Origin of the sequence: Gilvimarinus gilvus, from assembly GCF_030518155.1 — a bacterium.
In the GTDB taxonomy this organism is placed as follows: domain Bacteria; phylum Pseudomonadota; class Gammaproteobacteria; order Pseudomonadales; family Cellvibrionaceae; genus Gilvimarinus; species Gilvimarinus gilvus.
The window spans coordinates 57672-115342 of record NZ_JAULRU010000783.1 but is presented as its reverse complement, the minus strand read 5'-3'; the positions used below and the strand labels follow the sequence as shown (position 1 = coordinate 115342).

The following is a 57671-nucleotide window of genomic DNA, read 5'->3' as shown; positions in this document are numbered from 1 at the left end:
ACAGCAAAGTGTCAGTATTACGGAAACTAAAAGCATTATAAAAACGATAGAACATGACGCAGGGAATGATGTACCCAGTTCAGCTGTATTGCTGTGGCAACTTCGAGATAGGGTTACGATTGTCAAAAGAGTTCATAAAGTATACGAAACTATGGCATCCGTCGAAAATACTGAAACACCTATTTTGCCTAAATTCATGCTGTATGATATTTCTGATGGCATGCAGGGAATCGCCAAGGAGTATAGTTTTGACACTTATGTGATTAAATCAGGCCGAGGGAACGAACAGTGAATATCGACACTGCCAACTTTTTAGAAATCGAACCGTTTACGCTAAGTCAAACGGATCAGTTGTATCTTCAGGGCATGCTTTGCTCTCCGGAAAAGCCCGCATCAACTCATTCAGTAGAAGTAAGAAATAATCTACCGATTGCGGTCAACGTGGCTTTAGTTTCCAATACAGGACAACTTATGACTGGTGATGATTGGAATTACGACTTAAGGTCTACGGGGGATTCAAAAGCAAAGCATACACTTAAGTTACCGTCCAAATGCGTATTGGTATTTACTGACATTTCGACTGGAGCTTTCATTACGACGAGAGTTTACCCAGACCCCAGTCACGATGCCTACCCCGATAAAGACAAAATAATTGATTTGTGGGTTACCGATCTAATTCCGCCGGGTGCGATCGGTGCCCCACCTAAAAGTGGAGGTTCTACCATCATACCGCCACAATCTCAATCTGTTTTAGTCGGATACGGCCACATTCGAGATAGCGATGGGCATCGATACTTTGCCTTGCGCTCTCAAAATTGGCAATTATCGCCAGATTCGTACTCCATTATTCCTGGACAGAGCGAGGAATCGACCGTCGGAGTGACAGTCGGTCACTCTGAATTCTCAAGTACTTCAGAGCTGTTTTCAAAACAAATGTCAATTAGTTCGGGAGCGAGCTGGTTTGGCGTTAATGCAAGTATTTCAGCCGCTCTAACACGCGACACATCTGTACAGCACTCTCTAACTTATACAGAGGAAACCTACTATGAGAAAACAATCAACATTTCAGCTGCGGGTGTAGAGTCTCCCACCGTAATTTATCTCTGGCAAATACATGACTGCATCACTTTGATCAAATTCAAGGATAAGGATACGACTCACCCTACCATTCTAGCTTCATCTGAGAACGTACTTGCACCGGCACTACCCCGAGTACATCAAGACAACGTTACCGCAGTAGAATTGTTGGCTCTTCAATCCAGGTTTCCAGCTTATGTTTAGAGGGTTACTTTTTGTTGGTTTCATACCGATAATTGTGGGGCTAAGTGCGTGCACCTCAAGCCCGACGGAAACAGTTTTCAATGGAGTGATCGACGACAAGAGAGACGATCAAATACGAATTCACTTCCTAAACTCTGGCGCAGGTAGTTGTCAGCTTATCGAATGCGCTGATAGTAAGAGCGTTTTGATGTTTGATTGCGGTAGCAGTTCTTCCGTTGGAGCCATGTCTAAAGTTCAAGTAGCTGACTATATTCGAGATATTGTAAAGAATAAGGAAGTTCGATTTGCGGTCTCTCACCCTGATATCGATCACTACAACTACTTGCCCTATGTGTTTGATAAAAAGAAAGTAACGAATACGTCATTTCAGTCACTCGTTTTAGGGTTGTCACGCTTTGACTACAACACCAACTTTCAAAATTGGATGAATAATAATTTTGGCATTCATGATATTTATGACGACTATGTAATAGACCCAAACTATTCAACCCCCAAAGGGAAGGAACGAGAGGAGCCGCTAAGTTGTCCAGGCATTAATACTCGTGTCTTGATTGCAAATGCGGCAACGATTAATGATCCCAACGCTGCCTCAATGGTTTTGCTTCTGGAGGGGGACAGAATGGTTCAGAGTATATATTTGCCAGGGGATGCCACAAACAGAACCTATAGGGCGATGTTGGGACGCGGAACATTTCCTGAAGATGTAACGGTGGCCGCGATGGCCCATCATGGAGCTGTCACCAAAGATTCAAACTCTTCCGGCCTGGTTAACAGAATAAAGCCCTATATCGTCGTGTCGCAGACAGGTACAAAATATGGACACCCAATATGCAGTGTCGTCGACACATACAAAAGCTATACGAAAACTACCGGCGGCAATATTAAGGAGGCGCAAAAGCATATTCTTCAGTGTGACAAGGTGAGTGGAGGCACACGAACGGATTCAAAAAGTATGAGTTTTGCCATCTACGATACTTGGTCAAACGGTACCGTTGTCATTGCGTTGGAGGGGGATGAAGAGGCAGTCACTTGTTTGACGAACGATCTAGCAGGACTCTCCACGACATGCGCTCTTAAGTAAATTTCCACAGACCACTTAGAAGCAATCAATCTCTTTTTAAGAACAGTTTTTTGGCCGGCAGTAGTTAGGATAGATTCCATTCACCACCTACCATTGTCGATCGAATCGGCACACAGAAAAAGTAAAAATAATTTTGTTTTCCAACTGGTTGACAGCGTCTATCCGGCCGCCAGCATCTAGCTATAGATATAAAATATAGTAGAGTCAATTACCACATTAATAGTTCACAAAAATAGAGACAAACACTATGATTAAAATTGCAAAAGTATTTCTGTTATTCCTTGTAATACCGCTGATTTCTTCCGCCGATGATGACTTTAAAGCATCTGGGAAATTACTTGTTGTCCCAGACTCTAGGGGTAACCTTCATATCACCAGCGTCACATCTTCTCTACACGTAAACAGTGGCTGTGGGAGTGAAGACCAAAAATGTACATGCACGAACAGTGACAATCTTCTGAAAATACATGGAAAGGGAACATCCGGTACGTCGACAGGGCTGGACTTCACTTGTAGCTGGCAGTTAAATACAGAGGAAGGCTCCTGCCTGGTTCAATGGAGAGTCGACATCCCTCATTCTGGAAAAAATGGCTCCAATGTACAGGTCACCGATGGGTGCCAGCTCGTTCCGGAGCAGACCCCTACTATTACGTGCTCTGATCATGTTTTCCCTTCCCTGTACGGTCAAATAGAAATGACAGGTAAGGAATCATCTGGGAACCCGGGTCAGATTCCAAAGGGATCTTGCAACTAGCTCAGAACACTCTCGCCATCAAAGGCAAGGCACGTGCTTTTAGTGATGTGAGGTTTTAAATGATTGAACGCGCACAATAGCGTCACTTTCGATTCGTTGTCAGATGATTCGCCACAAGGTCTCGATCTTGGCGTTAGGCACTGGTCGACTCTACAAAAGCCGACCAGTGCTCGATATACGTTCTGAAAAAGCACTTAATTTAGACTTCAACGGCTACGGAAATCATAAAAAATACCTTACTCCCGCTTAGGTGTGTGCTGTTCCGAGTGTTAGTAACTCTGTACTTTGAGTTTTAGGTTCTGATCAAAAACTATTAATGCAAAAATTAAAGTCGGTATGTATCGCAAGTGAAGTTTTCCTAAAGTTTACTGTAAGTACAGGAGCACCTTTGAAAAAAATAGTAAATATCTTCAGTATTATTGGGGTTTTCGCTACAGTTTTCTCGTCTTATGTTAGCTATCTAGCTTATGCAGAAGATGCCAGTAGTGTAGAGGGAGGATTTATTCATGTCATCCACTGGAAATATGCTCAGGCTTTATCTCCAACAGGTTACGAAGTTAAAAGTACGTCTCTTTCGGTAATTCCAAATGGTTATGAATTTACTCTTGCTAAAGGAGCATCAACTTTGTTGACTTTGGAAAGTCGAGTTCCTTTTTCATTATCTCATACAAAAGAGAGTAGCTCTCTGGTTATGCTTGATGGAAAAAGAAATTATATGAATGTTGGCGAAAAGGACGATGTTCCAAACACAAACTGTTATGTCTGGCTTTATGAGGTCGAAAATAACCAATCCTCTTTCCAGTTGCGGTGTGACAATACCTAATAAACACAATGGCAATCGCCCTACTGAATCTCTCTGGGGTTCTTTGCTATGGTATCGGCCGGATTTTAATTGGACATTAGGTTGATTGCTCACGGTGTAGTGGAAAGTTCAAATAATCATGTGGCTTGATTTTTTTGGTTTTTGCCGTCGACATTTGGTTCTGGCTTTATGACGCTTAGTGTAGTATCAATATTGGTGTTAATTTAATTTAGGGAGATTTGAATATGGCTTTAGATGGCCAAAATGGTGACGGCCCAGGGTCAAAATATCAATGGAGTGATGTGATTTCTTGGGTTGCCAAGCGAACCACATGGATTATCTTGGTGGGGGTTGGTTTTATTTATTTAGCTCAAACATCAGAGCTAGAAAGTTCTTTTTTGGGTTGGTTGCCGCAACTTTTAGGTACGGTTGGAGGGACATTAGTCACGGCTGCTGTCTTGGGTTTTGCGATTTCAGATGGCGAGTATGTCAAATTGCTTAGAGAGCATGTGGCTCAAGCCATATTCACTCCTCAGCATTACAGCTCAAAAGGTGAGTTGGTAACAAGGTGGAGAGATATTACAGAATATTTATTAAGTGGTGTTCTCCCTTTTTCAAGCAAAGATGCCGCCTTAGAGATTCAAAGGAGTTATATATCGGCTAAGAATGACTATCACTTTGAGGAAGTGGAGATCTCGATAGACATTTTGATAGATCCTTCCGGGACAAAGGCAAAGATCATTCAGGAGAGTAGAAGCAGGCTTGTTATCTCCCCTTCTTGCGAGAAGCCAATTATAAATCAAAAAATAACCATGGTGGAAGGAAGCTCTGCGAACTTGAACTGCTTAGAAATCAACGGCAAGGCTATTGATATTGAGAAATGTTTTGAGCCATGTGAGGATGAGCCGGGCGCTTATAAACTGATTTATGAAATACCAAAAGAGCAAATTTTAATGAACTCTGGAGATGATCGCTATTGTACATATAAACGTGTTTATTGTATGGAGCAAGATCTGCAGCAGGAGCCCTTCTTGGCGACCAACATTAAAAGATATGTCAAAGGTCTGACTGTAGAGTCGAAGATCAGAGTGGAGGGGGGGGGTGAAGAGGCTGGAGACTCTCCCTACAAGCTTCACTTTAAAAGGTTTGGAATGAATGGCAATAAGTCGCTGAAACCCTATCGTAGCAACGGGAAAACCAAGTGGGAGGTGGCTGGAATAGGGGATTTGCTACTCCCTGGAGAGTCTTATATAATTATCATAATTAAGTCATGATTTTAGAATGAGCTGGATGGAGTGACCTATGTCAATTTCGACCGAAGACTTCTAGGTTGTTGATTACAAAGGAATTAAAGGATGACTCCTGTCGCCTTTATAGCATGTAAAAATCACATGTGAGACGGCTGAAGGGGCGCCAAGAAATCTTATTGGTAGCCCCTTTGCTATTTTACCCTTTACGCCTATTTCTAACTTGAGCCTTGTCTCAGGTCCCAGAGAGCTATTGGTGTTTCATTTCAAAGTTTGCGTGTACTCAGTTGCAAGGGTGAAAACCTTTAGCATCTTTTGTCCTTGGATAATAAATATTGGTTCAAAGGTTGAGTTCTTAGCAAAGGCCTTCCAGGTTCGGCGATCTATGCTCGAGGGGGTTGGTATTGGTTCTGGATGGGTGTGCCACTCTCCAATGCAGTTGATTTCTCCTTTAGATGTTTTGTATAGATGTTTTGCGGCTATCAAATGCTTCGGGTCTTCTCGTTGGAAGAATGTGCGAGTTGCCTTGTCTAGAGGTTGTGGGGTTGTTAACGATAGTATGTGAATCGTATCTGCACTGACTTTTGCAAAAAGAAGGCCGCCTGATTCAGGATCAGTGATTTTAATCTGTCTGTATAAAGAGATTGCATTAGTCACACTTGGCTCAATAATTACCTCTTTTCCTTCAGAAGAATTCGCCCATTTTTCTTTAGTTCTTAATGTGAGCATAATGGACAGTCCGCGTGTTTTTCTGGTGTGGCATCAGGGCGATTCTGACAATGCTCTAAGTCTATTACGTCGAATCGTAGAGTGTGTTTAGAGTGCCCCGCAAGGGTGTCCAGCAGGTGCGCTGCTGCTAGATGTGCCGATCTCATAGATACGCCTGCACCATAAGGATGAAAGCTTCCATGGCAGCCTTGAACTACAAGTGGCGCACTGTGGTTGCTTGTTTCTAGCGGGTATCTTGATTTGAATTTATCTCCTTGTAGCTGCCATAAGCATCGATAACATGGCGTGGATTTGCTTCGGTCTAGAATCAATGAGCAACCCGCAGCACCGTGTCCGTAAATCCATGCGTGTTGTATGATCTGAGTTGGCTTAACATTCTCGGTATAGTATTTTGCTAGATTAATGCTTGTAGTTTGATCGCCAGTGGAGTCAATGACAATCCTACTCTTACTGACTGCAGTAAAGCAGTCCTCCAGGATGTCTGGCTTAAAGTCGATTGCTAGAAAGGGGTACTGCTGTTTGAGATGTTGCGCTAACGCATGTGCTTTGTTCATTCCTACGAATTTAAGGCCTAGGATGTGTCTAGCAATATTCTCTGCCTTAAGCGTATCGGAGTCAATAATTAGCAGAGAGCCTCTTTTACCATTACCTGCACCTAGGCTGCATAGTATTTGCGCCAAATAGCCACCAAGTGTCCCTGCGCCAATAAGTACAACAGGCCTGTCTGCAAGAGGTGCCGGAGTTTCAGGTGTGTTTCTTGTTAGTATGCGTCGAGGCTCGACATTTTCTACGCTAAATCTTCTTATTGAGCTGGGGGTTTTTTTTGAAATTAAAGCGATCGCTTTAAAGCGTTTTGTCTTAATGGCATCTTTGAGAGGCTTGGGCCAAATAAAACTCACGCCACATCCAGCCCAACCGCTATCATTTCTCCAAAAGAGCAATATTTGACCTGAGCGAGGCGGGCTTTTAGTTTTGATTTGAGGCCATACTGCTTCGCATAGCCTTCGAACGCCACCTGGGTCGTTGTAACTCAACCATTCGAAAAGCTCGGCCAAAGAATCAGGTGGGGTAGCGTTGATGAATTTTACTGGAGGGGCAGCCAGTTGTACTGCGATCCATGAATGCTTTGCGGTAAGTGGAGCCAACCAGTCTGAACATTGTTCTTCTTCAGCTAACCAAAGAATATTATCCCCTTCAGAGGTTGGATTTTGTCTTTCTGTAAATATAGCCCTATTCTGAGGGGGGGAGGCCAAGCAGAGGGTGTTAGATTTGGTAGTCCAGTAACCGCTAAAATCTCTAGCGATCAATTCTGTAGGTGGACTTTTTCCTGAATTCTCCTCAAGTAAAGTGATTATATCGTTGATTGAGGCGGCGACCATGTTGAGTGCACTTGCACAATCCCACCAAGCCTGACTGATGTCAATATAGCAAATGCCCCCTTTAGGGCTTATGCCACGGGTTGACAATTTGGCGCGAATCTCTGTGTTGCGGTCCCAAGATGGAATGCGGGCAACGGGGTAGCCACTGAGGTCTTTTTTAAGACAAAGCTCTATGTCAATATTCAAACCAGCAATGAGCGTGTAACCGATAAAGTACATACTATCGGGCACTTCTTCACGCTCAAATTGAGTGAAACCTCTGTCAGCTAGGTATGCTGAGATTTCATTTAATGAGTTTTTTATGTTACTACCCAGATGTACTTTTTGGAGTGGCGTAAAGTGGCTTTACAATGGATTTTCCTTGGCGATCAATGGTGCCTTCGGTAACAATGAGATCTGGGGCGTTCGGGATGCGTGAGCCAAATAATTCTATTAACTTGTCGTTGGCTTCTGTTTTTGCCACAACTTTTGCCAGCATGAATTTACGTTTTAGTATCTCAAAACTGTTACGGTAGGCTAATAAGTTTTCGTCGCTAATGCGAGCCCTTAGATCTTCAGTGGCCTCAGGATTATCAGGTGTAGGGCAGGGGACATTAACTGCTTCGTCGAGCGATTGTGGAAGGCGGTCGACGACATACTTTAGAATTTCGCAATGGGTCATGCCTTCGGTATCTTCAGGGTATATTTGAATGGCTTGAGCTAAAAGGAAGATAGATGATGGGCCGCCACCTGAAGGCCAAACCTCTTCTCTCCAAGCTTTAATGTATCGGCAAATTGGGCGAATGACGGGGCCTAGTCGATCAAATTCAGCTAACACCCAGTTCCTAAGTGCAATGGAGTCCGAGGCAAGCCAACCTTCATCTTTGTGCGCCAGATGAATGACTGTAGGTTCCACATTATCAGTCAAAAATTTGGCTTCAGCCATGAAGTCAGGCGATGCCCCGAAAGAGATAAACTCTCTAGAGTCTTCGTTGAAAATCAGGCTGGCAGCAGCTACGGAAGAGCGGATATGCTCCTTGCCATCATCAGGATAGGCATAAAGCGGTATGTCGATATGAGTTTTACTATCTAAAATCACCCTTGCGCAGGTGGGCTTTCTTTTGTCTGGGGTTGGCATTCTCCATTTGCCATGTCGGTGTGTGCGAATGTGTTGCTCGAGAATACGATCAACTATTTCATGGTAGATCTTTGTGGCTGTTCTCCCTGCTTCTCCATCACCTAAGTTGGAAAATGGTAGGTACATGCCCATATCAATATCTAGTGACTGACCTGGCTTATCAACATTGTTTAGCGTGCCGTAGGCTTGAGATCCCTGAATAACGAAAAGGGGAGTGGCAAGCTTAAAGGGAAGATTTCCAGATTTATTAACCTCATGAATACCTTCTCTCAGGGCCGTTTTGAGCTCCCGAGCAGCTGATTGAAGCGAGCGGTCTTCGTCTTCTGGCAAATTTAATTGGCGAAGTAGTCCGTATGGCTCGCTTCTCTTACGGGTGAATAATTGCTCCAAATTATTGGGCATAGCGCTAACCTCCTGGTTGCCGAATGGAAGGACCCTCAAGTTGGCCGCAATTCACCAACAGGCCAAAGCGATATACCCTATTCGGCCGAAAAGTATAGAAGAGGTGCCTAAAAAGTAGACATGGGGCAAAATTCTTACATTTCAAGCGCAAAGATCAAATTTTTGATATTGACTGTTGGAGGCATGACGCTCGCTATAAGCCATGCAGGGCGCCCCTTAATTCAGCTATGGTTTGTTAGCTGGGAGGATGAAAATAGGCTGATGGAGCCCTATAAGCAAGGATGTCTTTTACGAATGGTACTCCTGAGGCATCTTGAGCAGAGCTTCTAGCTAGGCCCTTGATAGTTCTCGTGGCAGCAATTGTAGTCATATCCAAATCTACCGACTTGTTTTGCTCAGGGCTTAACTCCACGTCAATTTTATAGTATCCCTCCTCACCTAGCTTTTGCTTTAGCATGAAGTCGGTGACCCCCTCTTGACTAGCCATCATCAAAGAAAACAGGTCTCCCTTCCATGAGAGTAGCCCGCGATCCGTAGATTCCTTTTGGTTTGCAGTGATTTTTGCAGACAGTGCCCCAATCGCTAAAAGTCGAATGTTCTTCTCGTCGCCAAGAATTGGCCCATCTTCAAGCTCTGTATTATGTAGAAGTTCATGATGTGCAAATAAGCCAGGTGCGTTACCAACTAACGCACCGTCTACATAAATTTGATCGTCAAACTCGTGGTTTGGTAGATAAATGGGGGCCGCACTAGTTGCAAGGGCTACGTTGACCAGTGATTTTGATCGGTCTCGGGTAAATCGCGAATGGTGTGGCGTCTTAAAAAACTGGGGGCCTCCCTTAGTCCAGTTGACCGAGGGGATTAATATGCGATGCTTGAGGTCGCCAATCGTGCGGTCCCCAAAAATGCTTTCGAGTGTTTCGCGCAATGGATCTGCACTGTGTTTGGCTTTGCATATCCCTCTGTTTATATCAAATCCCGATTTTCGCATCCTAGCTCTAAAGGGATGTAGCAAATTGTTGAGGGGCTCTAGAGGGGTGAAGATTTTGGCGCCATTGGTTTCAAGCTGCGACACAATTTCCTGGGCGGAAATCTCGGCCGCTAAGGCTAACGCTATAATCCCCCCAATACTTGTTCCAGACAACAGATCAAAATGCTTGGCGAAAGGTATCTGTGTATGGTCTTCAAAGTCAGCAATGACAGTGGCGGTGTAAAGCCCTTTGTAGCCACCACCGGATAAGGCTAGGGCTTGTACGATTGACTGAGGATTCATGGTTCATCTCATTCCGAAAGGCTATATAAAAATCAGTATGCGTTTTGTTGAATATGGAGCTAGCGCCTTTGAGTGCTGTAAATTCACGGGCATTCAAGTAAACTCTGGGCAACAAAGTCTACATCAATAGTTTGATTAGCTCAGAGGGGTTTAAGTTAAGGGCTTTGCAATACTGAGTAAACTGATAAACGTCGAGCCTTTTCTCTGCAGCCTCAAGCTTTTGAACAAAGCTATGAGGTTCGTTAATCAGTATGGCGACATCTCTCATGCTTAGGCCTTGCTCAAGCCTGGAGGACTTAAGCTTCTGAATCAGTCTGTTGTATTTCTCTGAAGAGATTGCTTTGTTCATATTGTACCAATTTATGGTACGGCATAAAATGTACCCAAATTTGGTACGGTCAGCCCTTGAGCTGGCTACAACGTATTTGTCTATTATGAATCACTGTATTCCTCTAGCTGACATCGCATATATAGACTTGGTTGTGTTGGCGGCACTGATTTCATGTGTCGACACGCAGCGCTTGTCGTTTTCGGTAGGCGAGTTGAATAGTAACCGATTTACACCCACCGAGTATCTAAGCAGGAAGCTTGTGTATGGCTTTCTGCTCCGGAGGCTCATTGTACCTGTTGGCTGCACGTCCTTTTATAGCGAGGAGAGCCGTCTCCTAAGCCGCTAAAAGTCGCAAAACCTGACAGCGAAACGCAGACCTTGCTCGGTAGAAGTATTCTGGAAGCAGAGTGTCTTGAGTTTATTGCTTCAAGATTGGCATTAAAGGATATAGCAATACGCACGAAGCATAAATCTATTGGTCTGAGAAAGCTACTTGAGGAAAGTGATATTTTAGGGGTTCTCATGTTGCTTTGGCAGGCGGCAGAAAGTTTTACAGAAAGTGATCTGGCAATTTTTGCTGCCTTGTTGAATACAAAATCTCCGGCACAAGTGATAGTGAATAAGTCAATTGAGATTCATGAAAAATATAGAAGTCAGCTTAGGTCTGTAAAGCTGTTTAGTAGGGACTGGTATTATAAGGGTCTTTCCTAATTCAGGTGGGCGGGAATTAAACACAGCCCTCCAAAATGAAACAGAATGGCCGTCTTAAACCGTTCCTTATTTCTGAATCCTCGTGCACGGACCTTCAACAATTTTATTCTGCTATTGATACTTTCTGCTCCAGCATTGTTTTTTCTATGAACGATCGCGTTGATGATTCCCCAGAGATTCTTCTTAATGCTAGCCGCCACCGTTTTAATCGGAGTTAGCCTGGAGCGGGCCGCCCATCCGTACCAACGAGCCCAAGCTCTCTGAGCCCAACCTCGAGTAGAATAGTTCCATAACTGCATGGCGTATTGCCTAATTGCCCATGCTCGAGCGGTTTTCTTTGCCACTTTAGACAGTGAGTTGATAGTGTCCCGGTGGCGGCTTTTTAACTTACCTTCGGAGCGCAACCAGTTAAAGCGGGATAGGTGCAAAGGCCTTCTCTGATCAGCAGGGACAAATTGCATCTCTTCCTTTCTAACAGAATCGACGGCTTTGTCTAAATCCATCGCTACGTGGAATTTGTCAAAGCAGATTTTTTGTTCCCAGCCATTCACATGCTCTTTGGTGGCCGAAAGGTAGGCCGGCGACATATCCATACTAACGGTTTGAATTGAGTCGATTTCTCGCTCCGATAAGCTCGTATAGAAGGCCGCAAGGCTGTTCTTTGAGCGATCATCCCGGACATCGACGACCTGGCCTGATTCATTGGAGACAATGGTTATGTATTTGTGGCCCTTCTTGCTACTAACTTCATCCACGGCTATATGCTGGTAGTCCACCGACTCACGGGCCGAAAGCCCCCGCGCCACGGCACGACGCATAATTCCATCAATGGCGTTCCAGCTCAGCCCAAGACGGCGGCTCACTGCGTTAATGCTGGCCTCTTTAAGCCACTGAATCGCCATTGCTTCGAACAGTAACGTAAAGCGTGAATTTCTTTCGGCCCACGGGACATTGACTTGCAAAACACCGTGCTCGGGGCATTTTGCTCTGGGTACAGCGCCATGAACAATGGTCTTAAACTGGCAAGTGTCTAGGTGCCGCCAACTCTTATCGCGGGTATCGTACCGGGGACATGCGCAACCGCACTCAGGGCATAGGGTCTCAGCATTCCGGTCGTGCTCGGTGTAAACATGGACCACCCCGTCCTTAGACAGCTCGACATGCTCAACTGCCCAAGGCTCTTGAAGCCCAAGAATGCTCTCGTAAAGTGATAGTTCGTCCATTAGTTGCCCAAGGATCAAATATGACAAATTCGAGCTTGGTATTTTAGATGGAGAGCGAGGAGATGGCTATGATTCCAACCGAATAGGGGAAGACCCATTTATATACAGTTATAATGGAAATTTGAGCAAATTGAAGTTTAAGGTCCTATGAGTAAAAAGCTCAGCAGTCTTTGTTTTCCCAGATTCCAAATTCTAACTCTTTGAAATATATGTATATTTTGTAATTCGTTGAGTGCATAGAAGACCTCGTTGCGGTCTCGTTAAACACGATCGCTTCGTTTCTACAGTGACAGCAAGTAGCAAAATATGTGCTAACCCCTTGAATTTGATATGATTTCTGACAATAGATGGACGAAAAACTGGCGGGACTTTATGTTGTATAATCAAAATTCCGTCTAATACACTGTTAAGTGGCTAATCGTAGCTGCAATTAAACATCGAAGGAGGAAGCAAAATGTCAAAGGAAAGTCAGGTAACTCAATGGCTTAAAGAACACACGAATTTGTCGTGGACGCGCACTAGCGGGGACTCTCCGGCAGTTAAACGAGATCGCTTTTTCATCAATCGAAGCGAAGGTTATGAAATCAGGGACTTTATCCTCCAGTACTACGATGAGTGCAATCTTGAGCATAAGTCCGAGAACTACGAGATTACCTTGAAAAAGATCATGGAGTACCGAAAGGGCGAGAAGGTCAAAACTGAAGACCTACTAAGTCATCTAAAAAGCAAACTGAAATAGTGGCGCATCACCACTTAACAAGGCCAGGCACGGCGACGTCTACTACATTGCGGCTTCGCCTCCATTCCGTAGCCGCGCATGCTGGCTGGCGTTATGTTCTTTGGAGGTTTCGCGTATTAAACCCATTCGGCTTAGGTTATTAAGCGTAAAACCAGCCCTATTTTTGGCTTTTTCGGTAATAATCTTCGGTTACCTAGAGCCAGGTTATTCCCACGTTAATATGGCAGTAAGTAAGCTCGGTGCCTTTTCAGCTGGAAATACAGTACTGATGAATTTGTTCGGGTTGTTCCTAGCCTGCTTCAGTGTCTACAAATTTTGTATTAATTATCGGTAATAAACTATCGGTCAACTCACCAAATAGCTTTCCATATTGACACGTCGCAGAATTAATAGTGACTCCAACTAATATTTTATTTCCAGTAACTAGGTGGTTACACAAATCAAAATAAAAAAATTTATTCGAAAGATCATAGAATATACTTTCAAAATCCAAGCTATTACCCTTATATGCCCTAACACCATTTCAGAAAACTAAAACACTAGATTTCTATTTCATTCAATATACCGCCCAGCTTCACATCTAATTCTTCCAGGGAATTTACATAGTAATTAAGATCACTTTCTATTCTTGAAAACTTGCTTTTCCAGGCAGAAATATCTTCTTTCTTTATTTTGCCGCCCGACCTTTGAACAGCTTTGGCATATTCAGCAACATATTCATCTGCATTTTTTATTGTTGCAGTTAGACTTGGAACAACTGGAAACGCGGTACGGCCAGCTTTGGCGTCTGTCACTATCTGCCCAATACTGGCATCCGAAGAATTATCCAATAACTTACAGCGTTTCAGAATATCTTCATCCGTTTCTCCAGCATCACAATGAGGATATTTATTATCAGGAATTACAGGGGGGAGCTTATGAAGAGCCTCATGCGCCTCTCTAATTTTCTTCGTTAATTCATCAATATTGACCAAAAACTCTTGAATTTTTAAGTATTCAGAGAACGTACTTATATCTACCTTCAGTTCTTTTTTAGGAAAATCCACCCCAATACTTTTCATACAGCTGGTCTTAGCCACCCCCCCCTCTAAGCGATTACAAATAGTTAAAGCATTATGCTTTATGGTCGCCTCTTTCAACCTGTAGTGACTTTTAACATTATTCTGTCTATTAGACTCAGCATGACCGATCATGGCAGGTAAATTCTCTTTGCAAAATTGTGTTAGCGCTGAATACCTGGCCAATGAGCTTTCAATATTTCTTGCATGGCTTTTAGCATTATCGATATCCTCACTAGACAAACTCCCGGCAGTTCTTTTAGCTCTCAAATCTTCAGTAATAGGCGCCAAAAACTCAATCAAAGGTTCATTGAACCTATTTGCGGCACTCTCGGATAAGGAGAACCCCATTTCTACAACACAGGCGGAAATAACTTCATCTGCAAGACTGTCCCTCATGTAAATTTCTTGCATCTGAGCCAGGGCATCAATGGCATTGGTGCTAACTGAAGAAGTAATACTCCCAAAGCCTTCGCTATCGACAATTTCAGCGGCAGTATTGGCTGTTTGATTATGTGATGACTGAACAAGAACCAACGCATTGGCCTTCTTGTTTTCTAAATCCTTGAGCGTTTCTTCTGCTGTTTTTAGATTATTGCTAAGCTCTTCTTTTTGTTCTGGGGGAGTTGAATTGGCCTCATCGTACGCGCTCTTGGCGGTATCTCTTGCCGTTCTAGCTGTATCAACCTCACTGTCGATTTCCACCAGTTTTGCAAGTGACTCCTCAAAAGTATCTGAGCTTCCGTCAGTATTTAAAGTACCGTTGGCACTGACCTTCCCCCCCAGCGAAACACCAGAACGCCCGAAGGCACCCGCCGCAGTTTCTCCAAGCATTAAGGTAATCATGGCCTTGTTGTTGCGTGACATAATTAAACTGTAGCTTGTTGCAGAAATAGCTCCGTTTGAATATGCCTCACAAGCTCGATACATCTGGTCTCTAAGCAACTGGATCGTCGCCGTTCGCTCAACGAGCGACGCTAAAGCCTCGGCAGTAGAAGCGGATATTTGTGCCTTGGTGCCATCGGCCGCTTCGGCAACAATCTGTAAAGCATTTTGGCTGGTGGTGGCTACGTCTGGTGAGGGTTCCAAACATACAACCTCAAATACCTTTACAGCTCCCGTGTTATCCGGTTCGACTGGCTTTGAATAAACCAATCGATGATCAGCTGTGGTAGCACTTACGCTGGTTGTCTTTAAGTTTGTGGTATGCCAACCAAGGCATCCTGATAAAGAAGTGAATATCAAGAAAATGATTATTAGACGAAAAATCATAGCAAGCCCTCACGATCCTTCAAAAGCAGCATCTTAAGAAAAGTAGTACTGACAGTATTAATCGAGCAAGAGATTTTGCTGTTCATCATAATTACTCTTGCAGCGCACAGAAATCTAGCCTTTGCTGGTGAGTAGAGTTTTCTAACCAACCTGAAGCCGAGTAGTTATACTCGCAGTCATTCCGTAACTTCCAATTGCCTTTTTTCTTACTAAAGAAATAATTGGAACCCCAACGGGCCTTCATCTCGTCCGGGATACCGCTAAAGCGAATACCACTGGCCTTTTCAATAACATCGATTCTTGAAGTAAAACTCCAAAAGCTGCTGATCTTTTCACTGGTATGAGGGAGAAGATACCCTATCGCAGCGGGGGGTTCACCATTACTCGCCGGTTTGTAAATTACTTTATAGTAGCCAGTTGGAACGGCAATATCAGGATTGGTCGGAATGTCTATACTGCTGAAGCTGGGTAGCTTGGTGTTCTTCTTATAAATTTTTGAAGCATCCAACTCGCTTTGTTCATAGACTCTAAATCGAGAGTCAGGAAATTTATTGAAAATCGGGCCAGTGACTACATAAACAGGGCCATGCTCAGCCCCCCAATACAAGACCTGCCCCTCAAGACGTGCCCAGACATGGCGATTCAGATTATGATACTGCGGTGACATATTGGCCATCGAGAACGTATGGTAGGTTCCACACAAATGCCAACTAAAAGCATTATTCGGAGCCAAATGGCCTCGGTCATGTCCTGTATTTGAGAAGGGATTTACTTTAAGACGATTTTGACTTTGAGCTAGAAGGAAGGGGTCTTCATGAAAAGGATCTCGCGCTTTTTTCTTACCCTCCTCCCTGAAAGCATTTACACACGCTTCGACCTCGCTCCATGGCTGCTTTTTGAAGTAGCACTTCATTTCATCCCGCGGTCTAGACGCACAACCCTTCGGCCCATAATTATCACCTAGCTTATAAGCAACCCACCTTGCTGAGTGGTTTTTGGGCCAATACTCCAAAGCAAAAAAGCTTGTATCGTTGGCCTTATAGCAATGATGACTGTTGTTCTTATAAGGGGTAGTCGGTGGGCTTGAATATAGAGTTGGAGTATGGTCGAGATCACCATCAATGAAGTGATCTGAGCAGCCATCCAATGATGATTGCGTATAGGCATGCCCGCTATAGACCATGAATAGCAAGCCAGCGGTGAGGTAGGCGATAACTGAAGTAGATGCAACGACAGATCTTTCCACGAACCAAATCCTCGACTATCCGTGCTCGGACCCACTATTGCATGAATAATATTCCTATTTCAGTCAATAAATCAAGAGTAGTACGCCGAACGTGGTTTTAATAAGTAGATTGTCCGTTGATCCTTCAGCTCTCATAGATTGAGGTTTTAGGGTTGTTGAAATAATAATCCCTCAATAGGCCCCGAGTATTCGGGCTCACCGTGTCCTGTTGAGAGTATTGTTTGATATAGGCACCGTCCCGCCAGCCAACGGTATGTAGTTCAAACTCCGTCTGCTGTTGCCCCAACCATTCAATGGCCGCAGGGTGAAAGGTGCCATTGGTCCAGAGCTCGAATTCAAACTTCCGATCAGCGTAGTTAATGCCATAAGGCCTGATCTTTTCGTTTATCAGCGGTACTCGGTTGTCATACCACCGCTGCACCTCTTCTAGGCTGACCATTGCACCAGGCACCTTGGCCTTGCACTCCACAATGATGGATCGGCCCTCTTCCTCCAGGTCCACCAATACGTCCAGCTCCGCTAGACTGGATATTTTATAGCCAACCGTTAGATAGCCGCCGGTTACCGCAACCAATAGGTTACCCACCACCAGCTCAAACAAACTTCCCCTGAGGTTGGCACTGGCCCCTTCAATCCTGGTCAACCGATTCATCACGTTTTCAAGGTGTTCCGGATTGATGGCAGCGGTCTTGCCCGTGTCGCTCAACACCTTAATCAGGTCGTTCAAGGCTTTTGCCACATCCTGGCCAAATAGCTGGGACGTGGTGGCGGCAATAATGCCCGCACTTCTCGCTCGATCATAGGCGGCTTGGGTAAACCCATCAGCCACCAGAAACCCCATAATAGGCGCGACCTTGGGTGGAGAAGCCGCCATATCGTACTTACGCACAAAGACTTCCACCTCCTCATCACTGATCTGATGGCCCATGGTGACATCACAGACAAAGAACCCTGGTTTGATTTCACCTTCGGGGGCGGACACAAGGGGTCTGACATAGGATGGCGCACTTACATCCCAGGTTATCCCCGACACCACGGGAGGCTGCACATCATTGCGTAGCGCGAACTTAGCGTAACTGCCGAACCCCAACTTTCTTGCCCAGTCTGCAATTGCCGCAATGGCGAGATTCTCTGTAATGGCGATGGCCCGCTGCTCTAGTGAGGGGGCCAGAACGTTATAGCAATGGGGATTGAAACTGATCCAAGTCTCGCCGCTCTTATCATCCTGAACTTCCTTGAGCAGATGGATCTTGATCAGGCGCTCTAGAATAGTGTCCGGCGAGAGCTGCTTTTGTCGTCTGTTCGGTGCGCCACAAATGCGCGGGAAGAGCGATTTGGGGCAAGCGCCACCCCGACGCTTTAACCCCACCATGGCAGCCCAATAGGCCTTACCCTTGGTTTCAAAGGCCGCTTCTACAGCGCCCCAAAATCTGGCATCACCATACTGGTGATCGAGAAAAATGAATTTGGCATTCTTTTCAAACCGCACGCCCGACAAGCGTGTTATCCCGCTGGCCCTCTCGACTCTCTTGCGAGCAGCGTCTGGGCTAACCCCCTGATCAACCATCATCTCAATAAGTTTAGAGGTCAGACATGGCCCTAACCTATTTAACAGATCTCGAACAATGTCACTCAAATTATGCTCCATCCAACGCTATGTCACACTGCTCTATTTATAATATACTTATATCGGTCAGGCAATAATTTTTGATTAAGACGAGCTGTCGAAATTAGACATATATATCAATGGGTTACAAACACGAGAAACTCTGCCTTTTAGGCTGTGTCCAGAGTAAGATGTCTCAACTGATTTTCCAGGCTTTATTGATGCAGGCAGTGTTCCGGGATTCCACCTACACACAATGGCGTTTACGGGCTTTGCCGGGTTCGCTAAACGCTCATTCCCCGGTGTAGAACTGACGCCCTTTCAACCCCTAATTTAGGCGTTAATACCCGCCTCCTTTACATACGCATCGTTAGCGTCATTTGAGAGTCCGGTGTCCGCGGTAACGATGACGTTTGAATGAAGAGTGTCGGCATGGATGCCCATACGCCGTTAACGTCTCTGAACGCTATCGAGAACGGGCTTTAACGTATGGTGTTCTTGATCTTCTCCGAACGCTTGGGCATCAACAATGATTTGATGTTTCTTATCAACAGTGGCTACGCCGTTGTATCCTTGGATGGAGCCTTTGCTGGTGGCCATTTTGGCTGACTCGTTATCGGTGATATTGCTTTTGACTTCCTTGGGGCGCTTAACATTCCCCATCCGTGGGGACGCCGTCTTTAGGAACTTGTCGATGCGTTCAAATTCTTTTTCAAGAGTATCGGCCGCTTGCCGGAGCCGTTGTTTCCGCTCTCGCTCCTGGGGCTTGCGCCCGTCTAAATTTTTGTGCTCTTTCAGACATTGCCGGACTTTCTTGCGCAATTTCTGCGACGAGGCATGGACATGAGCTATCAGACTTCAACCTCTCTATCGAGGGTGATGAGGCTTTGGCACTGTATGAGCGAAATTGGCGATTTATTGAGGTTGAGCAGCTTACCGATGCAGAAAAAGAGCTTATCGATCGCCTAGTTACTGAGTATGGTAATGATATTCTGAATGCTTGAAGCATATTGGTTGGCTCTTTCCCTTGTGGATGCGGAATAGATCGGGTGACCGTCCGCTCGAGTCTGAGAAGGTGCGTCACAGTAGTGTTCGAATCGACAGCCCATTACGTCCTTGAGGTTTTAGGGAAAGGTAGACCGCTAACTTGAGTGTGCTCTCTAGGGGCATGCCCCACCATTTGGCGCAAACTAAAGTACGGGATCTGGCGCAAAAATGGTTGTTTTTTGTTCTCTTGTTATGTATCGTTCTGGTCATCAAGGGATGACTAGCTGTTAAAAGGGCTTTTGACAATTATCTTTACCTACCTTGCCCACTAAGTTTTAGCACCCTTCGATATTTCATTCCGGCAACTATTCAATGAGCTACCGCAAAGGCTGGTTCTTGCTCGGCTGTGCTGTGAAAAGAAGCTAATTGTGATTGTGCCCTGCCAGGGGTATGCCTTGTTTAAGTCTTGATCGTAGGGAAAATGATGAAAAACCTTAGAGTTGGCCTTATATGGATGTTCTTTGTACTCTACTCCTCCTTGGCTTTTGCTGATCCGGTTTTAGAAAACGGATATTGGGATGCAGAAAATCCTGTAGGTGGTGCAGGAGCAGGCTGCGTAAATTACTACATGGATGATGTGATTACGACTGACCAATGTTCAGCTCTAATTACATACTATTCAGCATTCGGTAACACCGAATACCAATATCTGTATATAGCATTAGACTACTCTCAAGTTCTTCCGGGTGAAGATGGCGGTACGTTCCGCGTAGATTACAATAAAATTTTGCATTGGACTGGGCCGGGTCATCCATGCCAGAACGATGATGGTACCGGGGATGAAGAGTGGAGTAATGATCAGCAAGCGTGTGTGGATACTGGGGCTGGTGACGATGAGGATGATAAAGAAAATGAAAGCATGGGCAGGTGCGATTGTGTAAACCCTTGTGATGGCGGGTCAATTCGAGTTAGTACCGGTAATAATTATCATGCCGAAGTAGACTACTCTGGTCGTGGTGTAATGCCTCTTAAAATAGCCCGCGCATATAACAGCCTCAAATCTGAATGGACCTTTTCAGGTACTGACAAGCTGATTTTCAATGGCGACTCTACGATTAGTTGGCATAGAGATGATGGAAAAATATTGAAGTTTCATCATAAGGCTGTCATTGGTCCTTTCGAGTTAGAGTTGTACACTCCGGGCTGGTCGAAAATTAAGTTGCGTGATCTCGCTGGAGCCGTATTCGAACTGACAGATGCCGATGACAATACATTGGTGTTTGATCAGGATGGTGTTCTTCTTCAGAGAAGTAATAAGAATGGAGGGGTTCACCATACCTATGACTATAATGACGAAGATCAATTGCGTAGCATTTCTAGAAGCCTAGGCGGCGAGCTTGTATATGAATGGTCGGGCTCCAATGTAGTCAAAATTACCGTGGTTGGCAGCTTAGGCCAAGAAGCTCACACCTATAGTTATGTAGGCGATAAGGTGAGAGAGCACTTGTTAGGAGGGAATGTGTTGAACTCCTATTCCTATGAAGGCGGGTATTTGTCAGGCGCCAAAGATGCATATGGGTATGAATACGCTACTTGGGTGTACGAAGGTCAAGGGCGAGTTCGTTCCGTCTCACATTCAAAAAAAGGCGGGGAAACTAATTTTCAATATGTATCTGATAATACCACCAGGGTGAGAAATGTTTTTGATAAAACCACAAGTTACTCTTTCACGGATGAAGTCGGTGTGTATCGAGTTACCAATGTTGTAGGTGATCCTACCGAACGTTGCGATGAAACTACAGATGAGTATACATACTATCCAGAAGATCATATAAACGCCGGTTTGGTGAAAACCAAAGCAAGTACAGAGGGCGTAGTTACATCTTACGAGTATAACGATCGCGGCTTAGTGGTTTTGAAAGTAGAGGGAAAAGATACGGATGCAGAGCAAGTTACTGAGACTGTTTGGCATGACACCTTGAGTCGACCTGTTTCTATTACTAGAGGGAATAGAGTCGTCACCTATGCGTATGACTCGGCGGGAAATGTGACTAGTCAGAAAATTTCTGGCGGACAGTAATTAAATAATAGGGAATGTTATGTACCTTCGATTCTTTTTAGTATTCGTAACTTTATGGTGCTCTAGTGTTATCGCGCAGGCGGAAACGCCGACTAAACCCGTAATAGCTTGGCTGCCTTCTTCTGTAGACCAGGGTGATGATATTCAGGTTCGTTGGGATATGTGGTGGGGTGCTAATGGCACCCACTGGTCGCTGACAGATAATGGGCAGGAAGTATGCTCTGGCTCCTTAGCTCCAAATGGCAATAATGCGCAAATGGGAGAATGTGTCTCAACGTATAGTGTTGGCACTCATTCTTTACAAGTAGATTTATGTAACGCCTCTGGTTGTACCTCCAGTGATGCTGTGACATTGAGAGTTGGGGGCGGCAACCTGCCTACACCAGCAATGCCGGTTATCGATTGGCTGCCCGGGTCTTTCGATGACGGATCCGATATCTCAGTGAATTGGAATATGTGGTGGGGTACAAATGGTACCAGTTGGTCTTTGACGGACAATGGGCAGGAGGTGTGCTCTGGCTCTTTGACCTCCAATGGAAATAATGCACAGCAGGGAAAGTGTGTCTCAACATATGATGATGGTGTACATTCACTTCGGGTGAATTTGTGTAACGCCGCTGGCTGTACCTCCAGTGATGCCGTGACGCTAAATATTGGGGCGACGACTACTCCTGGGGCTCCCGTTATGGATTGGATGCCGGCGTCATTTGATAATGGCTCTGCTATTTCTGTCACATGGCATATGTGGTGGGGTACAAATGGAACCAGCTGGTCATTGACAGATAATGGGGATGAGGTTTGCTCTGGCACTTTGATATCAAATGGTAAGTCTGAGCAGAGCGGTAGTTGTGTGGTCGATTATGCGCCTGGTACACATAGCCTACAGGTTGCGCTGTGTAATAACTTGGGGTGCGCTGAGAGCGATACACATGAGTTTGATGTAGGCGGAAGTTCTAACATTAATCGTCCCCCGCTCGTTTCTGTAACTGATGTCCCAGCGGGATTTTATGAAGACAGTCAGGTTACTTTTAACGCCTCCGCTAGCGATGAAGATGGATCCATTAGCCGGGTAGAGTTCTTCTTGAATGGAACGTCGATAGGCGTAGATACCAGTGCACCTTACGAGGTTAGCTGGCTGGCCACTGAGGGTGATCATGTGCTGACGGCGAATGCCATTGATAATGGCGGCGCTATAACAGAGTCCTCTCCGGTTAGCTTTGCTGTTTCATCATTACTAAATGAGCATCCCTTAGTAAGTGTCAACACCCAATCTGATAGTACAGTTGGCGAGGCCTTGTTATTTAGTGCGATTGCTACCGACCCAGACGGTTCAATTCAACATGTGGAGTTCTTTCTGAACGGTGTCTCAGTTGGTGTTGATGCCGTTTCTCCTTATGAAGTGAGTTGGGTGGCTGTTGAGGGCTCCCAAGTTTTGACAGCCAAAGCTACCGATAATGACAGTGCTGTTACTGAATCGTTAGCAGCTGGCTTTACAGTGTTGCCTATACCGAATGAACTGCCTGCAGTTAATGTCATCACTCAAAGCGAAAGCGTGGTGGGAGAAATATTGGTATTTAGCGCTGACGCTGTCGATACCGATGGTTTGATCAGCCAGGTAGAGTTCTTTCTAGATGGTGTTTCGGTTGGTGTTGTCACGGTTTCGCCTTATGAATTGAACTGGACTGCTGTTGAGGGTGTGCATGAGTTAATAGCTAAGGCCACTGATGACGATGGGGGCACTGTCGAGTCAGCAGCATATGATTTTACGGTATCAGGCCAAGGGGGCAACCTTCCGCCAACGATTGATTTAACCTCAGAGGGGGGCGGAAGCACTGAAGGTGACCAGATCCTCTTTTTGGCGGATGCTCAAGATCCGGAAGGGCTAGTCGATCAGGTGCGCTTCTTTGTGGATGGAATTTGGTCCTTCACTTCGACTGAGCCTCCCTATGAGTACACATATAATGCGTTGAGTGGGACTCACCAAATAAGTGCCCAGGTAGTTGATCATCAGGGTCTCTCTGCCGATTCAAATGTTATTGACTTGACTGTCAATGGTGTGAGTTTCTCCGCACCGAGTGAGGTTGAGACCATATATACATATGACGATCACGGTCAGGTAAAAACAATCGATGGACCACGGACTGATGTATTAGATATAACAACCTATGATTATGATGATAACGGCAACCTGAGTTCGATCACGAACGCTTTAGGTCATGTGACTCAGTTTCTGGATTATAACGATCATGGTGATGTTGGTCGTATCATAGATGTGAATGGTGTTGAAGAAATATATGATTATTATCCGCGTGGATGGCTAAAATCTGTAACCAAAGTTCATCCGAACAATGCCAGTCAGAATATAGTTGTTAATTATAGCTATGACGACAATGGAGAATTAACAAAAGTTGAAAATCCAGATGGTAGTTTCATTGAGTATATCTACGACGATGCTAGTCGCTTGGAGGCAATTGAAAATCATTTAGGTGATCGTATTGAATATACATTAGATGATGCGGGGAATAGAACGCAAGAAATTATCAAGGACAGCTCGGGACAGCTTTGGTGGCAAGTTAGCCGTGTCTATGACGAGTTGAGTCGATTGCGAAGTATCACTGATGGTGAGAGTAACACCGCCTCTCAGGATTACGATGTCAATGATAACCCTACCTTGTCGACAAATCCTCGTCAGTATTCAAGTGAGAAGAAGTATGACGCAATTAATCGTGTACAAACGCTAATCGATGCCGACCTTAACCCGATAAAGCTTACCTATAATTCTCAGGGTGATATCGATACGGTAACGGACCAGCGTGGCCTTGTGACGCAATACGAATATAACCACTTAGGCCAGTTGCGAAGCATAAATAGTCCGGATACTGGTGTTACACTGTTTGGGTATGATGGCGCGGGAAACATTATTGCTCGTCGTGATGCGCGAGGCGCTACGACCTTGTACAGTTATGATGCACTTAACCGATTGGTTACAGAAACCTATCCAGCACAGCCAAGTCACAATAAGACCTACGGCTATGACAATACTAGCCCAGCAACTACCGCCTCTGGTGACAATTATGGTGTTGGACGATTAACCTCGATCAAGGATTTCTCTGGCGAGCAGAGTTATGTCTATAACCATCGCGGCCAGTTGGTTGAGCAGCTTACTAGGGTAGGCGGCTACACTGAGGTTAAAAAATTCGGCTACAACATTTATGGCCAATTAAACAAACAGTGCTTCTCTATGCAGGGTAACGATTCTCAGGGCTGTATTGAATACGATTACAGTCATGGGCGAGTTGCTGGTGTTCGCTGGGAGGCTCCGGGGGAAAGTCAGCAGATTGCGGCAGACATTAGCTATCGACCGTTTGGTCCTTTAGCTGGTCTACGGTATGGCAACAACTTACAGCTAAGTATGGATTACGATCGAAATTATAGTCTGCGTCAATACACATTAAGCTCTGATAGCAATACGTTGATCGACATTTCTTATGACTTAGATCCCAATGGCAATATTGACACAATAAATAATGCAGTTGATCCAAGTGTGTCGCAGGAATTTGATTATGACAAACTTGATAGGTTGGTAGTTGAGGCAGGCCTGTATGGCGATAAATCTTACACCTATGATGCTGTGGGTAATCGCACTAGTCAAAGTCACGATGAAGAGCTGAGGACGCTGCACTATGACTTTGCCAGTAATCAGCTACTGGGGAGTGATGGTATAAGCTATCAGTATGATTCTAGTGGTAACCTAGCCACTAGTGAGCGGGCTACCGAAAGTGACTTTCCAGAAAGTTATATTGGTACGAGATTGTACAAATACAATGTGAACGAACGTCTTGATGCGATATACCTCAATGGTCAGTTGCAGGTAACATATGGCTACAATGCACTCGGGCAGCGTGTTGAAAAGCAACGCTATCAGGATGGTCAGCGGGCAATGACAAGTGTCTTTTTCTACAATACATCGGGGCATTTAAGCTCTGAGGTGGTGTTGGACGCAGAGAATAGCCCTGTTGAGCGCATTATTTGGATCTGGTTTAAAAGTACACCTCTGGCGCAAGTTACACAGAGATTCAATGCAGATGGATCATCTTCCCATTCGAAGTTGGTGTATTTGCATGCAGACCACCTCAATACGCCTCGTGTAGCCACTGACAGTGTTGGTAGTGTGGTTTGGCGGTGGACGTCCGATGCATTCGGTCTCGGAAGTGCAAATGAGGATGTTGATGGAGATTTTAATAAAGTAACAGTAAACCTTCGTTTTCCTGGGCAGTACTTCGATGAGGAGACAGGCTTACATTACAATTACTATCGAAATTATGATCCAAGTATAGGAAGGTATCTGCAAAGTGACCCTATTGGCATAAATGGTGGAATCAATACATATAGCTACTCTTTTGGCAATCCATTATTTTATTTTGATTTCTTTGGGTTAGCGCCAGGGGACCTTTTCGAGACGCGTGATGATGCATACTTAGATGCTAAAAATTACGCCAGATCGATGGCAAATCAAAAGGTCGAATATGGTGGCTGGTTGATGATGGTTAAAAACTGTTGGACATATACGTTTTTGGTTGGTTCTGAAGGTGGCCTGCCTGAAGCTGAATTAGAGGCGACACGACCTGAAGGCTCAAGAGTTATATGGCATACACATCCCAACACAGGTGACCCAAGGAGGCGTGCCGCAGAGGAAAGCTTCTCTGGGAATGTTGAGGGTACTAGGCCTGGAGATCTGACGACGGCCAGAAATGAAAATATCGGTGTGTATCTCAATACACCATCGAACTATAACGCATACTATGACTATTACGCTGACCCAAAGCTATACCATTTAGAAGATAGAACTCCATTAGAGTGCGAATGTCAATGAAGGCGACTTTTCAGATGTTTCCGTATGCGATTTTTCAATTCCTAGGTCTTTTTGTGGGATTGCTATTTTATCCATTGGCAAATGCTTCTTTAAATAGTGATTCGAGTAATGATCATTTGATACCTGAGCTTCCGGCAATAGTTCACAAAGATGATTATTCTCTAGTGCTAAGAGACTTATTTAAGGATGCATTTAACAGCGATGTGCTGTTTCGAGTGTTAGTAACTCCTTCCTTCGGGGAGGAGAGAATGGTATTCATTACAAAGAGTGAGGATGAATACTTCATAGTAACAGCTGAACTTAATAGAAGACTTCTAGATAGTTATAGTGATCACAATAAACTTGGCTCAGAGATGGAAGTTTTTAGATTGATTCCTCCTGGAAATAACAAAGGTGTTGCTGATGTTGAAGTTCTCAAACGGAGAACTAAGATAACTCATGGCTTAGTTGAGAAACTATCTGAAATCTGGAAGACTGAATTGTTGTTGACGAGGCAGCCCCAAACACCAAAATATTCATTGGATACTGATGTCTATCAGTTCTCAATGTTTATCAAAAAGCATGGGACTGTCGGTGGAAAGTTGGCCTATTTAAAGAGCTCACCTCGAATGAATTCTCTTGTTAAAATAGTCGCGGCGTTGAAAAGTGTGGATCCTATAGATATTGGCACACTTGTAAAGTTGGTTGATGAGCATTTATTTATGTTGGAGCAGTTGGTTGAGGTTCAATCTGATGATTCTCTTTAGTTTTATAAGCGCTGACGGTTTGAGCTGAAAGTAAAACCTTTCTCTTGATACTGTGCTCGCTGATTTATAGTGGCTCTAGCTGGCTTGGTTCAGAGGTGGTGCTCGATTCAGGCTACGAACTCAAAGATATCGTCATGATTGACGATCGCGACGACGCTCACATGTTTTGCGGTGTGCTTTTAATGATTACCGATTTCGAAGTGCGTGATGAGTCCTGCAGAAGTGATACCGGTCTTCTCGACATGCTGGAAAAGCTTCGCTATCTAGGGGATAGATCGCTACTTGAGCTGATAGAGAAGATTAAGAACGAGCGGTGTCGGGAGCGGCAAATGTAAAAATACTAAATCGGATGCTCGGGCTGCTTGTGACCGCCATGACAAGGAATTGTCCGTAGCTTTTGGTTGGCCCTGTTATTCAATATGGCCATGTTTTTTTCAGCTCCTTTCGAAAGCAAGGCATTTTCAAATGACAACTTTTCTTTAGTCTTTGATGAGCAGGGCAGGTTGACAGAAGCGAAGGATTTTGGGACGGAATCACGTGGGAAAAATACTGCAAGTACTTTCCAGTCCTTAGCGGAAACCTATACGGAGATAGAGGTGGCGAAGTATGCTAAAGTTGAGGCTAATAAACCTAAAACTGAGATTGAACTACTTCAGGAGCAGACGGAATTAGTAAGAGCCAAAAAAGTATTGGTAGACGCACAAAGTGCACTTAATCCTGTAACTACACCGCTGGTAGAACTGCAGCAGAAGATCGAGCTGGCAAAGGCTGAAAAGGAGCATATCGATGCGACGAATGCACCAATCCCAGAGGTTGATGAAAAGCCGTCGGAAGCTGAAGAGGAGATAGCTGTCATCCAGACGGAAACCGCTTTGCACCAAGCTAGGGTGGCCAAACTTCAGGCAGTCATTGCTATCCGGGAAGCCACAAAGAGGCTTGCTGAGGAGTGATGGACGTATTGAATACATTAGTAGAGGGGGCAGCCTTTGGCTCGCCTCAAGTTGCAGGTAGAGCTGCGAGTGCTGCAAAACGCCAAAATTGTCCCCAGCCGATAACTTTACTTAGGGAAAAGTCATGAGCGCTCCCGGCAATTCACACATAAGACGTCGAAAATATAGGGCCTTCACCCAGCGCGAGAAAGCAAAATCAACATCGCAGTGGGTGCGGTTTACCTCACCGGCCACTTGGGTCGATGCTCTTCATCCTGTACTGCAGGCATTTCTATGGATCATGCTTGCCTCATGGGGAGCTTTTGCGTCACTTTGGTCCGATAGTATTAAGGACGTGGTTTTGCCCTTTAGTGCGACGTCTTCGGGCGAGCCAAACTTGTATACGATAGGTTTTGGTGTGTCGGGCGTTGTTCTTGCGGTGACATTTGCAATCTCCCAGTGGGCCGGACGGTACCAGGACAACATCATCATTGAGTCTACGTTGACAATGCCGCCCCATGACTTTTGGGATACATTTGGTACGGCGTATGAAGTGCTTGCTGAAACAACGGAGAAGGAAGTATTGAGCCTCCTTGGTGCCTCTGGAGCCACCAAGAAGGACGTGGTGGCCTCTGCTCAAGAGCAGGTTCGTCGAATTCTTGACACGTTGATCAATATGGCCCGCTCTTGGGATGGCGTCAACATCGATGGTCAAAGTGTAATTTATCGCGCGAACATAATGAGGGTATGGCGGTTTAGAGACAAAGAGGGAAATGGTGTCGAGGCGCCAACGCGATGCCACGAGTTGGCTAAAGCGTTTAGTGTGGCACCTGCTGAATCTCACTATACGGGATACGTTGGCATTCTGGATACCGTTTACACCACCACCACAGAGACCCAGACCCCAACCCCAGACCCTCGATGCAAGCCTCTCGCCTTCCCTTATACCCGAGAGGACGATGTCTGTGGGATTGACTACCCCTTGTTACCCAACATACTAGGTGCACCTAAGGCGGCTGCAATTGGCCTGCATTCTTATGTGAAGGATGTCACAGATATTGTGGACAGCTATAAGGCGGGGCCAGGCACAAAAGACGATGCTATACTTTCGGAATTGATGCGGTATTATAGTGATGTATCTATCGCCCAGTCGATTCTGTCGGTGCCCTTGAAGCTAGATGGAGAGGTTGATTGGGTCGTCAATATGTACCGAAACCAAAGCGGCATGCTTTTTGATGGGTACAAAGTGAGAGATTACGTCAACATTATCGCTCCACACCTGCATCTATTGCAAGTATTGCTGATGGAGATAGAGGATGTGGTAGATGAAAACCCATCTATGGTATGATGATATTATGAGCCGAAGACCTGAAATTACTTCTACAGCTGGGATGGTTGCTCGGGCCCGTCTTCGTAGACTTCAAAACAACCCTGAAGGGCTAGCACAAGTCAAAATCGAGGCGGCGAACGGCAAGCAGGCACTCGATAGTCTGACGCGTCTGTTCCGCGGCCAAGCCACCGAAGAGGATATGCAGCAACCCTTAGTTGCTAGGTATGCCTCGATGAGCGACACTCACCGATACTAAGCCAGCTGCCTCACCGGGCGGCTTGGCACACTGCCGTCTACCAAGCAATATCACTTCCTGACGCCTTCAGACGGCTTTAAGCTGACTTTGGAGTACGACTCCGCCCAAGGCCTGGTTGCCACAAGCCTTAACCTTTCAGGTCAATGTCAATCAATACTACGACCTATCAATTTCGAAAGAGTCGCAACAATACACTTTTCTTCGTTACGAGCGTAGGAGCTTACAAAGTAATTGCGAACTGCGAAAAATAGCCCCGCAACAAAACAAGCTATCCCCACCCAATTACACACATTAACTAACCGACCAAGCCAAACTTCTGTAAGTGCATAATATTTGCTGCCCGCTTGAGATGATATATTCCCTTCGATATAACCACCTAAAACGATAGCAACAAGAAAACAGGAGGCGATACCGGTAAGTAAGGCACCCCACCATGGTAGACGAGAAGCAATATGAACAACGTCACCAACGATAGAAACGATACTATTGCTACGCCCTCTCCTATATATTTTTCCCATATCTGCAACCTTCCTGTGTGCGAATTTTGAAGACGTATCATATAGGGTTGGAAGACCGCCCCCCAATCTATGAGAGGCGGGATAGTGGCTTCTAGGTTAAATCTACTATTGGAGCCACAGGTCCGTTAGTCTTCACGGAGTTAATACCCGTTTCGCGGGCGCTCGTTGATGAGTACATCTCACTGGTCCCTATCACCTGACCGTTTGAGGCCTTCAAATTAAAGTAAGGGTCACCTGAAGTCGAGGTTTTTCGGTCATAATATCGATCATCTGGACTGTGATGTCGAACCGACGCTATTCCATTTTCAGCGCCCGATAACATCGTTTATGATCCACGCGCAAAGCACTACATTATTACCAGTACCTTCAGGCCGCTTTATAAATTATCCGCTGATAAATGTTTAAAGACTCTTTCATACGGTTTTGGTGACAGTTTAGAAAGTTGCAGAGAGTTCGCGCCGGCATACTCTATGGGACTCGAGCGCCCTGATCTTGACACTGTCGCAGCGATTTCGCGTGCTATTTCTCTCAAGCGCCCCGTCCAGATCGATTATCTATCCAGCAGCAGCGGCGAATCTACAAAAGTGATTTGCCCGCACGCAATGCTAGACAATGGTCTGCGCTGGCACATACGCGCTTTTGACCGTGATAAGTCTCGGTTTGCGGACTTTGTCATGAACAGAATCGTTAACATCAGTGTTCTCTATAGGATCGGGGTTGATTCCATTGAAATGCCGACGTGCGACACCCAGTGGAGTGAGACCACGATACTGGTGTTACAGCCTCACCCCAAGCTATCAAGTGCCTCAAAGACTGCTATTGAGCACGAGTTTCGGATGGCAAATGGTACGCTGAAGAAAGAAGTAAGAAAGGCACATGTAGGGTATCTATTGAACAGCTGGAACGTTGACGCGACCGTTGCGGGTGACCTCGAGGGTAGCCATGTACTTCTCCATCTAAAAAATGCAAGTGATATAGAAAATCAAAATATTGATAATCTGTTTCTTGCTCCCGGCAGGGGGAAGAATCACCCTGGCGTTGTCGGAGGTTAGTCTTCTTACGAGGATTAACCCATGGACAAAAGACCTGGATATTCTGCTTCCCCTAAAGAGAGCAAGCTCTCTGTACGTTTAGTTCTCACTATTAAGCGGGATGTAGTGGTCAAGTAAATTAGGCCACAGTTTAGGAGGCTGCCCAGTACAACTGTACGGCTGCATTTGGACTCACTCCGTTGTTGTTGCTGTGTGGTCGTACCTGACGTAGTAGCCAGTTAAGCAAAAACGCTATTAAGATGGCGCAGTTCCTAGCAGCGCTTTACGCTGATCAATAAAACGAATCACTTCTTTCGATCGCAGTCGAGTTCCGCATGGGCGAAAAAAGCTGACGCACCCACTATGTTGAATACTATAATACGTTATTATCGAGTGCCGTTTGTGCTGCAAGTCTTACATCGGCATCGGCATCCTTCAAGCAGTTTCGCGCTAAATATAAGTACTCTGTATAGCTATTATCGTCAATAATATCCAATACAAACTGCCTTACGATTGGACTTGAATCAGCAATGGCAGTTGATAGCACTTCCCCTCTTATGCCCTCGACGCTGCTAGCCAGTAACGTAGCTGCAGAGCGTAAATGTTCAGAATCATCGCGATAAAGTTTATAAAAATCGTAAATTTCTATGCATTTGTGAAGATGACGTAAAGAAATGGCAGCCTCGGATCGAGTCAAAGCATCTTCCGAGGAATCCCACAAGATTTCAGATAAAAACTCTACAGCGCTTTCTATATCTTTTAAACTATTTCGAAGCGAGTAAACTGCTCCACGTTTTTGATTTAGTGACAACTTGTTGTAAATGAGCATTAGATATTTTTCGTCGAGCCGGAGTATTTGATCGGCAATTACGTCGTAAAAATTATCATCCATAACATTAAGGCTGTATAAGTCAGTCAATTCACGCAGTGTATATCCTGAAATATCTAAAAAAGTCATTTCACTTGCCTCTATTTCTTTCCGCAAATACTTCGAATTTCGGCTAATGATTTTCCTTGAAGCGAAGGGGGCATTTCTCCTTGTAAGACAGCGGGAAGATCGTAACTCGTAATTGTTCCATCCGCTATTTTTCGACGCCATTCATCTATTCTTTTCTTAGGTATTTTCTTACCATATTTCTGTGTCAATCTATCCGGCTGAGTCAGAAATTTAATGGCTTTATTGCAGTCTGCTTTGGAGGGTTTTGCATCTTCAATTGACGAATCGGAAAAACACTGATCAACAGCCCAAGCCCCGCCTATCACCAAGCCCCAACCTACCCATTTGGGCCAGGCCGCATCTGTCGGCTCCATTGTGGCGAGGTCAACAGTGAATGCGGGTATCACAACATCAAGTGTCGACTCCCCTGTTGGATCCGTGTAAAAGAGAGGGTTTCCACTAGCATAAGCATAAGTATTTGGACCATCACCCAGCCCAATAGGATCGGATTGAATGTATCGCCCCAAACTCGGATCATAATCCCGAAAGTAGTTATAGAACAATCCCGTTTCCGCATCGGCATACTGGCCAGGAAACCTAAATGGTTGATTATTTACGAATTCGCTACCGTCGCCGAAAGCATCCCAGTCTTTCTCCCATACCACACCACCATTTGAATCTGTAACAGCACTAGGTGCTCCTAGATGGTCAGTATGGTAAAAATACGTAGCCTTACTGCCAGTAGATGAGGCGACCAGCTTGATGGAATCTGCAATTGCATAGCCATCACTGCTTGCGATTAAGCTAACTGTACTAAGCTCATCCAGTTCAAACTCACCAATGTACTGCTCACCAGACTCAAGTGTTTGATCAACTTGTACAAGAGCGTCACCGTTAACATGTGTTATTCGGTAGGTAGCTTGCTGAGTTCTATTTCCGTGCGCCGTCCAAGTCGCATATATTTTTCGAGCCCCCTGTTGGCTCACTAACTGATCCCATGTCGCAGAAGGTTTCACCTGATCTTCCGAGGCGACCGCAACAGCGTCAGCTATTGTATATCCATCCCCAGCCCCCAGAAGGGTTATTACGGAATTTTCATCTAAATTGAATCGTCCCAGTAAGAACCATTCGGTCTGCTGGGTCTGATCCACTATCACGGTATCGCTGCCATTGGCATGTCGTATCGCATAAGTCGCATTTGTCGACCTATTAGCATGAGAGGGCCATTTCACATAGAGATCCCTCTCTCCGTGACCAGCAACGGACCATTCCGCGTAACGAGCTGGAGGATCGGTCGGCTCTAGCTTTACAGCATCCGCAACCACATAACCGGCCCCGCTTCCCTCTAATCTAACAACACCGCCTGATGACAAATCAAAAACGCCAAGCGAATACCAGCCGCCAGAGTTTTGCGTTTGGTTGACAGTTTTAGAGCTTTCGACTCCATCAATGACAACCGTATACACTGCACCTTGATCTCGGTTTGCGTGGGCCGTCCAAGATACATAAATTTCAACATCACCACTGTAAGGCGCTAGCGGCCATTCGGCAGTTTCGCCATTAAGCCCTTGACTCGCCAGATAGCCATTGCCCTGGAAGCCTTTGATAGCATTGGAGCTGGTCCAGTTTCCAGTGGCTTGTATTGCTGAGTCATCAACAATAATCACGCCTTCCGGCTCTGGTCCAAAGCTATGTAAATATCCTTCCTCTTCATAACCCTGAACTGCATTTGATGCCACCCAAGACCCCACTGCCGAGAAGTCTACTGATGAATTATCAACGATTTTCTCAAATGCTATTTCAAGTACAGGCTCATGTAGCGTGTAACCATCGCCCTCGAAACCGGGCACATTGTTTGAACCTACCCAGCCACCAGAGTGGCTAAAGTTATCTGACGAGTCATCGAATACTATACTTTCTCCGTCGGACGCCTGTATCGTGGCAATAGGGACTTCATTGAGATAAATGTACTCGCGAACGATCTCCCCGTCAGGGGCCACTTCGGAAAGGATTTTTCCAGAGTCAGAATATACAAAATAAAGTGTTTCGTTGGATGTCGACTTAGCAACTCTTTGTCCCACATAGTTGTAGGTATAAGTTGCTACGTTAGAGTCATCCCTTTTTACGCCCGCGAGACGATTATTATCCGCATAGTCAAATGTCAGATCATCTTTCTGAGTCGTATTGCCTGCTTCATCATAGTCAATTGCAACTGGAGTTCCCCCCACTGTGGCACTACTCAGTTTGTTTGATAGTGGATCATAGTCATACGAGGACAAAGATCCATCCTGTAGCTTTGACGTTCGGTTGCCGTTTAAGTCGTACCCAAAACTAGCACTTTCCTCAGGGGAGGAAGATGTTTTCAGTTGATTGATTTTGTCATAGGTATAGTTATTTGACTGAGTGTTATTAAGAATTGTTTCAATATTGCCATTAGCATCATAGCTATACTCGAGCGATACAATCCCCTGTGTTGTAGAGCGATACAGACTGTAGTTCTTAAAGTATTCGTTTGTAAGCTCTGCACCATTAGCGTATGTAAGAGAATCGACCCCACCGAAAGGTACATAGCTAATATTTTCTACAATAGGGGAGAAATTATCTTCTCCAGGCATTTTGACCGATATTGTTGAAATATTTCCACTGAGATGGGCTCTTTCATACTCAACTACCATGCCGCTCGGGTAAGTTTGCTCAACCAAACGGCTTCTTGAGTCGTAGCGGTAGCTAGATTGGAGAGAAAGATCAAAAATGTTCACTGACCGGACAATTACGTTCCCCCAGGGGTCATACTCAAAACTGGTGGATCCAGACGGATCAGCCACCTCCGACAACTTACCTTTGGCGTACATCCCCTGATCGTAGGAATACGAGATGTTCAGGTCAGGACTTGCTGGATACTGTATTGTTTTCAGCCTATTTAGAGCGTCATAGGAATACTCTGTAACAATCCCATTCCCGTCAATTTTGTAGTCTAAATTGCCCGCTTCATCATACTCATAAGTTGTAATGCCTGAGTCAGGACTTTCTAGTTGCACGACCTCATCAAAACTGTTGTAGCTGTATACAGTTTTGTTTCCGTTAGGGTCAGTGACTTCTTTTAAATTTCCATAAGCGTCGTAATCATAACCAATGGAGGACGTATCCGGTCGAACTGTTTCGTCTGCGTAACCTAATGCATCATAAGCATAGGTCGTTGGCTCGTCCTTACCATCTAGGGTGGTCGTTAGACGCTGACTATGATCGTAGACAAACGACTCATAGTTACCTTCACCATCCTCAATTAGCTCAATGTTGGACCACTCATCGTAGTCCATGCTTTGAGTTTTATAGAGAGTGCCATCACGATAATAAGCTTCCTCAACAGTATTTCCTGCTGAGTCTAGGGTGTACACAATGGAGTCCGTGCCGTTAGTGGTAATGGTTTCTAGTCGACCAAGACCATCATACGTATAGACGGTTTCTGCTCCATCTTCTTGAATCGTGCGAATGAGCTGATCACTGGTATCGTAAACGTACTCGACGACTTGGCTTTCCGATGTCAATGGATCGGTGGAGGTCACTTTCGCAACTTTTCCACTCTCGGAGTATTCCAAAGTTTGAGTAATACCGTTTTCATCGGTAATCAACTCCGGTTTTTCGAAGCGATTATAATTTGAATAGAGTCTTGTATGACCTAGAGGGTTGGTCGTGCTTTCGAGGCTCCCGTCAGAGTAGTATGTATGAGTTACCACATCTGCAACATCCGTTCTTGGCCCGTCAACCTCTATGACCAATCCCCTGTCATTGTACTTGTACGCCTGACTTCTTGTTTCTTGTGCTTGCGAAACTAGGTGCGCAGACAAGGCCACTGCCGCAATTGTATAGGATAGAATCTTTGCCTTTGATAAGTTCATGGTCACATCCTTATGAATCGATTAGTTTAATGAAGTTCTAGACTGACTAGTTTTTCTACAATTGTCGTCATACTGATACTCCATCAACACTCGACCATCCGAACTAGTAGCCGGTAATTCACAGTCGCTATCCCACGTCACTTCTTCAGTTTTAACAACCTCTCCACTCACGACAGTGTCTTTCTGTAAAACCCGGCCTCTTCCGTCTCTTTGATAATCTGTCAGTACGCCATCACTATCAATTGATTGAAGTAAATGACCAAGCCTATTGTAAGATTTTTCCGTTCGAACGAACTCATCTCCGTTTGGCCCGCCTTGAGTGATTTTGGTGGTTTTGTAAACGCCGAAGTATTCACCAAAATATCGCCTCTCCACCAACCCGCTTGAATGAGTGACTTTGACATTTGGCTCAGATGATTCAATATCGCTGTAATCCAGCTGAACAACATCGACTTGATTATCCGAACCATCTAATTTATAGGTTTTGATGATTCTACCTTCGTTGTCGTAAGAAAAACCTTTCTCTAGTACACCTTCTGAGCCCACAATTGCAGTTAGAAGTTTTGGATTATTAGGATCTTCATACAGAAAGCTTTTACTCATTCCATTATAGGTGACACTCTCTAGGTTACCTTCAGTAGACCAATTAAGTTGGGCATCACTATCTTTAGGTACTATTAAATCTGGATTTGAGTTGTCCGATCCAGGCTCTCTCACCAAGACTAGATTTCCTAGATCGTCAATTATTGCATCGTACCCGACATCGACATTGCTCGCCCTGACGAGAACAACGCTTCCGTCTTCATTTTGATTCCAGGTAATATTCAAAGAATCATTTATATCCCTATGGAATATATCTTTTATTGTCCCGTCCGGAAGTATTGTATATATGCGATTCAACAACTCTACAGTGAACTCTTCTGACAACTCTCTATCACCGTATCCCATTGCGCCATAGGGAGCACAAGGATACACCCCTTGGCTCTTGAGCATTGTCACAACTCTTCCGTCAGGAAGCTTCAACTTCTCGACCTCATCTGCATAATCAGGGTCATCTAGTGCTTCTAAGCCGGCCTCTAGCTCATGAGACCATGAGCCATCGACACTATTGTAATAGAGGCTAAAATTGGCCCTTGTATCAGAATACAGCGACAGCTCTTGAAACAAATTTCCAGCGTAAGGGTTTACTTGCCCTTCAATAAGGCAGTCCGGGTCACACATCGGATCACCTTTATTCATCTGTTGCTTCAGTGCATCATCAAAAACAGGCAGAACAAGACCATCCATTAACGACAACATCAAGGACTCAATGTCAGTATTATATATTCCCCCAATTCTACCTGACTTAGATTCCTGCCCAAAAAAGTCTATTACTACTTCAAACTCTTGGCCTAGTTTGTCATCCATGCACCAGAAGTGGGTATATTCTTTAACTTGGCCTTCATACGAGCCAGACTTAACGGCCTCGTTATATACATCTGCGAACCAAAAACAAGCTTGCTGAACTTCAAGGTCAGTAACTGGCATTTTTAATCCCCAGCCAAGCTGAGAAAAGTACTCTCCCTCATCCAAAGGTATGCAATCATCGGATATGGACGTTTGACACAAGGCGTAAAGTAGAAATGTTGCAATCAATTTTTTAGTCATCATCAATGTTTCCATACAATCATGTGCTAGTAGACAGGGCAAAATATCTGTAATTTGAATATGCAGACCTGAAGGCACATGCTTGCATATATTTCAAGCCTAGTTCAGGTATTTTGCAGCGTGGCTGATTCAAAGAGTCAATCAATTAGGCCAATTCAACTCAACGGCTTGAGTGAATACATATTCAATATGAGGGGGAAATATTCTAGAATTTTTTGAGGCATATTATTCATGGGGCTTCCTTGAGTTCGACTTTCCCTAACTCTAGACATACGTTAAAAACGTTGGTGGAAGATAATACAACGTTCAAGCTTAATAATAAAGCTTGAAGTACATTGAATATGAGTAAAAATCAAATTTTGTATTGATTGATTGCTGTGAGGTGCTTGGGATTTCTTTCGCCCTATGACTCAAACATAGGACGATGCTCGAGGACAACACAGTGGGCAATCACGATGAGGTTCTAGTAGCTCGCGCCACCCAATGCCTGTGAATTTACAGAAATGAAAACCCAGGCTTAGCCCTGCATGGCATAAAGCCAATGGGAAAACTGACGCTGGCCGCAAAGCCTTTTAGTTTTGGCTCTGCTAAAAAGAGTACCAAACAAGCCGTACACACCGAGTTATGGCAACAATTGTGCCATAAGGGACCCGTAATTTCGTTTTGACATATAAACTTTCTTCTTAATTCAAAGTGTCAGTTGTTGTATATACATGCTAGTTGATTGTAATGGCTGCCTACTGGTCTCTTGAAGCTAGACATGTTGCGACAAGTTATCTTCGATCATGTCTAGGTATTTTTATATTGTGTTAGGCATAATTATTATGCCGATATTCCTTACAGGCTGATTGTTAAAAATAACTAGGCCATCCAACAACAAGTTCTGCTACTTGCGGTTGGTCTCAGCCTTTAGCCATGTAAACCGCTGCTTTCCCTATCGCTTGTACCACAGAACGAAACCGTTACGCTCCCAAAACAATACTTGATCTTATCGCACTGACGATTACAGAACAAAAATAGCGCTGGCTCAAAGGGCGATAACGCCATGTCCTGCTCAACCAAAAATCGAAAAGCCATAAATGGACTTGCGTATATCAACATGGCCACGGTATAAATACACCGTAACGTCATCGGCAGGTCTAAGCATCAATCACCCCGGCTTGTTTGAGCTTCGTCAAGGCAGCACCCAAACCATCGGCCGACACCTGCAGGCGCAGCGAACCTACGGCCAGCGGTACCACGCCTGATAATGAAGGTAAAGGTGTAACGCTGAATGACGACGACACAAAAGCTGCGGGCTTACGCGTCTCCAGTGACAACAACTTTTGCCAACGGTAAAAATTAGACAGAATAATATTGCGCTCTTTGCAAAAGCGCTTGCTCGAAAGGCCGCCCTCTTTCCATTGCAGGAAAATACGCTGCTAGTATTGCTGGCGCTCGGCATGGGCCGCGAACTTGCCTCCAGATTGAATATTTGGAGGCCGATTAATGGTGTAAATGGCGGAGGGTAAGATGGTGTTTATTGAGCGCTTACAGAGAAATTATGGCATCCATTTCTGCGTGGATAGCTCTGGAGTATTCTATGAGTGATTTTATCTGGGATCCATTACGCAGCCTTTCAAGTCCAAGGTTTCGTTTTCAAGAAAATGAACGCTTTCCATTTTCTTGAATTCTGATCTCATTTCTTTGAATCGTTCTCCGTACTCATTGCCATAAAGCTCATGGTTGCCGGCAATAATTTCTGCTCGATGTCGTCTACTACTGGAGTTGCTGTCGTCAGCTACTGGTAATTAGTCAGTTCTCGACAATTTAAGCGCTGAATCAAAACACAGACCCCTTCGCCAATTATTTATTGGCTGAGTGAAGCCACACATGATAAATCTGAATTGGACCAGGCGCCCCATACTCTAGGTGTGCCCATTTTCTAGGATGTGATGATCGGAATGTGATCGGTCGCTGAGTAGTTGCTACGGTTACCAGTGCGCCATCAGAGGGTGCACATCGCGCAACGAGGGGTTTCTGTTTATTGCGATTGAAACACTGCACTAAAGCACCGGGCAATACACTTTTGTCGAGCACATAGCCTAGCATTAACGCGTGAGGCATTGCCCAAGCGTATTCTCCATCTACAAATCTGCGTATACCATTCTCAATATAAGCTAGTGGTCTCTTATCTACATCCAAAACTTTGCATTCAACGAACATGGCGTCCTGTCTCACGTCACTAATACCAGGCCTCATATCTAGAAGGCGAATGGTAAGATCTGGTTTTTTGGAGATCGATTTATTCTGGTAATCGCAGCACTCTGCGCCGCGAACTGGCGATTGAAATCGACCTCGGTTAAAACCAATGGCATTTTCCGTGTCCAGCATTCGATGCAATTCGTATTCAAGTAGATTTGTAAGATGATTTTCAAGCTCTGTATGCTCTTCATCTATTGAGGCAGTGGCTTTATTCCACGCCACTTTGAAAGCTGAGTCGATACAATCGATCAACGATTCGCTCCACTCCGGGAAAGGAAAATCGGTCAACGAATTTGACATGGTTAGAGTCACGGCTTAATCCTTTAAGAAACGAGTATCCTTTAAAAGTTGCAATGCAATCAGTCGCGCTCGGCTCAACGTCCAGTAGCGATACTGATTCAGTATGCCGATATGGGTGCATTGCCTGGACCGAATAGTAATCATGCTCGATCCAGAGGCATCGGCAATCTCTGATATAACATCCTCATGTCGCAGGTCGATTGAGGGCGAGCATTTTGGGGTGATGCTAATAAAATTCCAGCTTCTCAGCGTATCATAGACGGATGAAACGTTAACGAGAGTTGGCTCCAATGCCTTTTTTAGCTCACGGCAGAATAGTTTTAATTCGGCTTTGGTCACTGGTCGCTCCGCTAGATTTTTGGATTCCGCAACGGGTAAGCCGACTTGTAAAGTGTCAGAGATAACCTGTCTAGCATAACGGTCGATCTCGTAGATTGAGTAAACCAAGTCGTTGAGAATGGTGCGATCATACGAATTAACGAATTCGTTATACGTGCTGTCGATACGGTTCTTCATTGCCTCAGATAGCAATTCGTAGCGAACAAAAGGAAATTTCTCGATATCCGCTTTATGAATAACCTCTCGTTCAATCCCATATTGCGAGCTTATCATCAAGGTGTAGTAACGTAGCAGGTCGCTATTAAGTACCGCAAACAGGTATTTTGCTAAAGCCGTCGCCTGGGGATGCCCCTTACAAGAGTATCCGTAAAAGGATTCGTTATAGGCAATTGGTATCTTGCCGAGTGCGATCCTGGCCGTCTCGGTATCAGCTCCCGCACCGGGGGCTTTGTTGATGACGACGAGTGGAGGCTGGTACAGGGTGATTTTCCGAACCCGATGCAAACGAGGGTAGTCGAACTTAGGCAGCAATTTTGCGTTGATCACATAGCCTGCCCCACTGCTTTTTGAAAGCATCTTTGCCCCCAGCTCTATCAAGACTGATGCGTCTTGTTTCTTCGACGTGGTTTGAAAGCCGACACCACACCGTCCTTTCCCTACTCTAGTGTCCCAGTACTCTTGGAGCTGCATGGCGTAACCCTGCTGCAGTAGAGACTGGATGTGGTCAATAACGGTCACATCTAGCGGTGTTCCCTTGTACAGTGTCTTCAGAAGATGGGGGCGCTCTTCAAGTGCGGCAGCTTGTACTGGGTCCTTCGAGTGGAAGTCGATCCGCATGCGACCCTGGCCATTATTTAGAGATCGTTCGTGTTGAGGGCTAATGTAGTTGAAATAATTATGTGACGTTGGAAGTGCGTTTCGCCCAAACAGCAGGCAGAATTGAGCTGCGATACGTGGCCAAACGCGCGAATTGCGTAGCGCCGAGCCGTTGATGATACCCGTAACGTTCAATGCCTTGAATAAACTGTTTCTTGCCTCTAGACCTTGGTCCGAGTTTTTGAATAGGACGCGTGCGTGTAGGGCAAAGGCAATCACCCCGTCGGGTTTAGCCCAGTCCATGCTTTTCCACACAAAAGGGAGGTCAGGAACTTGATCAGGATTCTGGTACGTTTTGACCACTTCATCGAGATGCTCAGGATCTCGCCGCTGCGCTACATCCCGTACGACACAGGTCAACCGCTGCGAGAAGCTTTTCGGGAAACTGGACCAAGGTGGATTGCCGACGACGACATCGTATTGGGCGTTTACGTTGGCTGGCACAGCAGTTCCCAAGCTCCCCATGACAACCGAGTGCTCAGGCCATGGTTCAGAGTTGGTTCTGACAAGGTGCAGAACCGAGCCGATAAGGTTGTGGTCGAATTTTAGTTTTGATGTTGGCAATGGTTCAGGGTCCAGTTCTAGAGCGGAAAGATAAAGCCCTAGTGCCGCCAGCGTGAGAGCAGAGCGATTAATGTCGAAGCCTGCAATCTGATTATACAGGATATCACGGATTTTCCAGGTGTCTGGGCGTACACCTGAGGCTGCCCAGTGCTCGGCGATCAACCGTCTGAAGGCAAGAATAACAAACACGCCAGCACCACAGGAAGGGTCTAGGACTTTGGCTTGGTGTGTTGGGGCCGTGGTTACCCCGTCAAACGCCTCCGAAAGTATATACTCGGCGATGTGCCTAGGTGTGTAATGAATACTTTCTTGGCGGGCGCTCACCCGTACACCGCTATCGAGGTTGCCATGAGCATAGCGCTCGTACACCTCACTGAGCAAGCCAACAGGTACGTGCGCAAAATTGATGAATCCGGGTAATGGTTGCTGGCCTGACTCATCCGCGTGACCAAGAATAAATGAAAGCTTTTTAAATACGCTTGGGTCCAGTTTTGAAAACCAAGATTTGTAAGAACGCGCGGGCACGGGCAACTTGAGGAGGTCCCCGTTGAAGGTGGTATCGAGCCAGGAATTAGTCAATGCGGCCAAACGGGGCGAGCTAAAGCAGTCGATGGTGTTGCACGAGGCGAACAGTTCCGGAAATGTACTCTCAGTGATGATGTCGCGATCTAACAAAAACCGCGTCAACAGGGCGCGTCCCGTCAGGGCCAATATGGTTTCGTGCTGTCCTTGCAGGGCTCCAGTGGTATTGAGCTCTCTTCCGACGTTCATCAAGAGGTTAAACAGTGTGTTTTCAACTGTCTTACGCTGGGCTGATCGGGCTTGCCGGCTCTGTCCCAGCATCTCGGGCACGTCTCCCTCGAGTAGATCGCGAATGAAACCGACTCCACCTGAATGGCCCTCACGCACAACCACGCGCTGACTGGCTGGCGAGTTCATTTGATCCGTTGACTGGACGGGATAGACATCCAGCTGGCCCGCATACACAACGGCTAGATACGCCAACTCACCACGACATGCCAATACGTTTAAGGCTTGATGAACTTGTTCGGTGCTATCGCTCGGGCTTTTCGAAAGGTTCTGGGCGTCGAGAAGGTAGATCAAGGGGCGGCCCGAGGCCTCGATAACACCCGACAACTGTGGTGAAGACGGATCGTCTGATACGAGGGACAAGTAATCGATGAGGCGCGGGTCACTGGAGTCGAACAGAAGGATCTCTCGGGCAGACACTCCAAACCCTTCCACTGACTTAATGAAATTTGATTTCATTTTTTAGAGCCTTTTTGTCGTCCTTGTTGCTTCGGTCGGTTCCAGTAAGGACTTTTGCACTTGGGGCATACTGTCGGCTTCTCCGCTTTATTGCGAGCGACCCACTCATGCGAGCAGCGTGTGCATTGATATCCAGGAATGAGAATTTCAGGCATCAATCCAATCCTTGGGATTGCATAAAAAATTGGATGATAACATAAATATACCCCTAATAAAACATCTATAATATATACTTCTTAGTAATATATTATAGGGAATTGCAATGCGAATTAATGTGTCACGAGATAAGCCGAAAAAATCAGATACCTCTTCATAGGTGAGCACAGCATGAAGAGGTAACAGCTTGACTAAGCGTAGTGGTATGCTAGGACGGGCGTTCGGATTAATTGGTTGACGAGCGATGATGGCCAAAAGGAGCCAAGGAGCTTAAGCAGGCCCGTGATTCACGGAAAGAGAGCGATGACTCCGCATGATTTCTCTAACATCACCGGAAGATAAATTCTGGGTGTGACAAAGATCTCGGCGCAATAGATCAGTTCTGCTCATCTAGCCGTAGAGCACTGCCATGAAAAATAGCGCCAACAGGCGGCATCTTGCCGGCTGCGCTACAACCCAGCTGCATTTGCGTTATGTCATGGTCATCGTTTAGCAGCCAGACTGTGTAGGGAGTCTTATGAATGGGGATGATAGAGAAGCATTCAACTGGATCATTGGTCCGGCAGCGAGAGCAATCGCCTTCGTGGCCGAGGAATCAATCGTCGCCGGTACGTTGAATCGAAGCATTATTTTTCTCGAAGGCAGCGAGCCATTACTCCGTGCAGCACGCGAAACTCTTGAGACACACGGCGCTGATGAGGCGGTGCGCGGGATAGACCGACTACTCTCGGAAGCACCAACCCTCAGCAAGAACACAGCAAAACTCAAAGAGAACGACTTCGGCATTGTGAATAGTCATAGCTTTATTGGTGTTTGGGGCGCTCTTGAAGTAGCCATTGAGGATACTGTGACCCTCGTACTGGAGAAGGATAAAAACGCTCTCGGCTTGGTTGCTCAGGCCGGAATCAAGACAAATACATTTGAGCAGGGTCCGCTATCTGAGGAAGATGCTGGTCGTCTCTATCGCCGAATCGAAAGCCAGCTACGGCGTAGTCTGAAGGCCGGAGAGTTTTACGTTAAAGTCTTAGAGATATTCGGAATCGACATCGCTTGCAGAAGTAGTGTGCTTTCGAAGTTGCAGGAAGCAAACTCCGTCAGGAACTGTTTACTGCACCGTGGCGGGGTAATCGACGATAGGGCTGCGGAATCCTCATGTGCGCTACGTAGGCTGAAAGGCCAAAAGATCCATATTACTCAGAGCAGATACTTGGACTACTACAGTGCGGTATCCAGCTTTCTCAAGGAGATGCTGGCGGCAGTGATTGCATCGCCTTACACAAGAATGGCCAATGAAGAGGAGGAAGTGTAATCACACGAGCTGGGCTAGCATCGGTGTTGCTCGGTAAGAGCGCACGAATGTAATCATTGGAGTACCAGTCTCTCAGTTTCTTGTCTTTGGGGCTTTCTCGGTATTTCATAAATTTTCTTACTGCGAGTGGTGTTCCCCACAAAAAGTAGACACTTTACTATGCAGCCAACGCTGCTTTCTCTTCAAGCGCGACTGGACTCATGCCGACGCTTTCAGAATGCCTTCTTTTTCGATTATAAAAGACTTCAATGTCGCCAAATATACCTAATCCTAGCTCGTCAATCGACTGGTAGCTTTTCGCATAAATGAGCTCTACCTTCAGTCGAGCATAAAAGGATGCACAGCCAAATTGAAAATAGCAATATTAATCAAGACGAAGACCGAATTGACTTAACACTCCCTAAGCTAAACAATTCGCTACTAAAGCTTTTTAAGATTGATATCGCCCATTCTTTTGCTTGGGCATCAGAGGCCTCTTCATGATTAGATAACCCTTGCACATGATGTAGAGATCGATGACTATAGTTCTCGAAGTATGATGCAGCTATATTTCTAACTTTCTCTGTTTTCCATTCATGACCTTTTTGATGCCACCCGTTTCTTACCGCCACAAGGCCAAGAAATAGTTTAAAGTCTTCGTTTGACATGCAGCGCCCATCCTTTCTAAACACCAAAAGGGTACTACGACCCGACTCGTTCGCTTTCAACTCCAACTCCATCAAATAGATATATCCCAAAGTAGGAATCCTGATTTCAACCCATGCAATCTGTCTAGGCCTTCTAGATTGTCCACCATCGGGCGCATCAATCATTTTCCAGCTTCTCTTTCTCTTATCGAGAGGAAATGAGTTGACGACTTCACCATCGATTTGGATGGGCTCTGCGCCATATCGAGTCATAACCTCCCATTCCTCCTCAATTGTCAATTCTCTAAGCTGCTTTACCATAGCAATAAAAATTTCTAGATCCCTGCTTGCCGAGACATGGGAGCCGAAACTGTTGGTTCCTTCATTATTAGTGGCGTCGTCAATAGGTCTATGCAGCCCATTTTTTCCATGATCGTTAGATGGGTACACTGGATACTCATCTTCACCGCTACGAATACGAGTAAATTTAAGAGATCCCAATACACTGAACCGATTTTCTGCCAAATGAACAACAGACGGCGTAGTCGCAAGCTCATCTTCTTGCCCTTCATTTTCCTCACATTCTAACTCATCTTCAAATGGATCGTCCTCGGGCTCCCCATAAAAACCCTCTTCATCATTGAAAAGTCCCGGATCATTGGCACTCCCTCCTTCATCACTTTCAATAACCGGATCGAATCCATCTTCGTAACTACAACTAATGATATTTGATACGAATATCGCCCATATTTGTTTCCCACCAGGCAATTCATATGGAAATGATTTTCCTGCAACAGTTAGCTTCGTCAGCCCCTTGAATGGAAAGCTCGCTTTGATTGTAACTGGCAAACGATACGAGGTATCTGCTGATGAATCATTCTTTCTGACGGCATAATTGATACTATTTCGAGGGTAATTAAACCAAGACTTTCCTTGCTTATTAAAAAAGCTTCGATAAGCAACGTATTGCTCTTCCATGCTGAGAATTTTTAGGACTTTAAGTCTATCCCCTTTCCACTCTACGTACCTATCCATACTGCCTGTTATGGCTGAATTACAAAATCGGTTACTGACGCATATATAAAAATTAAACAGCTCAATACATGGAATGGCTAAGTACTTTGTAAAACTTTTTTGATTGAGAACGGGAACTATTGCTAAGTAGCTAGCATTTAAATTGGATACGTTGTCACCAAATTGAATAGCTTTCAATGGCAGAGCATAATCAAACTCAATCCCTTCTAACTCAACAGGTTGACTATATCGAACTATCTTTATATCTCTTGTATCTATCTCGTATTGGCCATCCATCACCCCCGGAAGATAGATTCTTTCACCACCCCTCCATACAGAGCCAGTTTTTAATTCTCTAATCCAGTTCAAGGGAATATCCTTGATTACCTGATGCTCGCCATTGAGACTAGAACTATGCAAAGGTTTGGCGATTTGATCCTTGTGAAGCCCAGACATATAGACATTGGTTTTCGGATATCTACCATTAAATCCATGTATTTCACCAATTCCATCAACACGCCAGCAACCTGGTTGTTTTGAGATTCGAGCTTTATTTGCATCTCTGGGCATTCGCACTCCAACAATTCATTATTCCTTCACAGTAGAGTCTAAATCCTGACACTGGAATAATTCAACACATAATTAGCTATTGGGAACTTCTACACTTGGGTGTTTAGTTTTGATACTAACCCAATAGCTTACTCAATCTTTTACGACAAGCTGTTACGTCTGCGCCAAACAGGCTAGCTAAAACTCCTGCATTAACATAGACACCTCTCCGGCGAAGGTAATCATATGCCACAAGGAATTCTTGATCACTTGGAAAATAATTCCTCCCATAGAACTCTTCCTTGAACACTTTATCAACCCAAAAGGGTATAAATGAGTAATCGGAGAGAACCGAGCATGAGAACTCTGTTCCTTTCGATAGAGTAATCAATCGGTACGGCCAATCTTCTAGAAGCCAAAACACAGAGCTCATCAAAATGCAGCGCTCAAGCGAGGATAATGAGTCAACCCCCTTGCGATTCTTAACACTGGTCAATGGAATGCCAGAAGCCCACTCAATTCTGTATGCCAAGCTCTCTGACCGGCTCTTCGTGAGGCAGCTTGCTAGAACCCATAATCCTGAAAACACACATAACCAATGCGATGTAGGAACAGGAAAAGTAATTCTATCTTCTATGAATGCTCTTAGAAATTCGAGATACGTCCGAGACACGTAGTGATGAATCGTATCTTTTGGGCCTTGATTCAACGAAGCGTAGCATTCAGAGCAACATCCCAAATCCGACAATGGAAGATCATATTTCTTACCATTAACGGCATGACGATGAACGGCAATATATGCCCCACAACATGGACATGAATCTCTCAAAAGAACCTCATGTATCGGGCACACTGTAAAAAAAGATAGTCTCCAGTACATTCTAAAATTTGGGGCTTGATCTTCTTCGAGACACTCTGGGCAATAATGCATTCCGCCACGATTTCGTTTTCTGTGATAAACCCCGATAGGAATCAAATGCTTAGTTAACGAACTAGGACTCAAATGCTCATATACGCATCCCTCATAAGCTTTAAGGCTCATAGAATAGATGGAGCGTGTGGAATACATAGTGCTTTGGGATAAGCTCAGCAACAATTCTTTAGGTGGATTACGATCAATGTCCCGAGAAAAGAGAGACGGCGAACATTGCAGGATCCGTGTAAAGAAGCTATTTAGAAAAAATCCATTGCTCAACGCCAGCCTAGTCAACCATGAAGATAATATTTCATGCTTTATTGGCTTAGGTTGGATAGGCAATATGATCATTAGAGCGCGTTAACATTTTCCCGCATGCGCATCCCTGGGCCAATATATCCACACTTTTGGATAGACTCTAGATCAATGAACTCTCGTCCATTTCTCAGGGAATATGAAGCGGCAGTATTTAAAAGAGTGGATATTTCACCGATCGATCCCTCTGTGATAGCCAGGATTTTCTTGCTCAATTCGGGGGAATGCAGGCTCGACCGGGATTTTAAGGGTATTACGCTTTCAAAGGTACTCAACAACTGGCGGAAGCTCTTGTTATATTTCCACCTGGGGATAATCGTTGGAGGAAAACGATTTTGAATTTGAGGATCAACACTTACAGCTCTTAGCAAATCAGATGTGCCACAACCAACAATAGATACCTGAAGCTGATTACTCAGATACTTAATCATGTTTAAAAAGTGCTGCTGCTTGGTTGATGATCCTGCCAAGATATTATGAAGCTCATCTATGATCATGACCTTCAGCTCTATCCTCTTCAGCACCGACATGGTCCGCTCTCTTTTCGCTGCGATAGAAGAGGCAGGCACTCTTTCATAGAGTTTACATAGTATGTGAGTGTAAAAATCCGCTTCAGAAGGCGTAGGAGGTGCCTCGAAATACATAGTTGGAGTAATAAGGTTTTCTGTATCAAATGATTCGTCAGGCAAGTGAAGTTGACAGAATCGTTTAACGATTTCCGTCTTCCCATTATTCGTTGCTCCGACCAGTAACATGTTGGGCATCCTCGACACTCGCGGATGACACAACAATCCCTCCATTTTATGCATAGCATCCTGAGCAGCCGGATACCCAATCCATCTAGACTTATGAATGTCTTGAATCCTGTCATCTACATTCATCTCGAGTTTCGGGATGCAATCTTGATGTAAGTGCGAGTAATTATCCATCCATAAGCCTCAACTAATATCAACATCTGTAAATGGTTGAATATCTTCATCAGAATAGTCGCCTGCCACCTCTGAAATCACTTCGGTGACTTCAACAGTTTCGGCATTATTCTGCGCTTCGTTCCAATTTGAACGCCGCTGTACAAACCGCCGCTTACGCTTCTCTGAAGCTCTCTGCTGCTTAGCTAAGCGAGTTTTTTCTATTGACACTGCCTCAATTTCTCGCATTTTAGCGATACCCTGAAAGATTACATCTTCGCTAATCATGGCATTGTGCTCATCCTTGAGGGACCTCTGAACTTCCCTCAACTCCCATAAGCTTATAGAGGGTCTAGTGCTATCAAGGTAGGGAATAGGAACATATTTGTGCGTATCGGGGTCAAAAAAATATACGATGCTTATATCTCTAGGGTCTCTCGCAAAAATATACTTTCGTGCCTTTTTATTTTTGTCTTTGGAATTTATCCATTTCTTAAGTACGTGGGAAAAGTAATGAATATTGTCAATCACTACCCCTTGCCTCTGAACAGAGCGCTCCACATAGGGTGTGAAATCAAGTCTTAACGTTTCCTCATCTTCAATAGGCAAAGGCATGCCAATACCTGGAGTGCTGCTGTTACCGAAAATAAGTTCTTCATATTTTTTTATAGGTGGGATATCAGCAATTCCACGATGAGGCTTATGATGATAGTAATACACAATAAAGACCGTAAACCACATCTCTAGCTCGCGTAAAGTCATGCAAGCTTTACCTTCTGAGTTATAGTCAAGCTTATCTTTTACGCTGGAGAAAGTTGTTCCTGGGATGGTATGTACTTCTGACATAAATGTCCGAAATACACGTTCGACATGGGGGCCGAAATTAGGCATTCCACGGGGGCGAAACTCCAGGATAATACCATGTTGTTGGCACGCTCTTCTGAGCATATTCCCTCGAAACTCCTTAGCATTATCAACATGTATCTTCCTCATCTTGCCATGGATTGGCCATTCGATATCTATATTTCGATTAGCTAACCAGTTATCTTTTGTCGCAATAGCATGAGCAATACATAAACCTGCGCTATGAGCACTTGGGTGCTCGAGCGTTAGGCAAAATCCCGATATCATGCGGGTTGCCACGTCGATAGTAATCGTTAAAAATGGTTTACCTATTGGTTGTCGGTGCAAGTCATCAACTATGATTAAGTCAACGGGTGTATGATCAACTTGTACAACGGCGTTGGGGTAATCCGCCCCAGGGAATTTTCCTAAAATCGGTCGATAGGCTTGTTTTGCAGCTTTGGATCCTAACCGCCTTTTTAAGGCTTCTTTTTCTTCTATTGCAGAGACTCTTGCATAAATTGTGTTTTTATCTGGTATAGGTAAATCCAAGTTGAAGCATTCACTCTTAATTTCTTTGTAGAGTTTCAGAACGGAAGGCCTTTCAGGAACAAGAAATATTTGTTCAATCTTTGCAATGATAACCTCTTCTACCTCAGCATCAATTTTTAGAGCCCCTTTATCACTTCGCTCTTTCCTTAATAGAGATGACACCAAGCCAGTTTTTTCATATGCGCGAATCCAGCGATATATTGTGGTTATACCTTTACCGTTCTCTTTTGCTAGCTTTCTAACATCTTCTGCGGTACGAGTGTGCATATCTAAGAGAGGAGATATAATCTCAAAACGCTCAACTGCTGATTGCCAATCAGCGTCCTGAGAAACGAGATGTCGATTGTCCGACTTCTCTATGTGCTCTAAAGAATGCTTGCTTCGAAGATCGCTAATACGAGCAATGGATGTTTCGTCTGTCTCAACACTCCGTACGATAGCTTCACTGAATCCCTTCAATTCAAGAACAACAACACTATCCCCATTGAGATAAGCAAGACTGCCAGGAGACACCGATTTCATAAATCACCTTTCACTCGTATCAATGTTTTCATTGTGAGTGGAGCGTCTAGATCGCATACAATGCGACCATTAGCGATCAAATACCAAATGACCGGAAGCACTTTGGCTTGATCTCGCTTATGGCTAAAAAGAGCGGCCATCAGGAGACTCGGATCTGCTATTCCCAAATCATCAAGAATAGTGAGAACATATTCAGCCATTGGCTCTTCAACCTCCCAGGCCCTATAACCCCAAAGAAACTTAGCGTTCGCAAGATAGGGGGTTCTAATTTCTAATTCTGTTAGCACTCTGAACCTCCATCCCCTTCTGCGTGCAACTGATCGAGTCTTTCGCAACTTAGGAAGCAATTGTCTTTTTTGATCTTTTAGGTCAGCTCGGTACTTGATCTCATAAAGTAGCGGAGGGATGCGGAGATCTTCTCGGTAATACACAAGGCCGTCTGGCGTATAAGGCCGCTCAACACCAAAGGAATCAACGTAGGTAATAGTAAGAGGCTGAGGGATAACGCTATCAATGCCTGAATCGAAGCGGGCGAGTTCCATAAAGTCCCTCTCCAGTGCAGACTCATAGGAGCCAATATCTGGAATAGCACCGGAGACACTCCGGTTCGTGATACCGATCAATCTGGCTCTGGAAGTATAAAAATTTGAGCTCATTACCATTTATCTCTAGAAGTAGGTGCTATGATATCACTTATGACTAGAACTTACATCGCTTGAAGTGGCAGCAATTTACTCCATTGTGGGCGCTACCGTCCCGCACGACTGGCAGCAACGCCCCTTTCGCGCGCCTCACCATACGGCTTCGGCAGCAGCTCTGGTGGGCGGCGGGGCCGTGCCCAGACCCGGTGAAATTTCTCTGGCGCACGGCGGTGTCCTGTTTTTGGATGAACTGCCGGAATTTCAACGCCAGGTGCTGGAGGTACTGCGAGAACCACTGGAAAGTGGCGAAATTCAACTATCACGGGTGCGGGCGCAAACCCGGTACCCGGCGCGCTTTCAGTTAATAGCAGCCATGAACCCCTGCCCCTGCGGCTACTACGGCCACGATGACCAGCGCTGTCGCTGTACACCGGATCAGATTCGCCGTTATCGCGGCCGTATATCAGGGCCTTTGCTCGACCGCATTGACCTGCATGTCCCTGTCACCGCAATTGCACCGACCGAACTGCGCTCGGCCGCGACGGGCGAGGCCAGTGCGACCATTCAGTCTCGCACTATAGCGGCCCAAAAAACCGCACTGGACCGCCAAGGTTGTGCCAATGCCGACTTAACCGCCCCGCAAATTGACCAAGTCTGTGTACTGGGAGATACCGAACACCAATATATGGAAGCGGCCGTGCGCAAACTGGGGCTATCCACGCGGGCCTATCACCGGGTATTGAAGGTCGCGCGAACGTTGGCAGACATGGCGGGCGAACCGAACATTCAGCGCCCACAACTGGCCGAAGCCATCAGTTACCGAGCGTTGGACAGAGGCGTATAACATTCGATTAACGGCGCGCTGAGCTTATGCCTCGTCATCATCTGGCGGCGTATTCAAAGAGACGTCCGCCAGGGTCATACCGACAATGGCTTTTTGCAGACGCTCGTAACTTTGGGGCGGTGCTAAAAAGTAGCCCTGCATCTGGTCGCAACCTTCGGCTGCCAGCCAGTTCTGCTGACGGGCATTTTCAACCCCCTCGGCCACCACCACTTTCCCCAGGTTGTGTGCAAGATTCATCATCGCCGACACCAAACGCCGTTCGCTGCGTCTTCGCAGTAGGTCGGTCATAAACTGAGAATCGATCTTCAGCGCCGCTATTGGCAGGCGCTGCAGGTGCAAGAAGGATGAGCTCCCGGTACCAAAGTCGTCCAGGGTGAAGGTGACCCCAAAATAGGACAATGGCCGCATGCACAAGCTGACCATGTCGATGTTTTCCATCAGTGCTGTTTCGGTCAGTTCAAATTCAATCTGCGCGGGGTTAACGCCGGTATCACTGAAGATATTAGCCACGTACTGCACCATTGATTCATCGCGAAACTGTCGCGCCGACAAATTAATGGCCATTTTAATATCGATGCCGACATCACTTTTGAGCCGCTGTAAGTCTTCACAGGCGCGCCGGATGGCCCAATAACCAATGGCAAATATCAATCCGGTATCTTCGGCAATCGAAATAAAACTGTGCGCACTCAAAATACCTTTTTGCGGGTGATTCCAGCGCAGCAACGCCTCCAAAGCGACGACTTTGCCGGACCGTACCGCAAAGCGCGGCTGATACTCGAGATACAGTTCGTTGTTCTCCACTGCCCGGCGCAGGTCTTCCTCCAAACGCAGGCGATAACGCACATCGCGATTCATTTCCTCGGTGAAAAAGCGGAAGTTGCTGCCTTCGACTTGCTTGGCCTGGTACATGGCCAAATCGGCCGATTTCAGTAGGGAATCGGCGCTGTGCCCCGCTTCAGGATAGGAGGCGATACCGACACTGCAGCCGACGTTAATCTGATAGCCGCCTATTTCATAGGGCGAGGTGATTTGTTCAATGATTTTTACTGCCAAATGGGCCAGGCTTGAGGAGCTTTCGACGTTGAGCAAAAGCAAAGTGAATTCATCGCCCCCCATACGCGCCATGGAATCGCTGCGCCGCAGCAAGCTCTGCAGCCTTTCGGCACACAGGCGAATCAGCCCATCGCCAATATCGTGGCCGTAGCGGTCATTCACCACCTTGAAATCATCGAGGTCGATAAACAGTAACGCAAAGCGCGATTTATCCCTCGACGCCACGCGAATGGCGTTCTCAAGCCGGTCGCGAAACAGCACCCGATTGGGAATGTCGGTTAGAGGGTCGTGGTGAGCCAGGCGGGCCAAGTGCTTTTCGGTGCGCTTGCGCTCTATAGCGTAGCGCAGGGCTCGCTCCAACCAATAGGCATTCAGGGTATCGAGCGCCAGGTAATCTGCGGCGCCTGCCGGTACCGCCTCGCGATCGAGAATATGATTCATCTGGTTGGTCAGCACCACAAGGGGCACCGGACTGAAATGACTTTTAACCGAACTGAGTAAATCGCGGGCCGCTATAGGGTCTTCGCCCGAACAGTACAAGCCAACACTGTGGTCGCCGGACAATAACTCGGCCAGGCCATCCTCTTCGGTATTTCCGGGCGCAAGGCGGTACTGGCCGGGCGCAACTTCGTCCAACCAAGCGCTAATCTGATCTAACAGTTCCTGATCGCCATTCAACAGCAATACGCTGGTGGTGGATGACATTCGATTAATCCTTGCAAATTCCGTCTTATCGTTGCTCTTAAGAGCTTTTCTGAGTGCTTGTGCAATTAGCCATGGCGCCAATATGAGTGCCACACTTCGCCTCCCTGCCCCTCAGTGTAGTTGCGCCAAAATCAACCTGTTAGGATTGATTAGCAAACATACACCATTTCAGCAAAAAATTGCACAAATTTAAGGCGTCTTTACCTCTTTGATTCCCAGAGCCCGATGCCATTGTTACAATGGCACTCTCGTTGAATAACTCTCCAGCACTTTCACGCGTTCTACCCAGAGGCTCTGTGACCCGACTCAATCCCCGCCAAAGTGAAGCGGTCCATTACATTGACGGCCCTTGTCTGGTTCTGGCTGGGGCCGGCTCTGGCAAGACGTCCGTTATAACCCGCAAAATTGCCTATTTAATCGAGCAGTGTGAAATGCCCGCCCGGCATATTGCCGCCCTGACATTCACCAATAAGGCCGCGCGTGAAATGAAAGAGCGGGTCGGGTCGCTGGTGCGAGGAAAGGCCGCGCGAGGACTCACGGTAAGTACATTTCACAACCTCGGTCTTAATATCATCCGCCGTGAGGCAAAGACGCTGGGCTTTAAACCCGGATTTTCCATCTTCGATGCCGAAGATGCGCGTGCGCTGCTAAAAGAGCTAATGCTTAAGGACGGCGAGCTCGACAGCGATCACCTGGATATGGTGCAGCATCAGATTTCCAACTGGAAAAATGACCTCACCACGCCCGAAGCCGCCGAAGAGCATGCCCAAAGTCCTGCCGAACTGACCATGGTGCGTGTCTACGAGCGCTACAATCAGGCCCTGCGTGCCTATAACGCTGTAGATTTTGATGACCTGATTTTGGTGCCGGTAAATCTGTTTATGACCCATCCTGAAGTACTGGCACGCTGGCAGCGCAAGATTCAGTACCTGCTGGTGGACGAGTATCAGGACACCAACTCCAGCCAATATTTACTGGTCAAGCAGCTGGTGGGTGGTCGCAATGCCCTGACCGTAGTCGGTGACGACGATCAGTCAATTTACGCCTGGCGCGGCGCCCGCCCGGAAAATATGGTGTTGCTGAAAGAGGACTTCCCCAACCTGCATCTGATTAAGCTGGAACAAAATTACCGCTCAACCAGCCGTATTCTGCGGGTAGCCAACCACTTAATTGCCCACAACCCGCACGAGTACGATAAGGCACTGTGGAGCGAGATGGGCCTCGGCGATGAAATTCGGATCGTTAAGTGCGCCAGTGAGGATGCCGAGGCCGAGCGCGTCGCCACCGAAATACTCTCCAATAAACTGCGCCGCGGTGGCAAGTTTAGCGACTACGCCATTTTATACCGGGGCAACCATCAGGGCCGCCTGATGGAGATTAAACTACAACAACATCAGGTGCCCTATAAAATAAGTGGTGGCTCTTCATTTTTCGGTAAAACGGAGATTAAGGACATCATGTCCTATCTGCGCCTGTTGGTGAATCCAGACGACGACAATGCTTTTTTGCGCATTATTAATACCCCGCGCCGGCAGATAGGCACCAGCACTCTGGAGGCGCTGGGCCGCTTTGCCAGCGACCGCCATATCAGCTTGTTTGCCGCCACCGATGATATTGCGCTACAGCGGCATATTCCCAAGCAGAACCTGGAGCGACTGCGTACCTTTGGCCACTGGATAGAGCGTATCGTCGAACGCTGCAGTGGCCACGAACCCGTCGCCGCCATTGAGCAAATGATTGACGATATTGGTTATGAGGCGTGGTTACACCAGAACGCCGCTAGCGCCAAAGCCGCTGAAAAACGCATGGAGAACGTGCGCTACCTAGTGGACTCCATTCGTACGATGCTGGAAAAAGGCGACGATGGCGACAAACTGACCATGGAGGACGCCATCAGCAAACTGGTGCTGCGCGACCTGCTGGAGCGCCAGGAGGAGGAGGAAACCCTCGATCAAGTGCAACTGATGACCTTGCACGCCTCCAAAGGTCTGGAGTTCCCCCACGTGTATCTGGTTGGCATGGAGGAAGACTTACTGCCCCATCGCAATAGCGTGGAAACCGACAACATTGAGGAGGAGCGGCGCCTGGCCTACGTAGGAATTACCCGCGCCCAACGCACTTTGGCTATGACATTGGCAGGGAAACGTAAACAATACGGCGAAGTGTCAGAGACCACTCCCAGCCGCTTTATCAGCGAGTTGCCTCAGGATGATATTGCCTACGAAGGCTTCTCACCGGCCACTAAAGAGCAGGTAAAAGCCACCGGCGAGCAGACCTTGAGTAGCTTATTGAATATGTTTGATTGACGGGGTACGGGGTACGGGGTACGGGGTACGGGGTACGGGGTACGGGAAAAGTCTATTCGTTTTCCGTTGCCCGTCAACCGTTCTCCATATACAAAAACAAAAAAACCCGCCGAAGCGGGTTTTTAAGCAATAATGACTACAAATTACTGGCTATTTTCTACCAGGTATTCAACCGCAGCTATCACTTCTTCGTCACTGCAAGTCGCGCACAAACCCATCGGCGGCATGGCATTAAAGCCGTTGATCGCGTGATCATTCAACGTGTCCATACCTTTGGCGATACGATCGGTCCAGTCAGCCGCTTCCCCATATTTAGGCGCGCCCGCCACACCCATGCCGTGGCAGGTATTGCACGAGGTGTTATACACATCTTCACCTGAACGTGGACCGCTGCTGGCCGCCGCTACCGGGGCCGCTGCACAGTCGTCGCCCGACATACACGAGCTACCCGCCGGAGCAATACGCTCGGCTACTTTGTCATTTACAGCCGCAGACTGGCTGAAAGCAATACTGGAGGCCATAAGCCCCAATCCCAGTGCGACCATTAGGCCGATGATTTTTCTCGCTTGGCTCACGGATGCTTCCTCTGTGGTTGAACAGTGTCACTGTACTATTGTCAGGCGCGCATTATAGCCAGAAATCACCCTATAGGTGAACAACCCAGCGCTCAGACTAAGTCCGCCATAGACGATCACGCTGAGTATTAGTAGAATGCGCCCTCCGCAAAGATGGTCACCGGCCATAAAGCAGAGCTGGCACAGGGCCAGTTTAATAAGCCTGATTACGCATCCTAGGCTCGCAATAGGTTTAACGACCATAAAGGAGCTTAGACAAAATGAATAGAACAAGGCGTAAAAGTGAAGATGTAGTGGTGCTACATTGAGCTTTTACAACACCGGACTATCCTTTTTGGCGACGCGATCTATGGTTGGTAAGCCTGTTGCGAGACTCAGCTCAGTTGGGTGAGGCAAGTGTTTGCAAAGCGCCGCTTTGCGCGCCGCCGAACGGCTTTCAGCTGCGCTGGAAGACCGGACCCGAACGTAAGTGAGGGGAGAGAGGTAGCGCGATCAGCGCTACGATCTGAACACTGGCACAGGGCCAGTTTAATAAGCCTGATTACGCACCCGTAGCTCAGTTGGATAGAGTAGCGGTTTCCGAAGCCGTTGGTCGCGCGTTCAAATCGCGCCGGGTGCGCCATTTTCTTTAGTTTGGAAGCTGTGTCTTCTTAATCGTGTCCGGCTATCAGCCAAGCGCCTTGCTTTGACACCTCCAATGCAAACTTACCCTCTTTACTGTCAATAGCAGCCCCTACTTGCCCTGCGCGCAAAGTGAGCTT

General features: G+C 46.0%; 43 protein-coding genes, 1 tRNA gene and 2 pseudogenes (2 of these 46 cut by a window edge). 19 read left to right on the top strand and 27 right to left on the bottom strand.

The features are described 5' to 3' along the window. The 5 genes from QWI17_RS20065 to QWI17_RS20045 form a co-directional block, all read left to right on the top strand. Window positions 1-292, top strand: the final stretch of a protein-coding gene (locus tag QWI17_RS20065; protein ID WP_302724310.1) for a hypothetical protein. The gene continues 743 nt to the left of window position 1, outside the view; 292 of the gene's 1035 nt are visible here — the last part of the coding sequence; its start codon lies beyond the left edge, outside the window; it ends in the stop codon at window positions 290-292. Then, window positions 289-1281 carry a hypothetical protein gene (locus QWI17_RS20060; RefSeq protein ID WP_302724309.1) on the top strand — a complete coding sequence of 331 codons (993 nt, stop codon included), beginning with the start codon at window positions 289-291 and terminating at the stop codon, window positions 1279-1281. The genes QWI17_RS20065 and QWI17_RS20060 overlap by 4 nt, the downstream gene beginning before the upstream one ends. Next, complete coding sequence (locus QWI17_RS20055; protein ID WP_302724308.1) at window positions 1274-2362, top strand: ComEC/Rec2 family competence protein; 1089 nt, start codon at window positions 1274-1276, stop codon at window positions 2360-2362. The genes QWI17_RS20060 and QWI17_RS20055 overlap by 8 nt, the downstream gene beginning before the upstream one ends. A 1142-nt stretch (window positions 2363-3504) precedes the next feature. Beyond that, entirely contained in the window at window positions 3505-3939 is a 435-nt protein-coding gene (locus QWI17_RS20050) for a hypothetical protein (protein ID WP_302724307.1), read from the top strand. Window positions 3940-4163: 224 nt separating this feature from the next. Further along, on the top strand, window positions 4164-5192 hold the full coding sequence (locus QWI17_RS20045; RefSeq protein WP_302724306.1) for a hypothetical protein: 1029 nt from the start codon (window positions 4164-4166) through the stop codon (window positions 5190-5192). A gap of 234 nt (window positions 5193-5426) precedes the next feature. Here QWI17_RS20045 and QWI17_RS20040 read toward each other — a convergent pair whose 3' ends face one another. The 5 genes from QWI17_RS20040 to QWI17_RS20020 all read right to left on the bottom strand — a co-directional run bounded on the left by QWI17_RS20040 (window position 5427) and on the right by QWI17_RS20020 (window position 10414). Then, a complete protein-coding gene (locus tag QWI17_RS20040; RefSeq protein WP_302724305.1) occupies window positions 5427-5894 on the bottom strand; it encodes a Mov34/MPN/PAD-1 family protein in 468 nt (155 codons plus the stop codon). Next, the gene (locus QWI17_RS20035; RefSeq protein ID WP_302724304.1) at window positions 5882-7492 is read right to left on the bottom strand and encodes a ThiF family adenylyltransferase; all 1611 of its coding nucleotides are present in this window, start codon (window positions 7490-7492) and stop codon (window positions 5882-5884) included. Before QWI17_RS20035 ends, QWI17_RS20040 begins: the two co-directional genes overlap by 13 nt. 88 nt (window positions 7493-7580) lie before the next feature. Continuing rightward, on the bottom strand, window positions 7581-8792 hold the full coding sequence (locus QWI17_RS20030; RefSeq protein WP_302724303.1) for a CBASS cGAMP synthase: 1212 nt from the start codon (window positions 8790-8792) through the stop codon (window positions 7581-7583). A gap of 235 nt (window positions 8793-9027) precedes the next feature. Then, window positions 9028-10065, bottom strand: a complete 1038-nt coding sequence (locus QWI17_RS20025; protein ID WP_302724302.1) for a CBASS cGAMP-activated phospholipase — start codon at window positions 10063-10065, stop codon at window positions 9028-9030. Window positions 10066-10183: 118 nt separating this feature from the next. Further along, window positions 10184-10414 carry a helix-turn-helix domain-containing protein gene (locus tag QWI17_RS20020; RefSeq protein ID WP_302724301.1) on the bottom strand — a complete coding sequence of 77 codons (231 nt, stop codon included), beginning with the start codon at window positions 10412-10414 and terminating at the stop codon, window positions 10184-10186. Window positions 10415-10774: 360 nt separating this feature from the next. Between QWI17_RS20020 and QWI17_RS20015 the strand changes: the two genes are divergently transcribed. Next, window positions 10775-11107: a hypothetical protein gene (locus QWI17_RS20015; protein ID WP_302724300.1), complete on the top strand. Its 333-nt coding sequence runs from the start codon at window positions 10775-10777 to the stop codon at window positions 11105-11107. Here QWI17_RS20015 and QWI17_RS20010 read toward each other — a convergent pair. Then, window positions 11104-12330 carry an ISL3 family transposase gene (locus QWI17_RS20010; protein ID WP_302724299.1) on the bottom strand — a complete coding sequence of 409 codons (1227 nt, stop codon included), beginning with the start codon at window positions 12328-12330 and terminating at the stop codon, window positions 11104-11106. The two genes, QWI17_RS20015 and QWI17_RS20010, sit on opposite strands and share 4 nt — an antisense overlap. Window positions 12331-12784: 454 nt before the next feature. Here QWI17_RS20010 and QWI17_RS20005 point away from each other — a divergent pair, with 454 nt between their 5' ends. Beyond that, window positions 12785-13069, top strand: a complete 285-nt coding sequence (locus tag QWI17_RS20005) for a hypothetical protein (protein WP_302724298.1) — start codon at window positions 12785-12787, stop codon at window positions 13067-13069. 539 nt (window positions 13070-13608) lie between these two features. On the opposite strand, the gene QWI17_RS20000 is transcribed toward QWI17_RS20005, so the two are convergent. The 4 genes and pseudogenes from QWI17_RS20000 to QWI17_RS19985 all read right to left on the bottom strand — a co-directional run. Further along, window positions 13609-15399, bottom strand: a complete 1791-nt coding sequence (locus tag QWI17_RS20000) for a hypothetical protein (RefSeq protein WP_302724297.1) — start codon at window positions 15397-15399, stop codon at window positions 13609-13611. A 91-nt stretch (window positions 15400-15490) separates the two neighbouring features. After that, window positions 15491-16645, bottom strand: a complete 1155-nt coding sequence (locus QWI17_RS19995) for a DNA/RNA non-specific endonuclease (RefSeq protein ID WP_302724296.1) — start codon at window positions 16643-16645, stop codon at window positions 15491-15493. A gap of 124 nt (window positions 16646-16769) precedes the next feature. Next, window positions 16770-18281, bottom strand: a complete 1512-nt coding sequence (locus QWI17_RS19990) for a hypothetical protein (RefSeq protein ID WP_302724295.1) — start codon at window positions 18279-18281, stop codon at window positions 16770-16772. 306 nt (window positions 18282-18587) lie between these two features. Further along, window positions 18588-19064, bottom strand: a pseudogene (locus QWI17_RS19985) (IS1182 family transposase); the annotation flags it as partial. Window positions 19065-19722: 658 nt separating this feature from the next. Here QWI17_RS19985 and QWI17_RS19980 point away from each other — a divergent pair. From QWI17_RS19980 to QWI17_RS19950, 7 genes are all read left to right on the top strand, one after another. Next, on the top strand, window positions 19723-21318 hold the full coding sequence (locus QWI17_RS19980; protein WP_302724293.1) for a DUF6531 domain-containing protein: 1596 nt from the start codon (window positions 19723-19725) through the stop codon (window positions 21316-21318). Between the two features lie 19 nt (window positions 21319-21337). Continuing rightward, complete coding sequence (locus tag QWI17_RS19975; RefSeq protein WP_302724292.1) at window positions 21338-26191, top strand: Ig-like domain-containing protein; 4854 nt, start codon at window positions 21338-21340, stop codon at window positions 26189-26191. Beyond that, window positions 26182-26937: a hypothetical protein gene (locus QWI17_RS19970; RefSeq protein WP_302724291.1), complete on the top strand. Its 756-nt coding sequence runs from the start codon at window positions 26182-26184 to the stop codon at window positions 26935-26937. Before QWI17_RS19975 ends, QWI17_RS19970 begins: the two co-directional genes overlap by 10 nt. A gap of 95 nt (window positions 26938-27032) precedes the next feature. Further along, a complete protein-coding gene (locus QWI17_RS19965) occupies window positions 27033-27272 on the top strand; it encodes a hypothetical protein (protein ID WP_302724290.1) in 240 nt (79 codons plus the stop codon). An 84-nt stretch (window positions 27273-27356) separates the two neighbouring features. Next, window positions 27357-27887 (top strand): hypothetical protein, encoded by a 531-nt coding sequence (locus tag QWI17_RS19960; RefSeq protein WP_302724289.1) that lies wholly within the window; start codon window positions 27357-27359, stop codon window positions 27885-27887. A 124-nt stretch (window positions 27888-28011) separates the two neighbouring features. Beyond that, complete coding sequence (locus tag QWI17_RS19955) at window positions 28012-29214, top strand: hypothetical protein (RefSeq protein ID WP_302724288.1); 1203 nt, start codon at window positions 28012-28014, stop codon at window positions 29212-29214. Window positions 29215-29221: 7 nt separating this feature from the next. Continuing rightward, window positions 29222-29452 carry a hypothetical protein gene (locus QWI17_RS19950; RefSeq protein WP_302724287.1) on the top strand — a complete coding sequence of 77 codons (231 nt, stop codon included), beginning with the start codon at window positions 29222-29224 and terminating at the stop codon, window positions 29450-29452. 146 nt (window positions 29453-29598) lie between these two features. Here QWI17_RS19950 and QWI17_RS19945 read toward each other — a convergent pair whose 3' ends face one another. After that, window positions 29599-29970, bottom strand: coding sequence for a hypothetical protein (locus QWI17_RS19945; protein ID WP_302724286.1), 372 nt, complete (start codon window positions 29968-29970; stop codon window positions 29599-29601). 91 nt (window positions 29971-30061) lie between these two features. Further along, on the bottom strand, window positions 30062-30292 hold the full coding sequence (locus QWI17_RS19940; RefSeq protein WP_302724285.1) for a YegP family protein: 231 nt from the start codon (window positions 30290-30292) through the stop codon (window positions 30062-30064). 148 nt (window positions 30293-30440) lie between these two features. On the opposite strand from QWI17_RS19940, the gene QWI17_RS19935 reads away from it, so the two are divergent. Then, complete coding sequence (locus QWI17_RS19935) at window positions 30441-31022, top strand: BrxR family transcriptional regulator (RefSeq protein WP_302724284.1); 582 nt, start codon at window positions 30441-30443, stop codon at window positions 31020-31022. A gap of 352 nt (window positions 31023-31374) precedes the next feature. Here the strand turns inward: QWI17_RS19935 and QWI17_RS19930 are convergent, their stop codons facing one another. From QWI17_RS19930 to QWI17_RS19905, 6 genes are all read right to left on the bottom strand, one after another. Then, window positions 31375-31959, bottom strand: coding sequence for a HEAT repeat domain-containing protein (locus QWI17_RS19930; protein WP_302724283.1), 585 nt, complete (start codon window positions 31957-31959; stop codon window positions 31375-31377). A gap of 11 nt (window positions 31960-31970) precedes the next feature. Then, entirely contained in the window at window positions 31971-35834 is a 3864-nt protein-coding gene (locus QWI17_RS19925) for a golvesin C-terminal-like domain-containing protein (protein ID WP_302724282.1), read from the bottom strand. Between the two features lie 21 nt (window positions 35835-35855). Continuing rightward, window positions 35856-37496 carry an RHS repeat domain-containing protein gene (locus tag QWI17_RS19920; RefSeq protein WP_302724281.1) on the bottom strand — a complete coding sequence of 547 codons (1641 nt, stop codon included), beginning with the start codon at window positions 37494-37496 and terminating at the stop codon, window positions 35856-35858. Between the two features lie 1124 nt (window positions 37497-38620). Further along, window positions 38621-38890 carry an IS66 family insertion sequence element accessory protein TnpA gene (gene tnpA / locus QWI17_RS19915; RefSeq protein WP_441294598.1) on the bottom strand — a complete coding sequence of 90 codons (270 nt, stop codon included), beginning with the start codon at window positions 38888-38890 and terminating at the stop codon, window positions 38621-38623. A 436-nt stretch (window positions 38891-39326) separates the two neighbouring features. Continuing rightward, window positions 39327-40037, bottom strand: coding sequence for a hypothetical protein (locus QWI17_RS19910; protein ID WP_302724279.1), 711 nt, complete (start codon window positions 40035-40037; stop codon window positions 39327-39329). 3 nt (window positions 40038-40040) lie between these two features. After that, window positions 40041-43073, bottom strand: a complete 3033-nt coding sequence (locus QWI17_RS19905) for an Eco57I restriction-modification methylase domain-containing protein (protein ID WP_302724278.1) — start codon at window positions 43071-43073, stop codon at window positions 40041-40043. 673 nt (window positions 43074-43746) lie between these two features. Between QWI17_RS19905 and QWI17_RS19900 the strand changes: the two genes are divergently transcribed. Beyond that, entirely contained in the window at window positions 43747-44538 is a 792-nt protein-coding gene (locus QWI17_RS19900; RefSeq protein WP_302724277.1) for a hypothetical protein, read from the top strand. Window positions 44539-44695: 157 nt separating this feature from the next. Here the strand turns inward: QWI17_RS19900 and QWI17_RS23720 are convergent. The 6 genes and pseudogenes from QWI17_RS23720 to QWI17_RS19880 form a co-directional block, all read right to left on the bottom strand. Continuing rightward, window positions 44696-44863 (bottom strand): annotated as a pseudogene (locus tag QWI17_RS23720) (IS3 family transposase); the annotation flags it as partial. 43 nt (window positions 44864-44906) lie between these two features. After that, window positions 44907-46748, bottom strand: coding sequence for a hypothetical protein (locus QWI17_RS19895; RefSeq protein ID WP_302724276.1), 1842 nt, complete (start codon window positions 46746-46748; stop codon window positions 44907-44909). A 115-nt stretch (window positions 46749-46863) separates the two neighbouring features. After that, entirely contained in the window at window positions 46864-47994 is a 1131-nt protein-coding gene (locus tag QWI17_RS23715; RefSeq protein ID WP_368045376.1) for a TniQ family protein, read from the bottom strand. After that, a complete protein-coding gene (locus QWI17_RS19890) occupies window positions 47994-48839 on the bottom strand; it encodes a TniB family NTP-binding protein (RefSeq protein WP_302724275.1) in 846 nt (281 codons plus the stop codon). Before QWI17_RS19890 ends, QWI17_RS23715 begins: the two co-directional genes overlap by 1 nt. Window positions 48840-48896: 57 nt before the next feature. After that, window positions 48897-50783 (bottom strand): TnsB C-terminal domain-containing protein, encoded by a 1887-nt coding sequence (locus QWI17_RS19885; protein ID WP_302724274.1) that lies wholly within the window; start codon window positions 50781-50783, stop codon window positions 48897-48899. Further along, window positions 50780-51325, bottom strand: coding sequence for a TnsA endonuclease N-terminal domain-containing protein (locus QWI17_RS19880; protein ID WP_302724273.1), 546 nt, complete (start codon window positions 51323-51325; stop codon window positions 50780-50782). Before QWI17_RS19880 ends, QWI17_RS19885 begins: the two co-directional genes overlap by 4 nt. 178 nt (window positions 51326-51503) lie before the next feature. On the opposite strand from QWI17_RS19880, the gene QWI17_RS19875 reads away from it, so the two are divergent. Then, window positions 51504-52268 carry a YifB family Mg chelatase-like AAA ATPase gene (locus QWI17_RS19875; protein WP_302724272.1) on the top strand — a complete coding sequence of 255 codons (765 nt, stop codon included), beginning with the start codon at window positions 51504-51506 and terminating at the stop codon, window positions 52266-52268. Between the two features lie 24 nt (window positions 52269-52292). On the opposite strand, the gene QWI17_RS19870 is transcribed toward QWI17_RS19875, so the two are convergent. Continuing rightward, window positions 52293-54029 (bottom strand): putative bifunctional diguanylate cyclase/phosphodiesterase, encoded by a 1737-nt coding sequence (locus QWI17_RS19870; protein ID WP_302724271.1) that lies wholly within the window; start codon window positions 54027-54029, stop codon window positions 52293-52295. A 296-nt stretch (window positions 54030-54325) separates the two neighbouring features. Here QWI17_RS19870 and rep point away from each other — a divergent pair, with 296 nt between their 5' ends. After that, entirely contained in the window at window positions 54326-56335 is a 2010-nt protein-coding gene (rep, locus tag QWI17_RS19865; protein WP_302724270.1) for a DNA helicase Rep, read from the top strand. 143 nt (window positions 56336-56478) lie between these two features. Here the strand turns inward: rep and QWI17_RS19860 are convergent, their stop codons facing one another. Beyond that, window positions 56479-56910: a c-type cytochrome gene (locus QWI17_RS19860; protein ID WP_302724269.1), complete on the bottom strand. Its 432-nt coding sequence runs from the start codon at window positions 56908-56910 to the stop codon at window positions 56479-56481. A gap of 545 nt (window positions 56911-57455) precedes the next feature. Here QWI17_RS19860 and QWI17_RS19855 point away from each other — a divergent pair. Further along, a tRNA-Arg gene (locus QWI17_RS19855) sits at window positions 57456-57532 on the top strand. A 28-nt stretch (window positions 57533-57560) separates the two neighbouring features. Here QWI17_RS19855 and QWI17_RS19850 read toward each other — a convergent pair. Beyond that, window positions 57561-57671, bottom strand: partial view of a protease inhibitor BamI-like protein gene (locus tag QWI17_RS19850; protein ID WP_302724268.1) — the final stretch only. Its footprint extends 459 nt past the window's final position; the window shows 111 of its 570 coding nt (coding positions 460-570); its start codon lies off the right edge, out of view — the gene reads right to left on this strand; it ends in the stop codon at window positions 57561-57563.

What these genes read in the sequence shown, in the direction of transcription:
- QWI17_RS19880 (WP_302724273.1), bottom strand. Translation starts at nt 51,325, where the DNA reads ATGGAACTCGCCCGCTTCGATTCAGGCATTGATAGCGTTATCCCTCAG.
- QWI17_RS20055 (WP_302724308.1), top strand. Translation starts at nt 1,274, where the DNA reads ATGTTTAGAGGGTTACTTTTTGTTGGTTTCATACCGATAATTGTGGGG.
- QWI17_RS19895 (WP_302724276.1), bottom strand. Translation starts at nt 46,748, where the DNA reads ATGCCCAGAGATGCAAATAAAGCTCGAATCTCAAAACAACCAGGTTGC.
- QWI17_RS19905 (WP_302724278.1), bottom strand. Translation starts at nt 43,073, where the DNA reads ATGAAATCAAATTTCATTAAGTCAGTGGAAGGGTTTGGAGTGTCTGCC.
- QWI17_RS19975 (WP_302724292.1), top strand. Translation starts at nt 21,338, where the DNA reads ATGTACCTTCGATTCTTTTTAGTATTCGTAACTTTATGGTGCTCTAGT.
- QWI17_RS19870 (WP_302724271.1), bottom strand. Translation starts at nt 54,029, where the DNA reads ATGTCATCCACCACCAGCGTATTGCTGTTGAATGGCGATCAGGAACTG.
- QWI17_RS19950 (WP_302724287.1), top strand. Translation starts at nt 29,222, where the DNA reads ATGAGCCGAAGACCTGAAATTACTTCTACAGCTGGGATGGTTGCTCGG.
- QWI17_RS20040 (WP_302724305.1), bottom strand. Translation starts at nt 5,894, where the DNA reads ATGCTCACATTAAGAACTAAAGAAAAATGGGCGAATTCTTCTGAAGGA.
- QWI17_RS19900 (WP_302724277.1), top strand. Translation starts at nt 43,747, where the DNA reads ATGAATGGGGATGATAGAGAAGCATTCAACTGGATCATTGGTCCGGCA.
- QWI17_RS19935 (WP_302724284.1), top strand. Translation starts at nt 30,441, where the DNA reads ATGGGACTCGAGCGCCCTGATCTTGACACTGTCGCAGCGATTTCGCGT.
- QWI17_RS19980 (WP_302724293.1), top strand. Translation starts at nt 19,723, where the DNA reads ATGAAAAACCTTAGAGTTGGCCTTATATGGATGTTCTTTGTACTCTAC.
- QWI17_RS20030 (WP_302724303.1), bottom strand. Translation starts at nt 8,792, where the DNA reads ATGCCCAATAATTTGGAGCAATTATTCACCCGTAAGAGAAGCGAGCCA.
- QWI17_RS23715 (WP_368045376.1), bottom strand. Translation starts at nt 47,994, where the DNA reads ATGATCATATTGCCTATCCAACCTAAGCCAATAAAGCATGAAATATTA.
- QWI17_RS19945 (WP_302724286.1), bottom strand. Translation starts at nt 29,970, where the DNA reads ATGGGAAAAATATATAGGAGAGGGCGTAGCAATAGTATCGTTTCTATC.
- QWI17_RS19890 (WP_302724275.1), bottom strand. Translation starts at nt 48,839, where the DNA reads ATGAATGTAGATGACAGGATTCAAGACATTCATAAGTCTAGATGGATT.
- QWI17_RS20035 (WP_302724304.1), bottom strand. Translation starts at nt 7,492, where the DNA reads ATGTACTTTATCGGTTACACGCTCATTGCTGGTTTGAATATTGACATA.
- QWI17_RS20025 (WP_302724302.1), bottom strand. Translation starts at nt 10,065, where the DNA reads ATGAATCCTCAGTCAATCGTACAAGCCCTAGCCTTATCCGGTGGTGGC.
- QWI17_RS20010 (WP_302724299.1), bottom strand. Translation starts at nt 12,330, where the DNA reads ATGGACGAACTATCACTTTACGAGAGCATTCTTGGGCTTCAAGAGCCT.
- QWI17_RS19885 (WP_302724274.1), bottom strand. Translation starts at nt 50,783, where the DNA reads ATGAAATCGGTGTCTCCTGGCAGTCTTGCTTATCTCAATGGGGATAGT.
- QWI17_RS19960 (WP_302724289.1), top strand. Translation starts at nt 27,357, where the DNA reads ATGGCCATGTTTTTTTCAGCTCCTTTCGAAAGCAAGGCATTTTCAAAT.
- QWI17_RS19955 (WP_302724288.1), top strand. Translation starts at nt 28,012, where the DNA reads ATGAGCGCTCCCGGCAATTCACACATAAGACGTCGAAAATATAGGGCC.
- QWI17_RS19970 (WP_302724291.1), top strand. Translation starts at nt 26,182, where the DNA reads ATGTCAATGAAGGCGACTTTTCAGATGTTTCCGTATGCGATTTTTCAA.
- QWI17_RS20045 (WP_302724306.1), top strand. Translation starts at nt 4,164, where the DNA reads ATGGCTTTAGATGGCCAAAATGGTGACGGCCCAGGGTCAAAATATCAA.
- QWI17_RS19925 (WP_302724282.1), bottom strand. Translation starts at nt 35,834, where the DNA reads ATGAACTTATCAAAGGCAAAGATTCTATCCTATACAATTGCGGCAGTG.
- QWI17_RS19920 (WP_302724281.1), bottom strand. Translation starts at nt 37,496, where the DNA reads ATGGAAACATTGATGATGACTAAAAAATTGATTGCAACATTTCTACTT.
- QWI17_RS20005 (WP_302724298.1), top strand. Translation starts at nt 12,785, where the DNA reads ATGTCAAAGGAAAGTCAGGTAACTCAATGGCTTAAAGAACACACGAAT.
- QWI17_RS19940 (WP_302724285.1), bottom strand. Translation starts at nt 30,292, where the DNA reads ATGTTATCGGGCGCTGAAAATGGAATAGCGTCGGTTCGACATCACAGT.
- QWI17_RS20020 (WP_302724301.1), bottom strand. Translation starts at nt 10,414, where the DNA reads ATGAACAAAGCAATCTCTTCAGAGAAATACAACAGACTGATTCAGAAG.
- QWI17_RS19930 (WP_302724283.1), bottom strand. Translation starts at nt 31,959, where the DNA reads ATGACTTTTTTAGATATTTCAGGATATACACTGCGTGAATTGACTGAC.
- QWI17_RS20000 (WP_302724297.1), bottom strand. Translation starts at nt 15,399, where the DNA reads ATGATTTTTCGTCTAATAATCATTTTCTTGATATTCACTTCTTTATCA.